Genomic DNA, 57171 nt, shown 5'->3' with positions numbered 1-57171 from the left:
GCTGCCGACGACCGTCTAGAAGACGACGAACTGGCGCGGCGGTTGCGCGAGGCGCACCGCCGCGTCCGCATGCTCCCCGCCGCCGACAGGGAACGGGCGGCCCGCCGTTACCTGTCCATCTGCGACCTCGCCAAGCGCGATCCGGAAAGAGCGGCCGCCCGGCTCGACGCCTTTCTGGGCGCTCTCGACACGCCACGCGAGGGGGAAAACACGCAGGGTGATTGAGTTCCCCCGCGATCCCGCCTACTTTCGAGCGCGTAAGGGGTTTCTACGTCGAACTCGAGAGCTGGAACCCCGAGCCGTCACTGGGGGAGCAGGACTTTCATGAACAAGCGAGAGCTCGTCGACGCCATCACCGATCGGGTGGGCGACAAAAGGACGGCCACCGAGGCCGTCAACGCGGTCATCGAGGCCATCCAGAAGGCCGTGGCGAGCGGGGACAAGGTCTCCATCACGGGCTTCGGCGCGTTCGAGATGGTGAACAAGCCCGCCCGCACTGCCAGGAACCCGTCGACCGGCGCCGAGATCAAGGTCGCCGAGAGCTGGGCGCCCAAGTTCCGTCCCGGCTCCGAATTCAAGGACCTGGTGAACGAGGGCGGCAAGCAGATCGGCAAGAAGAAATAGTCTCAGCGGACATCACGCCCGGGCGGCCCACGCCCGGGCGTTCGCTGTTTTCCGGGACGGCGTCGTCATTCGGGCGCGGGAATCGGGAACGTCGACAGCGTGATGTAGGTGATCCGCCCGCCGTCGGTCGCCAGGTTCACCCGCTGCCCCGTGCGCAGCAGCAGCAGCGGCCCCGCGTCGAAGGCGCGCGTGCCGAACTCCAGCACCGTCCCGTCGTCGAGGAAGACCGAGCCGGAACGGGTGACCTCGTCGAAGCTGCGTACCGTCGCCTGCACGCCGTCCAGCCTAAGCCGACCGCCGTCCGGCGGGCGAGAGGCGGCCCGGAAGGTCACGCCCCCGGCCACAGGTCGGCGACCACCGCCGCCGTGTGCCGGCCCAGGCCCAGGGCGAGGGCCGCGCGCAGGTCGTCGGGGGTGTCCACGTCCCGCCGGAGCGAGTCGATCCCCGGCACGCACAGCTCCTTCGCGCCGCCGGCCAGGTGCTTGGCCCGCGACTCGCCGCCGAACCGCGGCGTGAACGGCCGCCCGGCCAGCACGCCGTAGAAGGTCGTGCCGACCTCCTGGGCGTCCGGCACGAACGACTGGTCGAACTCGGCCGCCGCCGCCAGCGCCGTCGCCAGCTCGGCCGGTCGCAGGGCCGGCAGATCGGCCTGGAGCGCGCCCACCGCCTCACCGGGCGCGACGCGTACGGCATGGGCCGCGCCCGTGCGCAACGCGGTGTTGAGCCCGCGGTCCGGGTCGTGCACCACCTCCGCGCCCAGCGCCCCCAGCGGCCCCGCCGCCGCCGGATCGGCGGTCACCACGATCACCCGCGCCACCGCCGGGCAGGCCAGCGCCGCGGCCACGGTGTCGCAGGCCACGGCCACGGCCAGCCGCGTACGGTGGGGACCCGTCGCGGCCGCCAGCCGCGTCTTCGCCGCGACCAGCGTCTTCACCGGAATGACCAGAGACCAGCGGTTGCTCATAGGCTTAAGCATCTCGCCTCGACATCCCACGCGGCCAACCGGGAGACTTGGGGCGCACACCGTACGGGTTGGAGGAGACCATGAGCCGCCCCACGCGACCTTCGCGTTTCTGGGAGTCATTCGCCGTAGCGGTGGTCAAGCCGCTGTCGTGGCTCCTGGTCAAGAAGGACTGGCGCAACGGCGAGCGACTCCCGCGCACCGGCGGCATCATCATCGCGGCCAACCACCTGTCCTGGAGCGATCCCGTCCTGCTGTCGCACTTCCTGTTCAACAACGGCCGCTGGCCGGTCATCCTGGCCAAGGCCGCGCTGTTCAAGGTGCCCTTCCTGGGCCGGGCGCTCAACGGCCTGCTGGCCATCCCGGTCGAGCGGGGCAGCAGCGAGGCGGCCAGGTCGCTCAGCTCGTCGGCCCAGCGGCTGCGCGACGGCGCGGCCATCCTGTTCTACCCCGAGGGCACCTGCACCCGCGATCCCGAGCTGTGGCCCATGGTGGGCAAGACCGGCGCCGCCCGGCTGGCGCTGGAGAGCGGCGCGCAGGTCATCCCCATCGCCCACTGGGGCGCCCACGAGCTGCTCCCGTACGGCGCCAAGAGGCCCAGGCTGTTCCCGCGCAAGACCTTCCACGTCACCGTCGGCCCGCCGGTCGACCTGTCCAAGTACGAGGGGCAGCCCCTGCGCGCCAGTGTGCTGCGCGAGGCGACCGCCGACATCATGGCGGCCATCACCGAGCAGCTGACCGAGCTGCGCGGCGAGAAGGCCCCGGAAACTCCCTACGATCCCGCCAGGCGGTGATGGCATGACAAAGGCAGCCGTTCTCGGCACGGGCTCGTGGGGCACCACGTTCGCCATGGTCCTCGCCGAGGCGGGCAACGAGGTCACGCTGTGGGGGCGCAGGCCGGAGCTGGTCGAGGCGATCGACAAGGACCACGCCAACCCCGACTACCTGCCCGGCGTGACGCTGCCCGAGGCGCTGCGCGCCACCACCGACCCCGTGCGCGCGCTCGACGGCGCCGACTTCGTGGTGCTGGCCGTGCCCTCGCAGATGTTGCGGCCCAACCTGACCGCCTGGCGCGAGCACATCCCGCCGAACGCGGTCCTGGTCAGCCTCATGAAGGGCGTCGAGCTGGGCACGACCAAGCGCATGAGCGAGGTGATCCGCGAGGTCGCCGAGGTGCCCGAGGAGCGGGTCGCGGTGGTGTCCGGGCCCAACCTGGCCAAGGAGATCGCCCACCGCCAGCCCGCCGCCACGGTCGTCGCCTGCACCGACGAGTCGGTCGCCGAACGCCTCCAGGCCGCCTGCCACCTGCCGCCGTGGTTCCGGCCGTACACCAACACCGACGTGGTCGGGGTCGAGCTGGGCGGCGCGGTGAAGAACGTGATCGCGCTGGCCGTGGGCGTCTCGGCGGGCATGGGCATGGGCGACAACGTCAGCGCCATGCTCATCACCAGGGGCCTGGCCGAGATCTCCCGCCTGGGCGCCGCGCTGGGCGCCGACCCCCACACCTTCGCCGGGCTGGCCGGCATGGGCGACCTGGTGGCCACCTGCACCTCGCCGCTGTCGCGCAACCGCACCTTCGGCGAGAACCTGGGCCGCGGCATGACCCTCGCCGAGGTCGTCGCCGCCACCAAGCAGACCGCCGAGGGCGTGAAGTCCTGCGAGTCCGTCCTTGAGCTGGCCAGGAAGCACGACGTCGAGATGCCGATCACCGAGGTGGTCGTCGGGGTCGTGCACGACGGCATGTCGCCGTCGGAGGCGGGCATGCTGCTCATGTCCCGCTCGCCCAAACCCGAACGGTACGGCCTGTGAATCCGGACGCCACCGCGCGCTCGACTCGCTGTCAGGGGGACACCCCGGTAGATTCGGACGTCATGAGCAAGCCACGCGTCGCCGTCGTTTTCGGAGGTCGCAATTCTGAGCATGCCGTGTCCCTCATGGGCGCGGGCAGCGTGCTGGATGTGATCGACAGGAGTAAGTACGAGGTGATCCCGGTCGGGATCGCCCAGGACGGCAGGTGGGTGCTCGCCGCGTCCGACCAGCGGTTCGCCATCGAGGCCGGGGAGCTGCCCGCGGTCGACACCTCCGGAGCCGCGCTCGCGCTGCCCAGCGGCGGCGCCGGGCTGGTGGCCTACGACCCCGGGAGCATCCCGGTCGAGCTCGGCACGGTCGACGTCGTCTTCCCCGTCATGCACGGCCCGTTCGCCGAGGACGGCACCATCCAGGGCCTGCTGGAGATGGCCGGCGTCCGCTACGTCGGCTCCGGCGTGCTGGCCAGCGCCGTCGGCATGGACAAGGCGCACATGAAGACCGTGATGGCCGCCGCCGGGCTGCCGATCGGCCGTTACGTCGTCGTCCGCGACCGCGACTGGCGGCTCAACCGCGAGTGCGTGCTGAAGGAGGCCGAGGAGCTCGGCTTCCCGGTGTTCGTCAAGCCCGCCAGGGCCGGCTCCTCGCAGGGCATCTCCAAGGCCCAGGACCGCGCCGAGCTGGAGGCGGCCGTCGAGTCCGCCCGGGTGCACGACCCCAAGGTGCTGATCGAGGCCGCGATCGAGGGTCGCGAGATCGAGTGCGCGGTGCTGGAGTCGCTCGGCGACGAGCCCGCCGCCGCGTCGATCCCGGGCGAGGTCAGGGTCGAGGGCGGCCAGGAGTTCTTCGACTTCGAGGCCAAGTACTACCCCGACCAGATGTCGCTCACCGTGCCCGCCGACATCCCGGCCGAGACCGCGGAGGAGCTGCGCGCGATGGCCGTACGGGCCTTCGAGGCGCTCGACTGCGAGGGTTTGTCCAGGGTCGACTTCTTCTACACGCCCGACGGCCGGCTGATCTTCAACGAGATCAACACGATGCCCGGGTTCACCTCGTTGTCGGTCGCGCCGCAGCTCTGGGCGGCCTCGGGGCTGTCGTACCCGCAGCTGGTCGACCGGCTGATCCAGCTCGCGCTGTCGCGCTCACCCGGCCTGCGTTGAGACGGCCCGCCCGATCGGCCCCGACAGCTCGGCCAGCACGTCGGACGCCGCGTGGTCGCCGCCGACCGTGACCTCCACGTACGTGGGCGCGGCCACCGCGGTGAACAGGGTGGGCTTGTCCGGATCGGCGAACCAGCCCACCCCGTCGATCTCCTGGAGCTGGTCGGTCGGCGCCATCCGGGCAGGCCGCGGCACACCGCAGCGCACCGCGATGGACGCCTCCCCCCAGACCGCCACGTACGGCGAGGCCGGCTCCGACGTGCCGCGCTCGGCGCCGTCGAGCGTCTTGGGCAGCAGGGACGCGAGCCTGTCACAGGCCGCCGCCGCCTCCCCCGAAGGCTTGGGCGGATCGACCTGTACCACGCCACCGCAGCCGGCGAGTGCCAGAAGAAGGAACAGAACGGCGGCGGCGCGCATGGAACCCAGTCCTCGAATGTGTCAGATATGAACGATCGGACACGTAAGAGTACGCGTGATCCCTTCCACCGCCTGAATCTGCGCCACGACCAGCTTGCCGAGCTCGTCGACGTTGCGCGCCTCAGCGCGGACGATCACGTCGTAAGGCCCCGTCACGTCTTCCGCCTGGGTGACCCCCGGAATTCCGGAGATCTCCTCGGCAACGGCGGCGGCCTTGCCGACCTCGGTCTGAATAAGGATGTAGGCCTGCACCATCACGTCCTCCCGGGCGATTGGATCACGCCGAAGGGCCACCGTACCCTGTGTGCGTCAGGAGGTGCGTCATCACAGTCGGAGATCTCGGCGAGTTCGGTGTCGTCAATCGTATTGCCGGACGCCTGCCCCAGGGAGAGGGGGTCATGCTCGGCCCGGGTGACGACGCCGCCATGGTCGCCGCGCCCGACGGGCGGGTGGTCGTCTCGACCGATCTGCTGGTCGAGCGCAGGCACTTCCGGCTCGACTGGTCCGGCGGGCGCGACGTGGGCCGCAAGGCCGCGGCCCAGAACCTGGCCGACATCGCCGCCATGGGGGCCGTCCCGACGTCCATCGTGGTCGGGCTCGGCATCCCCGCCGAGCTGCCGGTGGCCTGGCTGGACGCCCTGACCGACGGGTTCCGCGAGGAGTGCGCGGTGGTCGGCGCGAGCGTGGTCGGCGGCGACATCACCCGGTCCGACCTGGTGGTCATCGGGGTGACCGCGCTGGGCGACCTGCGCGGGCGGGCGCCGGTGACGCGGTCCGGGGCGCGGCCGGGGCACGTGGTGGCCGTGGCCGGGCGGCTGGGGTACGCCGCCGCGGGGCTGGCGCTGCTGGCCGCCGGGGTCGCCGCGGGTTCCGGCGTGCTGGCGGAGGCGGTGACCGCCCACCGGCGGCCCTGCCCGCCGTACGAGGAGGGGCCGCGGGCGGCCGCGCTGGGCGCGAGCGCCATGCTCGACGTCAGCGACGGCCTGGTGCAGGACATCGGGCACGTGGCGGCGGCCAGCGGCGTACGGGTCGAGCTCGATCCCGGGTCGTTCGCCGTGGGGGAGCCGGTGGCGGCGGCGGCCGAGGAACTGGGGCAGGATCCGCTCGAATGGGTGCTCACGGGTGGTGAGGATCACGCGCTCGCCGCGGTCTTCCCTCCTGACGTACGGCTGCCGCCGTCGTGGCAGGTCGTGGGCCGGGTGGTCGAGGGGGAGGGCGTCCTGGTGCACGGCCGCCAGGTGGGACAGGGCGGCTGGGATCACTTTCGGTGATGACTTGTCCCGATTTACGTGAAATTTTCCGGATTTAGGGTAGGACTAGCGGGATTGTTGTGACAAGGACGTAGTAAAGGTGTTATGAAGATTGGCGGCCACTGTAACCGCGAGAAAGGGCAGCCATGGGCCGCCACGGCACCGGTGGATCCGACGATGGGGATGAACGGGGGAACGGCAGCGCTTTCTGGGGTCCCGACGACCCGGCCGAGGCGCCGGGCTGGCCGGCGTTGCCGGACCAGGTCGAGGTGACGGGGCAGTGGGCCCGGATGCCGCGCCGCGAGGACGGCCCGCCGCAGCGCAGCGGCCGGCAGCCCGAGCCGTTCGAGACCACGGGTGCCTTCGCCGTGCCCGCCGACGCCGCCCCAGGGTTCCCGCCGCCCGACGCCCCCTCCGGCCCCTTTCCGCCGCCGAACGGCCCCCAGTTCTCCGGGTCGCCCTACCCCGATCCGAACGGGGCCGGGCCGTTCGAGGTGACGGGCGCGTTCGCCCGCCCGGCCGACTGGGACGCCGTCGGCCCCTCTTCCCAGCCCGACGCCACGTCCGCCTTCGGGCCGCCGCCGAGCTTCGACGCCTCCGGCCGCACCCCGGGCCCCTTCGACGCCCCCCGGCGGAACACCGGCCCGTTCGACGCCCAGGAGCCGGGCGGCACGGCCAGGTTCGACATGCCTGGACCCGGTGGCACCGCCAGGTTCGACGTGCCTGAGCCCGGAAGCACCGCCAGGTTCGACGTGCCCGGCGGGTCCGACACCGCCTTCCACGCCAGGCTGCCGGAGCCCGGTGACGTGAAGGTGGCCGGGGAGCCGACCGCCGCGCACACTCCCGCCTGGGCGGAGGCCGAGACCGGTTTCCTGCGTTCGGGCTGGTCCTCCGACCAGGACCTCGACGACCTGGACGAGTCCGGCGAGTCCCGTGGCCGTCGCCGCGGCGGCCGGCGCAAGTCGTCCAGGGGCGGCGGCGGTGGCGACGACGACGGCCTGAACCCGCCTGCCGGCGGCGGCAGCGGCAAGGGCAGGGGCCGCATGGCGCTGCTGTCGGTCGCCGCCGTGGCCGTCGTGCTCGGCGGGACGGTCGCCGGGGTGAAGCTCATGAGCTCCTCGGATGACCCCGGCAAGTGCGCGGGCGCGAGCTGCGCCGCCGTCCACACCAGCACCAGCCCCTCGACCGACGTGGTCGCCGACCCCAGCACGGAGGAGGAAGAGCCCTCCGAGGAGCCGACGGAGGACGAGGAGACGAGCACCCCCTCCGACACCCCGACGACCACCGCCCCCACGGTCGGCAACCGCGTCCCGCGCCGCAGCACGGCCCCCACCCCCACGCCCACCAGGACGCGGACGAAGGCCTCGGCCAAGCCGACGCGGCAGCCGGAGCCGCCGGCCGAGGAGACGATCTCCGAGGCCCCGACCGACGACGGCACGTCCCTGGGCAACTCCGACACCGGCGTCGTCCCCACGGTGGGCAGCAGCCCCGCGCCCGCGACCACCTCGACGTCCGGGTACGGAGGCAGCGGCGGCTCGGTCAACGTGCGGCAGACGGTCAAGCAGCGGCTCACGTCGTACTCGGCCACGCTGCGCGTCACCAACCAGTCGCCGGCACCGCTGGCGAACGCCACCTTCTCCCTCCCGGTCGAGGGCCGCGTGATGGACGTGAACGGCGGTTCCTGGACCCAGGACGGCGACCTGCTGATCATCGACCTGTCGGGCTCGCTGGCCGCCGGGGACTCGGTGAGCGTCACGTACTCGGCGACGGGGAAGGCGCAGGAGCCGGGCGCGTGCGGGCTGGTCGGCGGGGAGTGCACGATCGGCTGAGTGCCTGTTCGGTGCCGGTCGAGTGGTTGGATGGGGTTCATGACGACCCCTCCACGTGTGCTGACCGTCGCGGGCTCCGATTCCGGAGGCGGCGCGGGCATCCAGGCCGACCTGAAGACCATGATGGCGATGGGCGTGCACGGCATGAGCGTGATCGCCGCCGTCACGGCCCAGAACTCGCTGGGCGTCCAGGGCTACTGGGAGCTGCCGCCCGAGGCCGTGCGCGCGCAGCTCGACTCCGTGCTGGGCGACATCGGGGCGCAGGCCGTCAAGACCGGCATGCTGGCCTCGCCGGTGCTGGTGGAGACGGTGGCCGAGGTGCTGGGGGCCTATGACGCGCCGGTGGTGGTCGATCCCGTCGGGGTGTCCAAGCACGGCGACTCGCTGCTCGCGCCCGAGGCCGTCGACACGCTCAGGACGCGCCTGCTGCCCGTGGCCACGGTCGTGACGCCGAACCTGTGGGAGGTGGAGCAGCTCACCTCCGTCAAGGTCGAGGACGAGGGAGACCTGCGCCGGGCCGCCGACGCCGTGCTCGCGCTGGGCCCGTCCTGGGCCCTCATCAAGGGCGGCCATCTGCCCGGCGCCCCCGTCGACCTCCTGACCGACGGCACGACCGAGCACCGCTTCGCCGCCGAACGCCTCGACAACCGGCACACCCACGGCACGGGATGCACCCTGGCCTCGGCCCTGGCGTCCCGGCTCGCGCTCGGCGACGACGTCCCGACGGCGGTGGGGAGGGCCAAGGAGTACGTGACGGGCGCGATCGCCCGCGGCTTCCCCCTGGGCTCCGGCATCGGCCCGGTGGACCACGCCTGGCGCTGGCGCTGACCCCTGAGCCCGTCCCATAGCGGGGGGCGGGCCAGAAGGCGGGCACGACGAAAGCCCGCCGCTCCAGTGATCAGGAGCGGCGGGCTTCGCGAAAGACGAGAACTAGCGGGTGACCTTGCCCGCCTTGATGCACGAGGTGCACACGTTCAGCTTCTTCGGCGTGCCGCCGACGACCGCGCGGACCGTCTGGATGTTGGGGTTCCAACGACGACGGGTACGGCGGTGCGAGTGGGACACGTTGTTGCCGAAGGTCGGCCCCTTGCGGCAGACATCGCAGACGGAAGCCACGGTATCGCTCCTTAAAACAGTCGATGTAGCCCTGTCCGCTGATGCTTTCCGGGCGGAGGGCATGCCGGGACAACCGGCCAGCCAGACGAGAATATCTGATCCACACCATTGGACGCGAACCAGAGCACTGGACGGTGGCCGGTGCGGGGATATTCTCCTCCAACAAGGTAGCGCATGCGGGGAGGTCGAAGGAGCGCAGATGAAGGCCCTCGACCCGCCCGCGGTGCGCCGCTGGGCCCGCCTGGCCGCCGACGCCCTCGGCCGGGCGAGACCGGAGATCGACGCGCTCAACGTGTTCCCCGTGGCCGACGGCGACACCGGCACGAACCTGCATCTGACCATGCTGTCGGCGGCCGAGGCCGTCGAGTCCCTGCCCGACGACGTCGACGCGGCCGTGGTGTGGCAGACGCTCGCCTACGGTGCGCTGGTCGGGGCGCACGGCAACTCGGGGGTCATCGTCAGCCAGGCGCTGCGCGGGCTGGCCGAGGTGCTCAAGGACGGCTGCGACCTGCGCGCCGGCCTGCTCAGGGCGGCCACGCTCGCCAGGGAGGCCGTGGCCAGGCCGGTCGAGGGCACGGTACTGACCGTGCTGGAGTCGGCAGCCCGGGCCGCCCGGGACGCCGACGGCGACGCGGGCGAGGTGGCGCGGCAGGCGGCGCGGGAGGCGCGGGCCGCGGTGCGCCGCACGCCGGGGCAGCTCGACGTGCTGGCCCGCAGCGGGGTCGTGGACGCGGGCGGCGCGGGGGCGGCGATCGTGCTGGAGACCCTGGCCGCCGTGCTCACCGACTCCTACAGCGACCACTACGACGTGCCGGCGCCGACCGGGCGGGTCACGCCGATGACCGAGGTGGGCGCCGGCTACGAGGTGATGTACCTGCTGGACGCCGACGAGCGCGCGGTGGCCGCGCTGCGCGACGAGCTCGACGCCATGGGCGAGTCGCTGGTCGTGGTGGGCGGCGAGGGCCTGTGGAACGTGCACGTGCACGTGGCCGACGCGGGGGCGGCCGTGGAGGCGGGGCTGCGGGCGGGGCGTCCGCACCGGGTCAGGATCACGTACCTGGCCGAGCGCACGCACCGGGGCAGGGCGGGCAGGGGCGTGGTGGCGGTGGCGGCCGGTGACGGGATCGCGGCGCTGTTCGAGGAGAGCGGCGCGGTCGTGGTGCGCCGCGCGCCCGGCACCCGCCCCGCGCTGCCGGAGCTGCTGGCCGCGATCAGGCAGGCGGGCGCCGAGGTGGCCGTGCTGCCGAACGACGAGGGCGTCCTCGCGGTCGCCGTCGCGGCGGCGGAGATCGCCCGCGAGGACGGCGTGGCCGTCAGCGTCCTGCCGACCAGGGCGACCGTGCAGGGGTTGTCGGCGCTGGCCGTGCACGACCCGCTGCGCCGGTTCGACGACGACGTGGTGGCCATGACGGACGCCGCCGGCCACACCAGGTACGGACATCTGGCGGTGGCGGACAGGGAGGCGTTCACCAGCGCGGGCGTGTGCCGGCCGGGCGACGTGCTGGGCCTGATCGACGGGGACGTGGCGGTGATCGGCGGCGACCTGGAGCACGTGGCGAGGCTGATCATCGACCGGATGGTGGCCGGCGGCGGCGAGCTGGTGACCCTGGTCACCGGCTCTGACCTGCCGGAACGGCTGGCCGTCCGGCTGGAGGACCACCTGCGGCGCACGCGGCCGGACGTCGACCTGGTCGTCTACGACGGCGAGCAGGGCGGCTACCCGCTGCTGATCGGCGTCGAGTAGCGGCGCGGACTCTCTCCGCGAGCGACTCCCAGGCCCGGCGCGGCCCCCTCCGCGGGCGACTCCCGGGCCCGGTGCGGGATTCCTGTCGGCCGCAGGCGGTAGAACTGGATCCCGTGAGCCGTTTCGACGAGCCCCTGACCAAAGCGCTCGACCCGAAGACCGCCAAGCTGCTGCACAGCGTGCTCGGCCTGGAGACGGTCGGCGACCTGCTGCGCCACTACCCGCGCCGCTACGCCGAGCGCGGCGAGCTGACCTCGCTCGACGCGCTGGAGGTCGACGAGCACGTCACCGTGGTCGGCGAGGTGACCAGGCTGATGCGCAAGCCCATGCGCAACCGCGGCGGCACGTGGCTGGAGGCCGAGGTCGTCGACGGCAACGGCAACCGCATCTACCTGGCGTTCTTCGGCAAGGGCTCGCACGTGGCCGAGTCGCGGCTCAAGCCGGGCCGGCGCGGCATGTTCGCCGGCAAGGTGGGGTTGTTCGGGGCGCGCTCCAAGCCGCGCTGGCAGCTCTCGCACCCCGAGTTCGAGCTGTTCGAGGAGGAGGCCGAGGCGAGCGCCGAGGAGTTCGCGTCCGCGCCGGTGCCGATCTACCCGGCGGGCAAGGACGTCACGCCGTGGGCGATCCGCCGGGCGGTCGGCGTGGTGCTCGACACGCTGGGCCCGCTCGACGACCCGCTGCCCGCCGAGCTGCGGGCCAGGCACGGCCTCCAGCCGCTCGCCGAGGCGCTGGTGGCCATCCACCGGCCGAAAGACCTCGCCGAGGTGGGCCGGGCGCGCAAGAGGCTGAAGTTCGACGAGGCGTTCGTGCTGCAGGCGGTGCTGCTCCAGCGCCGCCAGGCGGCCACGGCGTGGCCGGCCAGGCCGCGTCCGAGGCGTTCCGACGGCATGCTGGCCGACTTCGACGGGCGGCTGCCGTTCTCGCTCACCGAGGGGCAGGCGCAGGTGGGGGAGGAGATCGCGGCCGACCTGGCGCTGGAGCACCCGATGCACCGGCTGCTGCAGGGCGAGGTGGGCGCGGGCAAGACGGTCGTGGCGCTGCGCGCGATGCTCCAGGTGGTCGACGCCGGCGGCCAGGCCGCGCTGCTGGCCCCCACGGAGGTGCTGGCCCAGCAGCACCACCGCTCGATCACGAACATGCTGGGCGAGCTGGCCCAGGGCGGCATGTTCGGCGGCACGGCGGTCACGCTGCTGACGGGCTCGATGGGCGCGGCGGCGCGGCGTGCGGCGCTGCTCGACGCGGCCTCGGGCACGGCGGGCATCGTGGTCGGCACGCACGCCCTGCTCCAGGAGCACGTGCAGTTCGCCGACCTGGGGCTGGTGGTGGTCGACGAGCAACACCGCTTCGGCGTGGAGCAGCGTGACGCGTTGCGCGAGAAGGCGGGCGGGGGCCGTCCGCACGTGCTGGTGATGACCGCGACCCCGATCCCGCGCACGGTCGCCATGACGGTCTTCGGCGACCTTGAGGTCTCGACGCTGTCGCAGCTCCCGTCGGGGCGCGCGCCCATCACCACGCACGTCGTGCCGGCCGCCGAGAAGCCCCACTATCTCGAACGCACCTGGCAGCGGGTGCGCGAGGAGGTGGAGCTGGGCAGGCAGGCGTACATCGTGTGCCCGCGGATCGGCGACCTGGAGGGCGACGAGGGCGACCTGGCGGCGGCGGGGGGCGACGACGACCGGCGTCCGCCGCTGGCCGTGCTGGAGGTCGCCGAGCTGCTCACCCAGGGCCCGTTCCAGGACCTGCGGGTCGGCACCCTGCACGGCAAGCTCCCGCCGGAGGAGAAGGACGCGATCATGCGCTCCTTCACCAAGGGCGAGCTCGACGTGCTGATCGCCACCACCGTCATCGAGGTGGGCGTCGACGTGCCCAACTCCTCGGTGATGATCATCATGGACGCCGACCGCTTCGGCGTCTCCCAGCTCCACCAGCTGCGCGGGCGGGTGGGCCGGGGCGGCCTGCCCGGCCTGTGCCTGCTGGTCTCCGACTTCCCCGAGGGCACCCCGGCCCGCGCCCGCCTCGACGCGGTGGCCGCCACGCTCGACGGCTTCGAGCTGTCCCGCGTCGACCTGGAGCAGCGCCGCGAGGGCGACGTCCTGGGGGCGGCCCAGTCGGGCAAGCGCAGCTCGCTGAAGCTCCTCCAACTGCTGCGCGACGAGGACGTCATCAGCGCGGCGAGGGACGAGGCGGCGGCCCTGCTGGCGGCCGACCCGGACCTCGCGGCCCATGAGGGCCTGCGCGCCGAGATAGCGCGCCTGCTGGAGGACGAGAAGGCCGAGTACCTGGAGAAGACGTGAGGGGCCCGGAGAACCACGGAGCCGGTCAACGAAGGCTCGCGTGACGGCGGCGAGCCGGTGAAGGGTCAGAGGGCGTTACATGGAGGGCCGTCAGCCGAAGTACGGCGAGTGGGAAAACCACGCGAAGCCGTAAAAGATGAAGATCTTAGATGCCCAGCCGCGGGGACGGCCTCCCCCCGAATGCCGTCCCCGGCTGGGCCCACCCTCGGGTCAGGTGCCGAGGGAACCGGCGTGCGGAAGGGCTCACGATCACGCCGGTCGGCCTTCATGTGGGTCACCTTGAAGGCCGCAGACTCATCATGCGGGCCGATCCGGCCGATGTGAATCACCCTTGCGCAGTCGAGGCCGACACTTGTCCACTCTTGACCTGGGCGAACATGCAGAACAATGGGCCTTATGACTCGGATCATCGCGGGGAGCGCGGGTGGGCGGCGGTTGGCCGTGCCGCCGGGGCGGGGCACGAGGCCGACCAGCGACAGGGCCAGGGAAGGCATCTTCTTGACCCTCGACTCCCTGTACGGCCTGCGCGAGGCCCGCGTGCTCGACCTGTACGCCGGTTCGGGCGCCGTGGGCCTGGAGTCGCTGTCCAGGGGCGCGGCCCACGCGCTGCTCGTCGAGTCCGACGCCAAGGCGATTCGGACGATCAGGGCCAACATCCAGTCTCTCGGCCTGGAAGGCGCCGAGCTGGTGGCCGACAAGGTCGAGCGGGTCCTGGCCAAACGGCCGGAGGAGCCGTACGACATCGTCTTCGCCGATCCGCCGTACGCGCTGGGTGACGGCGAGGTCACGCGGGTCCTGGAGCTGCTGCGCGACAACGGCTGGCTGATGGACGAGGGGCTGGTGGCATTCGAGCGGGAAACGAGGGGAAAGTCCTTGATGTGGCCGGAAGGTTATGTTGAGGAGAGGGTCCGTAGATACGGCGAAGCATCCGTTTGGTACGGTCGCGCCGCCGGGAACCCGTAGACCTGGGAGGCGTCTTGCGCCGCGTTGTCTGCCCGGGGTCGTTCGACCCCATCACCAATGGCCACCTCGACATCATCGGCCGGTCGGCCCGCCTGTACGACGAGGTGGTCGTGGCGGTCCTCATCAACATCGAGAAGAGCAGCCTGTTCACGGTCGACGAACGGATCGAGATCCTTCAGACCGTGACGAAGGAGTACCCCAACGTCAAGGTGCAGAAGTTCCACGGCCTGCTGGTGGACTTCTGCAAGCACAACGACATCCCCGCCATCGTCAAGGGCATCAGGGTCGTCAGCGACTTCGACTACGAGCTGCAGATGGCCCAGCTCAACTACCGTCTCTCGGGCGTCGAGACGCTCTTCATGCCCACCAATCCCGAGTACTCCTTCCTGTCCTCCAGCCGGGTCAAGGAGATCGCGCGGTATGGTGGCGACGTGTCCGGCCTGGTCCCTGACCTGGTGCACAAGCTGCTCATCGAGCGTCTCAGGGGCTGACCGCGACCTGGTATCCTTTCATTTCGGCCTTGTACGACGGCGAGCGTCTTCGCCATGCCTAGCGAGAGCAGGATGACTCAGCACCTCGACCCCCGCTCCCCTTGGGTGCTCTCCACTCATGATCTGGGGAAGCGACCGGGCACGATGCGGCAGATGACCCTGTCCCTTCCGGCACCGGCTAACCTCGGCGTCGACATGATCGGTGTCCCCAAAGACGCCGAAGTCGAGCTGGACCTCCGGCTCGAAGCAGTGATGGAAGGCGTGCTCGTCTCGGGCACGGCGCACGCCCCGCTCGCCGGGGAGTGCGCGCGGTGCCTTGACCCGATCACCTCGGACATCGAGGTCGATCTGCAGGAGCTGTTCTTCTACTCCGACGAGGACGCCTCGGAGGACGACTCGCTGCTCGACGGAGAGCTGCTCGACCTCGAGCCGACGTTCCGTGACGCGGTGGTGCTCGCACTGCCGCTGAGCCCCGTGTGCCGCGAGGACTGCGAGGGGCTCTGCACGGAGTGCGGGATCAAGCTGGCCGAGGCCGGCGACGATCACCGGCACGAGAAGATCGATGCCCGCTGGGCGTCGTTGCAAGGTCTGGTTTCCGAGAACGATAACGATCAGGAGAAGTGACGTGGCCGTCCCGAAGCGAAAGATGTCGCGGAGCAACACCCGCGCCCGTCGCTCCCAGTGGAAGACGACTGCTGTCGCCCTGGTGAGCTGCCCGCAGTGCCGTTCGCCCAAGCAGCCGCACATCGCGTGCCCCACCTGCGGCACCTACAACCGTCGTCAGGTCATCGAGCCGTCCGCCTGATCACACTGACAGCAGGCCCGCCCGTCATGTTCGGGGCGGGTTTCCACCGTCAGCAGTTGACGTGATGCCGACCGGGTGCCATTGTGCCTCGGTCGGCGTTAACGTCTGTAGATGCGTACGGCGGCGGTTCGCCCGCGGCCGTGGTGGACGCCGGGGCTACCCGTTACCCCGACGCCCACCACGTTTTCGGGCATCTTCCGCGGCCGCCTTGTGAAGATGTCCGAGGAGGAAACACGTGGGCGCAGGTCCTAAGCCGGTGGCCGTGGAGGTCGCCAGGGAAGAGCTGCAGCGGGTCCTGGTCGTCGGCCTCGACCCCGACATCCTCGAGCGGGCGCTGACGCACCGCTCCTACGCGTACGAGAACGGCGGCCTGCCCACCAACGAGCGCCTGGAGTTCCTCGGCGACTCGGTGCTGGGTCTCGTGGTCACCGACACCCTCTACCGCAACCACCCCGACCTGCCCGAGGGGCAGCTCGCCAAGCTGCGCGCCGCCGTGGTCAACATGCGCGCGCTGGCCGACGTCGCCCGCAACCTGGGCCTCGGCCGGTTCCTGCGGCTCGGCAGGGGCGAGGAGGGCACCGGCGGGCGCGACAAGTCCTCGATCCTGGCCGACACGCTTGAGGCGCTGATCGGCGCGATCTACGTGGACAAGGGCCTCGACGAGGCGTTCCGGGTCGTCCACCTGCTGTTCGACCCGCTGATCGTGCGCTCGGCGTCGCTGGGCGCGGGGCTCGACTGGAAGACGTCCCTGCAGGAGCTCACCGCCTCCGAGGCGCTCGGCGTGCCCGAGTACCACGTCGAGGAGAGCGGCCCCGACCACGCCAAGTCGTTCACGGCCATGGTGCGCGTGGGCGGCGAGTCCTACGGCTCGGGCAACGGGCGCAGCAAGAAGGAGGCCGAGCAGCAGGCGGCCGAGGCGGCCTGGACGCGCATCCGGGCCCGCCGCGAGCAGCGCGAGAGCCAGCCCGCGAGCTGACCCCGGCACACGGGAAGTCCCGGCCGGCGTCCGGCGTTGTGACTGCGGATCCGTCCCCGCCACGGCATGCCCGGCGGCCGGGGAAGTCGAGAGGACGGTGGGTGCACGGTGCCTGAGCTGCCAGAGGTCGAGGTCGTCAGGCGCGGCCTGGCGCAATGGGTCGTCGGCCGCGAGATCGCCGCCGCGGAGGTGCTCCACCCGCGCGCGATCAGGCGGCACGTCCCCGGGGCCGACGAGTTCACCGCCCGCCTGAAGGGCCGTACGGTGTTGTCGGCCGAGCGTCGCGGCAAATACCTGTGGCTGCCCCTGTCGGGCGGCGAGGAGGCCCTGCTGGCCCATCTGGGCATGAGCGGCCAGCTGCTCGTCGTCGATCCGCAGACGCCGCCGGAGAAGCATCTGCGCGTCCGCCTCCGCTTCGAGGACGGCGGCCCCGACCTGCGCTTCGTCGACCAGCGCACGTTCGGCCACGTCATGCTGACCCCGCTCGTCGGCGGCGTGCCCGCGCCGATCGCGCACATCGCGCCCGACCCGTTCGAGGCGTCGTTCGACGAGGCGGACTTCACCCGCCGGCTCAGAGCCAGGCGCACCGAGATCAAGCGGGCGCTGCTGGACCAGTCGCTGATCAGCGGCGTCGGCAACATCTACGCCGACGAGGCGTTGTGGATCGCCCGGCTCCACTGGGCGCGTCCCACCGAGACGCTCACCCGTCCGAAGATCGCCGAGCTGCTGGCCGCCGTGCGCACGGTGATGGGCGCCGCCCTCCAGCAGGGCGGCACCTCCTTCGACAGCCTCTACGTCAACGTCAACGGCGAGAGCGGCTACTTCGACCGGTCGCTGGAGGTCTACGGCCGCCGCGACCTGCCGTGCTCGCGCTGCGGCACGCCCATCAGGCGGGAGGCGTTCATGAACCGGTCGTCGTACTCCTGCCCCAAATGCCAGCGAAAGCCGCGGTGAGCAGCGCCAGCGCGGCGCCCAGCCACATCACCGACGAGATCGACACGCCGTCCACCACCCGGCCGCCGACGAACGAGCCGAGCGCGATCGAGACGTTGAACGCCCCCACGAACAGCGCGGTGCCCAGCTCGCCCCCGCCCGAGCGCATGATCCACAGCTGCAGCGCCACGCCGACGCCGCCGTAACCGAGGCCCCACACGACGAGCATGACCAGGGGCAGCCCGACCAGCGCCAGCGCCGCCGTGGAGGCGGCGATGAGCAGGGCCAGGACGATCAGCACCGGCTTGGGGTCACGGGCCGCCCTGGCGCCCGCGACGAAGTTGCCGACGACGCCGGCCGCGCCGTACACCAGCAGGGCGACGCTGACCAGGCCGGGACCGGCGTCCGCGACCTGCTCAAGGAACGGCCGGACGTAGGTGTAGGCCGCGAAGTGCCCGGTGATGATCAGCACGGTCGCCGCCAGCACGACCCGCAGCGCCCCCGGCAGCGGCGCGCGGGAGCCGCCCGAGGCGGCCTCGCCCGGCATCGGCGGCAGCACGGCGGCCAGCAGCCCGAGCAGCACGAGCGCCAGCCCGCCCATGACGGCGAACGACGTGCGCCACCCCGCCGCCGAGGCGATGAGCGTGCCCGCCGGGACGCCGAGCACCGAGGCCACCGACACGCCGCCGAGGATCACCGACGTGGCCCTGCCCACCGAGCGTTCGGGCACCAGCCGCAGGCCCAGCCCGGCCGCGAAGGCCCAGAACCCGCCGATGCTGATCCCGGTCAGCACCCGCGCGCCCAGCATGACGGGGAAGCTCGTCGCGAACGCCGCCGCCAGGTTGGCCACCGCGAGCAACGCCATCAGGCCGAGCAAGGGGACGCGCCGGTCCAGCCGCCGGGTGGCCAGCGCCAGCACGGGGGCCGAGACGGCCGCGACCAGCCCCGGCAGCGACACCATCAGCCCGGCGGTGCCGTCGGACACGCCCAAGCTTGAGGCGATCGAGGTCAACAGGCCGACGGGCAACATCTCGCTGGTCACGATCGTGAAGGTGCCCACCGCGACCGCGAGGACGGCGAGCCAGCGGGCCCGCGCGACAGTGGAGGTCTCAAGAGTCGTCATGCCGTTCAGCCTCGTCATCGGCCGGGGACGGAACAATGACGAAGCTCGAAGCCTTGCTTTAGGCAGGCTAAGTGATCGGGTCCGGGGAGTGGCATGGAGTTCAGGGAACTGGAGTGCTTCGTCGTGCTGAGCGAGGAGCTGCACTTCGCGCGTACGGCCGAGCGCCTGTATCTGTCGCCCGGCCGGGTGAGCCAGCTCATCGGGTCGCTGGAGACCCGGATCGGCGGCCGCCTGTTCGACCGCACCAGCAGGCGGGTGGGCCTGACGCCGCTCGGCAGGCGCTTCCTGGCCGACCTGCGGCCCGCCTACGACGGCATGGCGGCGGCCGTGTCGCGGGCGACGGCCTCGGCGCGGGAGGTGGCGGGCCTGCTGCGGGTGGGGTTCCTGGCCACGCCGACGGAGATCGTCACCGGCAGCGTGGCGGCGTTCGAGCGGCGGTATCCCGGCTGCATGGTCGAGCTGGTCGAGGTGCCGCTCTCCGACCCGTTCAGCAAGCTGCGCGAGGGGCGGGTGGATCTGACGTTCACGCTGCTCCCGCTGGAGGAGCCCGACCTGGAGGGCGGCGCCGAGCTGAACCACTGCCCGGTCGAGCTGGGGCTGTCGGTACGCCATCCGCTGGCCGGCCGCGCCGGCGTCGACGCCGAGGAGCTGGCCTCGGTCGCCCTGTTCGGCCTCGACGACCCCGCGCCGCGCCGCTGGCAGGAGCACATCGCCCCCACCCTCACTCCTTCCGGGCGGCCGATCGCGCGGGCCGGCTCGGTGGCCACCACCCAGGAGGGCCTGACGCAGGTCGCGCTGAACCGCGGCGGCATGCTCTTCTGCAAGCCGAGCGCCGACCACCATCGCCGTCCTGACATCGCGTTCGTGCCGGTCGACGGCCTGCCTCCGTCGATCCTGGGCCTGGCCTGGCTGCGCGCCGGACGTACGGCCTCGATCCTCGCCTTCAACGAGTTGGCCATGGAAGTCGTACGGCGGCATGAGACGGTGGCGGCATGACGGATACGAAGAGTAATGGCGACAAAGGTTTGGAAAACGTCCGAGTAACCGCCTGGGTGCGGGGGAGGGTCCAGGGGGTGGGCTTCCGGTGGTGGACGCGCGCGAGGGCGCTGGAGCTCGGCCTGACCGGCTGGGCGCGGAACACCGACGACGGCCGGGTCGAGGTCGTCGCCGAGGGTCCGCGGGAGGCGTGCGTCAAGCTGTTGGAGCTGCTCAAAGGTTGCGACACGCCGGGAAGGGTCGATGGAGTAGTGGAACGATGGAGTGAACCCCGAGGTAGTTTGGGCGGTTTTGTAGAGCGGTAGTCGCTTTTGCTAAACGGCCCAAATAGGGTATAGTTGTATGTCGGGAGTGCCTATCAGTAGGGCGTTGCGGTTGGATCGACTTGACCGCCCACACTGCCGGTGCGACTCTTGTTAAGTACCACGCGCACCCCTCCCGCGGAATAGAAGTGCGCGAACCAGTCTGGTCACTCAGCGTGGAGGACCCTTTACCATGGCGAAGGCTCTACTCGGCCACGTCGGCGGTCCTGACCCTCGGATGGTCTCGGAGATGCGCCGCTTGCAGCAGCGTATCCGGGATCTGGAGGCAGAACTCATCCGACTTCAGGCCACGAATGACGCTCTTGCGGCGCAAACCCGCGACGAAGCGCTCAGTCGCTTGCAGGAGCGCGAGCCGGCACTCACCTGAGAGTGATCGGAGCGCAAGACCCAGGGACGTCTCGAAGAGGCGTCCCTTGTTATTTTCCCTGGTGAAAAAGCGCTGGTCATCGACATGCCCACGAGTGGCGGCCGGGACCAGTAGGCTTTTCCGAAGCCCGTTCAGCCGAGGCCGGGGAGGAGGGTCGGCGTTTGTACCTGAAGACCCTCACCCTGCGCGGCTTCAAGTCCTTCGCCTCCGCGACCGCCCTGCGCCTCGAGCCCGGCATCACGTGCGTCGTCGGCCCCAACGGCTCGGGCAAGTCCAACGTCGTCGACGCCCTGGCCTGGGTCATGGGCGAGCACAGCGCCAAGTCGCTGCGCGGCGGCAAGATGGAGGACGTCATCTTCGCCGGCACCTCCTCCAGGCCGCCCCTGGGCCGGGCCGAGGTGACGCTGACCATCGACAACTCCGACGGCGCGCTGCCGATCGACTACACCGAGGTCACGATCAGCCGGCTGATGTTCCGGTCGGGGCAGAGCGAATACGCCATCAACGGCGACACCTGCCGCCTGCTCGACATCCAGGAGCTGCTGTCCGACTCGGGCATCGGCCGCGAGATGCACGTCATCGTCGGCCAGGGCCAGCTCGACGCCGTGCTGCACGCCGGGCCCGAAGACCGCCGGGCCTTCATCGAAGAGGCCGCGGGCGTGCTCAAGCACCGCAAGCGCAAGGAAAAGGCGCTGCGCAAGCTCGACTCCATGCAGGCCAACCTCACCCGGGTGCAGGACCTCGCCACCGAGCTGCGCCGCCAGCTCAAGCCGCTCGGCCGCCAGGCGGAGATCGCCCGCAAGGCCGCCGTCATCCAGGCCGACCTGCGCGACGCCCGGCTGCGGCTGCTCGCCGACGACCTGTGCATCCTGCGCGCCACGCTCGAACGCGAGGCCGCCGACGAGGCCGCCGTCACCGCCAGGCGCAACCAGGTCGAGGCCGAGCTGGCCGAGGGCCAGCAGCGCGAAGCCGCCCTGGAGGCCGCCGAGGCCGAGACCCAGCCCCGGCTGAGCGCCGCCCAGGAGACCTTCTTCAGGCTCTCCTCCCTGCGCGAGCGCATCACCGGCCTGGAACAGCTGGCCGCCGAACGCCACCGTCACGCCCTCGACGCCGCCGCCATCGAACGCCGCGGCCGCGACCCCGAAGACCTCGAACGCGAGGCGGGCGAGGCGCGCGAGCAGGAGCACATCCTGCGGGCCGAGCTCGAACACGCCCAGGAGCTGCTGGCGGAGTCCGTCGAGCGGCGGGCCGCGGCCGAGGCCGAGCTGGGCGCGGAGGAGCGGCGCCTGGCGATGGCCGCCCGTGCCGCCGCCGACCGCCGCGAGGGCCTGGCCAGGCTGCGCGGCCAGGTCGACTCCGTGCGCAGCAGGGCACGCGCGGCCGAGGAGGAGATCGGGCGGCTGGAGAAGGCCGTGGCCGACGCCGCCGAGCGCGAACGGCAGGCCCTGGCCGACCTGGAGAACGAGCGGGCCGAGGAGCCGGCGGCCGACCCGGCGCTCGCCGAGGAGCTGGCCACCGCGCAGGCCGTGGTCGAGGAGGCCAGGGCCGCCGCCGACGTGGCCCGCGTGGCCGCCGACGAGGCCAAGGCCGGGCTCGGCGCGCCGCGGGCCGCCGTCCAGGCCGCCAAGGCGGGGGTCACCACGGCCCGCGCCGCCGACCAGGAGGCCCAGCGCTCGGTGGCCGCGCTGCGGGCCCGCCGCGACGCCCTGGAGCTGGGCCTGGCCAAGGGCGACGGCGGCGCCGCGCTGCTCGACGCCGACCTGGCCGGGGTGCTGGGCCCGCTGGCCGCCTCGATGCAGGTCACGCCGGGCGCGGAGCTGGCCGTCGCCGCCGTGCTCGGCCCGGTCGCCGAGTCCGTCGCGGTCAAGACGCTCGACACCGCCGTCGAAGCGCTCGGCCTGCTGCGCAGCACCGACGCGGGGCAGGTCACGCTGCTGGTGGCCGAGACCGGAGTTTCGGACACCGCGCACCACTCCCAGGTTGCGCGATCCCGGCCCGCCCCGCCGGACGGCGGGCGGTGGGCCGCCGATCTGGTCACCGTGCCCGACGAGCTGCGGCCGGCGCTCGACCACGTGCTGTCGAAGGTCGTCGTGGTCGCCGACCTCGAAGCGGCCCGCGAGCTGGTGGGGCGGCGTCCCGAGCTGCGCGTGGTGACCGAGGGCGGCGACGTGCTCGGGGCCCATCTGGCCGGTGGCGGGTCGGCCGGCGGCACCTCCGTCCTGCAGGTGCGGGCGGCGCTCGACGAGGCCGTGCACGACCTGCGGGTGGCCGAGGCCACGGCGGAGGCGACGGCCGAGGCGCTCGACCAGGCGATCGAGGCCGAGCAGGCGGCCCAGACGGCCGTCGAGGCGGCCCAGGCGCACGTCAACGAGGCCCAGAGCGCGGTGACGGCGGCCCAGGCCGGGGTGAGCGCCGCGCAGGGCGTCCTCGACCAGGTCAGGGCCCGCCAGCGGGAGGCCGACCAGCGCAACGCCGCGGCGGCCAGGCGGCTGGCCCAGCTGGAGGCCGCCGCGCACGCCGCGCACGCCGAGGCCGAACGCCTGGCCCGCAGCGTCACCGCGGCCCAGGACTCCCGCACCGAGGGGCTGGAGGAGCTGGCCGAGCTGGAGATCCGGCTGGCCGAGGCCGAATACGCCCAGGAGCTGGAGACCGAGCCCACCACCGACCTGCGCGACGACCTGGCCGCCACGTGCGAGACGGCCCGGCAGCGCGAGATGGACACCCGGCTGCAGGTGCGCACCGCCGAGGAGCGCGTCAAGGGCATCGAGGGCCGCGCCGACGGCCTGCTGCGGGCCGCCCAGCGCGAGCGCCAGGAACGCGCCCAGGCCGCCGCTCAGCGGGCCAGGCGCAGGCGGCAGGCCGTGCTGGCCGAGGCGGTCAGCAAGGGCGCCAGGCAGGTGCTCGGGGCGCTCGCCTCGTCGATCCAGCTGGCCTCCCGCGAGCGCGACGACGCCGACCTCGCCCGCGTCGCCGTCGACGCCGAGCTGAAGCAGGTCCGCGTGCGCGTGCGCGAGCTGGGCCAGGAGCTCGACAAGCTGGTCAACCGGGTCCACGGGAGCGAGGTGGCCCGCACCGAGCAGCGCCTGCGGCTGGAGCAGCTCCAGGAGCGGGCGATGGAGGAGTTCGGCGTCGAGGTCGAGGCGCTGGTCTCCGAGTACGGCCCCGACGCGCCCGTCCCGGGCGACCCGTCGGTCCCGTACGTCCGGGAGGAGCAGGAGAAGCGGGCCAGGGCCGCCGAGCGGCAGATGACCCAGCTCGGCAAGGTCAACCCGCTGGCGCTGGAGGAGTTCGCCGCGCTGGAGGAGCGCCACGCCTTCCTGACCTCGCAGCTGGAAGACCTCAAGAAGACCCGGCGCGACCTGCTGACCGTGGTCAAGGAGGTCGACGACCGCGTCGAGCAGATGTTCGCCTCGGCCTACGAGGACGTCGCCCGCGAGTTCGAGCAGATCTTCACCCGGGTCTTCCCCGGCGGCGACGGGCGGCTCGTGCTCACCGACCCCACCGACATGCTCACCACGGGCATCGAGGTCGAGGCCAGGCCGCCGGGCAAGAAGGTCAAGCGGCTGTCCCTGCTGTCGGGCGGCGAGCGCTCGCTGACCGCGGTGGCGTTCCTGATCTCCATCTTCAAGGCGCGGCCCTCGCCCTTCTACGTGATGGACGAGGTCGAGGCCGCCCTCGACGACACCAACACCCAGCGGCTGCTGACCCTGTTCGAGGAGTTGCGGCAAAGTTCCCAGCTCATCGTCATCACCCACAACAAGCGCACGATGGAGATCGCCGACGCCCTCTACGGCGTGTCGATGCGCGGCGACGGCGTGACGCAGGTGGTCAGCCAGCGCCTGCGGGAGCGCGAATCCGCCTGATCCGGCCTGTCATCATCCGTGTGCCTTGGGCATGACCATGCCGGTCGATCTGGAAAACTGACATCTTGTGGATGGTTACCTCGGCGTCATAGTGATCGTGGCCGTCGTCGCCCTGCTGGCGGCCGGCGGCCTCTTCCTGCTGTTCAGGCCGGGTGGCAAGGCGGCGCCGCCCGTGCCGCCGCCGGAGGCGCCGCCGCTTCCCGAGGAGGAGAAGCGGCCCGCCGGCCCGGTCGAGGAGGCCGACGGCGCGGTCACCACGGTGCCGCCGCCGGTCCAGCCGGCCGAGCCGATGGTCATCGCCCCCGAGGTCGAGGTGCCGCCGCCGTCCGCTGGGCGGATGGTGCGGCTGCGCTCGCGTCTGGCGCGTTCGCAGAGCGCGCTCGGCCGCGGCCTGCTGGAGTTGCTGTCCCGCGACCGGCTCGACGACGACGTCTGGGACGAGATCGAGGAGAGCCTGATCACCGCCGACGTGGGCGTCGCCCCGACCCGCGCGATGGTCGAGGAGCTGCGCACCAAGGTCAAGGTGCTGGGCAGCCGCACGCCCGCCGAGGTCAGGGGCCTGCTGCGCGAGCAGCTTCTCGCCCAGGTCAACCCCGACCTCGACCGCAGCCTGCACGTGCAGAAGCACGGCGAGCGGCCCGCCGTGGTGCTGGTCGTGGGCGTCAACGGCACGGGCAAGACCACCACCACCGGCAAGCTCGCCCGCTCGCTCATCGGCGACGGCAAGACGGTCGTGCTCGGCGCGGCCGACACCTTCCGCGCGGCGGCGGCCGACCAGCTCCAGACGTGGGGCGAGCGGGTCGGCGCCGAGACCGTGCGCGGGCCGGAGGGCGGCGACCCGGCCTCGGTGGCCTTCGACGCCACGGCCAAGGGCATCGAGGACAAGGTCGACGTCGTCATCGTCGACACCGCGGGCCGCCTGCACACCAAGACCGGCCTGATGGACGAGCTGGGCAAGGTCAAGCGGGTCATCGAGAAGAAGGCCACGGTCGACGAGGTGCTGCTCGTCCTCGACGCCACCACCGGCCAGAACGGCATGCGCCAGGCCCAGGTGTTCGCCGAGGTGGTCAACATCACCGGCATCGCGCTCACCAAGCTCGACGGCACCGCCAAGGGCGGCATCGTGATCTCCGTGCAGCGCGAGCTGGGCGTGCCGGTCAAGCTCGTGGGGCTCGGCGAGGGGCCCGACGATCTGGCGCCTTTCGACCCGGATGTCTTCGTGGACGCGATCCTGGGCGACTAACCCCGTTTATCGGCCATGTCCTAATTCATGCCGAAATGGCCCTTACCAGAAAAGTCTTGAGTCGCTAGTTAGCTTTGTGCTGACATGTTCGGGTTATCCGCGATCACGTAAGGGATGCCCATGAAGAAGATCGTCGTCCATCGTCCCGGGACTGTCAGGCCCTCCACGCTCGCCTCGCCGCGACACGGCATTTGACCTGTCTCTGGGTCGGCGTTTCCACGCGGGAACGCCGACCGCTGGGAAAGGGGCGGTCGTGAGGACGATCGCCCTGGACGCCGACCGCCGGGCAGCCGGGCCGTACACGCTGGCCGCCGCGCTGCTCGACCTTCTGGTCCCCGAGGCGCTCGACCGGCGGCCCGACCTGGTCGCCGCATACGACGTGGAGCTCCGGGTCGCGGCGCCCCGCCTGCGGCCGCTCGTGCCGGTGCGCAGGCGCTCGCTGGCCGACGACCTGCCGAGGGGGCAGCGCATCCTCATCCCGGGGGCGCGGCGCAGCCTCAGGATCGCCAACGGGCTGGCCGAGTTCGTCCGCGAGCTGCTGGCCGTCACCGGGCCGCTCACGCTCGTCGTGTCGAACCTGGGCGAGGCCGACCACACCGACCGCGAACTGGTCGAGGTGCTGCGCCGCCGGCTCGACCCGGGGCTGCTGCGCGTCGCGGAAGGTCCGTCGTCGCCCGGTGAGGGCCCGCTGTGCGCCGACTTCGACCGCTACCGCGACGAGGGCTTCCATCACGCGATGGTGGAGTCGGGCACGGAGGCGCTGCGCGGCATGGCGTACGAGGACGACCCCGACGGGTGGCGGACCCTCGTGCAGCGCGTCGCCACGGCCCTGGAGGCGGTGGAGCGCGAGGAGGAGGCCCGCGAGCTCTACGACCGGGCCAGGCGCCTCAGCACCGACCCCAAGCACCGGGCCACCATCGCCTACGCCACCGCGATGATCCTGGTACGCCACCACGACCCCGCCCGCCGCGACCCCGGCGAGGCGATGGCGTGGATCAACGAGGCCGTCACGATCACGTCGTTGCTGCCCGACCCCCGCGAACGCGCCTTCCACCTCGGCTTCGACCTCAACGGCAAGGCCCTGGTGGAGCTGCGCGCCGGCCGTCCGGACGCCGCGCTGCGGCTGGTCGAGCAGGCCATCGCCCTGGCCGACGAGCACCTGGCGGACGAGCACCCGGTCCACCGGCTCGTGCTGCGCGCCAACAGGGCCCAGCTGCTGGCCGCGGCCGGCCGGTACGAGGAGGCGCTGGCCGACTACACGGCGGCGATCGACGCCGATCCCGGCTATTCGGACTACTACCTCGACCGGGGCAACCTGCTGAACAAGCTCGGCAGACCGGACGAGGCCCTGGCCGACTACGAGACCGTCATGCGGCTCAGCCCGCCCTTCCCCGAGGCGTACTACAACCGCTCGGAGCTGCGGTTCGCGGCCGGCGACCTGGACGGCGCCCGCGCCGACCTCGACCGCACGCTGGAGCTCGACCCCGACTTCGCCCCCGCGTACGTGAACAGGTGCGGCCTGCTCGCCCTGCACGGCGAGTACGAGCAGGCCAGGCGGGACGTGGAGCGCGGCCTCGCGCTCCGGCCGCGCGACGCCCACCTGCTCTGCGTGCTCGGCCAGGTGGAGACGGCCCAGGGCCGCCACCCGGAGGCGTACGCCGCCTTCGACGCCGCGCTGGAGATCGATCCCGACCTGGCCGCCGCGTGGGGGAGCCGGGCCGTGCTCGCCTTCGAACGCGGCGACCCCGACGGCGCGCTGTCCGACCTGACCCGCGCGCTGAAGCTGACGGAGACGGCCGAGCTGCTGTTCAACCGGGCGATGGTCCACCGGGAGCTGGGACGGGCGAGGGAGGCCAGACAGGACCTGCTCAGAGCCGCCGAGCTGGCCCCCGGCGATCCGGACGTCGGGCGGGCGCTGGCCGAGGGGTGAGGGGATGGGCGGCCGGTACTGGCTCCTCCTGGGAGCCTTCCTCGCCTCCTCGCTCGGCACCTGGATCTACCGGCTGGCCCTGCCGCTGCTCGTCTACGACCTGACCGGGTCGGCGCTCGGCACGGGGCTGGTCTACGTGACCGAGTACCTGCCGTACCTGCTGCTGGGGATGTTCGGCGGGGTGATCGCCGACCGGTTCGACCGGCGGCGGGTGCTGGTGCTGGGCGACCTGGCGTCGGGGGCCGTCACCGTCGTGCTCGCCGTCCTGGTCACGGCCGGTGTGTCCCGGTTGTGGCCGATCTACGTGGTGGCGTTCCTGTTGGCCTGTGTGGACCCGCTCTACCAGCCGGCGTTCCGGTCGATCGTGCCCTCGCTGGTGGAGGTGGCGCGGCTGCCGCAGGCCAACGCCCGGCTGCACATCGGCGAGCACGCGGTCAACATGGCCGGGCCGGTGATCGGCGGCGCGCTGGTGGTGAACTTCGGCTACCAGGTGGCCGTCTACGCCGACGCGGGCACGTTCCTGCTGTCGGCGCTGCTGATCTCGCTGATCAGGACCGCGCCCGCCGCCGCGGCGGCGGTGCGGGGGTGGTCGGTGGTCGCCGACATGCGCGAGGGCCTGCGCTTCCTGACCGGCGGCGACCGGGTGGTGCTCACCACCGCCCTGTCCGCCGCGGCCTGCAACTTCGGCGTCTGGCTGCTGCTGGCGGGGCTGGTGTACTACCTCAGCTCGTACCACGGGTTCACGCCCGGGGAGATCGGCGTCGTCTACGCCTTCCAGGGGGCGGGCGCGGTGCTCGGGGCGGTGTTGGGCGGCAGGCTGGTGTCCAGGTGCCGGCCGGGCCCGCTGATCTGCTGGGCCGTCGTGGCCGGGGGCCTGTCGATGCTGGCCATGATCCCGGCCAGGGGGCCGGTGCTGATCGGGCTGGCCTGGATGGGGCAGTTCGCGGCCGCCGGGACCTCGATCGTGGCGAGCATGACCGTCCGCCAGCTGCTCGTCCCCGACCACCTGCTCGGACGGGTGCTCGGCACGGCCAGGATGATCGCGTTCTTCTCCATCCCGATCGCCTCGCTGGTCACGGGCGTGTTCGAGTCGGCGGTGCGGAACGCGTACGCGCTGATGGCCTTCGCCGGGGTGAGCTGGCTGGCCATCGCGGCGGGCGTGGCGCTGTCGCCGATGCGCCGGGTCAGCCTCGCGCGGCTGCGAGCGGCCCGATCGGCACCACGAGAGGGGTCCCCGCGACCGGATCCTCGATGACCTTCGCGTCCAGCTCGAACACCTCGCGCAGCAGCTCCTCGGTCAGCACCTCGTGCGGGGCGCCGGCGGCCACGACCTTGCCGGCGCGCATGGCCACCAGCCGGTCGGCGTAGCGCGCGGCCAGGTTGAGGTCGTGCAGGACCATGACGACCGTGCGGCCGGCCTGCTCGTGCAGGTGCCGGACGAGCTCCAGCACCTCCACCTGGTGGGCCAGGTCGAGGAAGGTGGTGGGCTCGTCGAGCAGCAGCAGGTCGGTGCCCTGGGCCAGGGCCATGGAGATCCACGCCCGCTGCCGCTGGCCGCCCGACAGCTCGTCGAGCGGGCGTTCGGCGAGGTCGGCCAGGCCGGTCATGGTCAGCGCCGCGGCGACGGCCGACTCGTCGTCGGAGGACCACTGCCGGTACCACGTCTGGTGCGGATGCCGTCCCCTGGCCACCAGATCGGCCACGGTGAGCCCTTCGGGGGCGGACGGCGCCTGCGGCAGCACGCCGAGGATCTTGGCCACCTCGCGGGTGGGGATGGCGTCGATGCGCTTGCCGTCCAGCAGCACCTGGCCGCCCTGGGGCTTGAGCAGGCGGCCGAGCGCGCGCAGCAGGGTGGACTTGCCGCAGCCGTTCGGGCCGATGATGGTGGTCACCGTGCCCGCCTCGACGCCCAGGTCGAGGCCGTCCACGATGGTCCGGTCGCCGTAGCCGAGCTTGACGCCCGCGGCCTGCAGCCTCATTTGCGTGCCCTCCAGATCAGGTGGATCAGGTACGGTGCGCCCAGCACGGCCGTGACGATGCCGACGGGCAGCTCGATCGGGGAGAAGACGGTCCGGGCGATCAGGTCGGCGCCCGCGGTGAGCACGGCCCCGGTGACCGCCGAGCACAGCAGCGGCGGCCGGGCCGAGCGGGCCAGCCGGAGCGCGATCTGCGGCGCGGCCAGGGCCACGAAGGCGATCGGCCCGGCCGAGGCGGTGGCCACCGCGGCCAGCAGCACGGCGGCCAGGATCAGCAGGGCGCGGGCCGCGTTCACACGCACGCCGAGGGCGGTGACCACGTCGTCGCCGAAGCGCAGCGCGTCGAGCGGGCGGGTGCCGAGCAGGGTGGCCGGGACGAGCACCGCCAGCGCGAGCGCCACGGGCACGACGTGCTCCCAGCCGCGGCCGTTGAGCGAGCCGCTGATCCAGACCATGGCCCGGCCGGTGTCGTTGACGTCGCCGACGGTCAGCAGCCAGAACTTCACGTTCGTGAACACGGCGGCCACGCCGATGCCGACCAGGACCAGGCGGTAGCCGTCCAGGCCGCGCCGCCAGGCCAGACCGTAGACGACGGACGCGCCGAGCAGGCCGCCGAGCAGGGCGAGCGCGGGGATGCCCAGGTCGGCCAGCAGGCCGCTGGCGCCGCCGTAGACGCTGCCGCTGGCCACCACGCCGGCCACGACGGTGACCGAGGCGCCGGTCGTGACGCCGAGGATCTCGGGGCTGGCCAGCGGGTTGCGGGCGATGGACTGGATGATCGCGCCGGACAGCGCGAGCGCGGCGCCGACCAGGGCGCCGGTCAGGGCGCGCGGCAGGCGCAGCTCCATGATGACGAAGTGGGCCGGGCTGTTGACGTCGAAGGTGCCCTGGAGCACCTCCGCCAGGCTCAACGGGAGGTCGCCGATGCGCATGTTCAGCGCCATGAGCACGACCAGGAGCGCCAGGCCGGTCACGCCGACGGCGACGGCGCGCGGGCGCAGCCGCCAGGACAGGGCGCCGAGGCGCAGGGGGAGCGCGGTCATAGCCGTACCGGCTTTCTGCGGCGGACCAGGGCGACGAAGAAGGGCGCGCCGATCAGCGCGAGGACCACGCCGACCTCCAGCTCGCCCGGAGGGGCGACCACGCGGCCGATCACGTCGGCGACCAGCAGCAACGCCGCTCCGACCAGCCCCGAGTACGGCAGCAGCCACCGGTGGTCGGTGCCCGACAGCGGCCGGGCCAGATGCGGCACGATCAGGCCCACGAACGCCAGCGAGCCGCAGGCCGCCACCGCCGCGCCCGACAGCAGGGTGACGGCGGCGACGCCGACCGTCCTGGTCAGGGCGATGTTCTGGCCGAGCGAGCGGGCGACGTCCTCGCCGAGTGACAGGGCGTTCAGGCCCGGGGCGTTGACCAGGGCGAGCAGCAGGCCGGCGAGGATGAACGGGAGCACCTGCCAGACCACGTCCGGGCCCCTGGCGGCGATGGAGCCGGACTGCCAGAAGCGGAAGACGTCCATGGCCTGCTCGTCGAGGAGCACGATGGCCGAGGTCATGGCGTACAGCAGGGCGCTGACCGCGGTGCCGGCCAGGGCCAGCGTGACCGGGGTGGGGCCGCCCCTGCCGCCCGTCATGCCGAGCGCGAACACCGCCACGCTGGCCACCAGCGCGCCCGCCAGGCCGAACCAGATGTAGGCGAGCAGGCTGGAGGCGCCGAGCAGGATGATCGAGGCCACCATGGCGAACGCCGCGCCCTGCGTGACGCCCAGCAGGCCGGGGTCGGCCAGCGGGTTGCGCGTGTGGCCCTGCATGAGGGCGCCCGCGACGCCGAGCGCGATCCCGGCCAGCACCCCGAGCACGGTACGCGGCACGCGCAGCGAGCGGATGATGATGTCGTTCTCGCTGCCCGTGGGCGCGGTGAGAGCCTGCCAGGCGTCGCCCGGCGGTACGGACTTCGAGCCGACCGTGATGCTCAGCACCACCCCGGCCGCGACGGCGGCGAGAAGGAGGAGCAGGAGGACGAGCCGCCGGCGCCGGATGCCGTGGAGGCGGGGCGCGAGCGCGGTCACCAGTTTCCTCCCCTTGTTTGCCCGATCGTGGTGAAGTATGCCAGGTTAGGCAGGGCTAACCTAATTTAGGTTCGCCTTACTTCAAGAAAGGGTTCCGATGAGAGCGTGGCGGGTGCTGGCCGGTGTGCTGCTGGTGGCGGGGGTGGCCGCGTGCGGCTCGACGGAGCCGGCGGCCACGCCGTCGGCCGACCCGGCGGCCAGGACGATCGAGCACGCGATGGGCTCGACCAAGATCTCCGGGCAGCCCAAGCGGGTCGTCGCGCTCGACCAGAGCTTCGTGGACGCGGTGCTCACGCTGGAGACCCCCGTGATCGGCTACACCACCTACCGGTCGATCGACACCAAGCTGCCCGACTACCTCGGCCCGCTCGTCGCCCAGTACGGCAAGGAGGCGACCCCGGTCGGCACCCTGGAGCAGCCCAGCCTGGAGAAGATCGCCGCGCTCAAGCCCGACCTGATCGTCTCGGCCAAGGTCCGGCACGAGGCCCTGTACGACAAGCTGTCGAAGATCGCGCCGACGGTCTTCAGCGAGACGACCGGCGCCATCTGGAAGGAGAACCTGCGGCTCATGGGCCGCGCCCTGGGCAAGGAGGACCTGGCCGACTCCCGGATCAAGGCGTTCGAGGAGCGCGCGGGCACGATCGGGGCCGCGATCAAGGAGAAGGCGGGCGGGAAGCTGCCGACCGTCTCGATCGTGCGCTTCGCCGGTGAGCCCACCGTCCGGCTCTACGTCGAGAAGTCGTACTCCGGGGTGGTGCTGAAGGACGTCGGCTTCCCCCGCCCCGAGGGCCAGCCGACCAAGGACGACGCCATCGCCGTGGACGTCAGCCAGGAGCGCATCGCCGACCTCGACGCCGACCACATCTTCGTCGCCACCTACCCGGACCCGGCCAGCGACGGCCCCAAGGAGAAGTTCGTCGGCAACCCGCTGTGGGGCCGGCTCAAGGGGGACAAGCACGAGGTCAGCGACCTGACCTGGATGAGCGCCGTGGGCATCCAGGGCGCCCACGCGATCCTGGACGACCTGGCCAAGACCTTCTCGGTCGACCCCGCCAAGGCCGCCTAGAGGGCTCAGCGCGGCAGGAACGTCCGCAGGTCGGCCAGGTGGGGTTCGAGGTCGAGCCCCTGGCCGGCCAGCCATTCCGGGTTGTCGTAGGTGCCCTTGTAGCGGTCGCCGCGGTCGCAGATCAGGGTGACGACGCTGCCCTGGACGCCCGCTTCGCGCATCTCCCTGACGAGCTCGACGCACGCCGCCATGTTCGTCCCCGTGGAGCCGCCGACGTCCAGGCCGGTGACCTCGCGGGTCCAGTGCATGGCGGCGATCGAGCGGGCGTCGGGGACGGCGATCATGCGGTCGATCACGCTGGGCAGGAACGACGGCTCCACCCGGGGACGCCCGATGCCCTCGATCCGCGACCCCGAGGCCGTCACCGTGGGGTCGCCGGAGACCCAGCCCGGGTAGAACGCCGAGCCCTCCGGGTCGACCACGGCCAGGCGGGTGGGGTGGCGGCGGTAGCGGATGTAGCGGCCGATCGTGGACGACGTGCCGCCGGTGCCGGCGCCCACGACGATCCAGGCGGGCTCGGGATGCGGCTCCATGGACATCTGGGAATAGATCGACTCGGCGATGTTGTTGTTGCCACGCCAGTCGGTCGCGCGTTCGGCGTAGGTGAACTGGTCCATGAAGTGGCCCCCGGTCTCGGCGGCCAGCCGGTGAGATTCGTCATAGATCGCCCCGGGGTCGGCGACGAGGTGACATTTCCCGCCGTAGAACTCGATGAGATGGCACTTCTCGGGCGACGTGGACGCGGGCATGACGGCGATGAACGGCAGGCCGAGCAGCCGGGCGAAATACGCCTCGCTGACCGCGGTCGAGCCGCTGGACGCCTCCACGATCGTGGTGGCCGGGCCGATCCAGCCGTTGGCGAGGCCGTACAGGAACAGGGACCGCGCGAGCCGGTGCTTGAGTGAACCGGTCGGGTGCACCGATTCGTCTTTCAGATAGAGGTTTACGCCCCAGTCGGAGGGAAGCGGAAAGACGTGCAGGTGAGTGTCACAACTTCGGTTGGCGTCGGCCTCCACCTTGCGGATGGCCTCCGCCACCCACCGACGTGTCCCCGTGTCGTGACGGTCCACAGATTCCATGTCCATACGCTATCCCCTGTGACTCTGACCACTATTCCTACGAAATTGGGTGGGTAGTGTTATGATAATGAGACTTGTCCGGCCGTGGACGTGACCACGCACGCCGCGAGCAGATGGACTACAAACCCCTTCTGACCTATGCGGACTCTCCTAACGCGTCCCTTACCTGGGAGTTGCGAGGATGAGGAACGCTGTCAGGCGGCTTGTGCCGAACGGGGGATAGCGCAAGGGGGAATGAATTGATCACTATGACCGATGAGCAGCGTCAGGACTGGTTCGAGCGCGATGTCGTGCCCGTGACGTCGCAGCTGTTCGCTTCCGCCATGCGCCTGACCCGTAACGCCGCCGATGCCGAGGACCTGGTGCAGGAGACGGTCGCCAAGGCGTACACGTCCTATCACCAGTTCCGTGAGGGCACCAACCTCAAGGCGTGGCTGCACCGCATCCTCACCAACAACTTCATCAACGACTACCGCAAGAAGCAGCGCTCGCCGAAGTTGTCGGCCGCCGAGGACATCGAGGACTGGCAGCTGCACGCCGCCGAGTCCCACACCTCGACGGGCCTGCGCTCGGCCGAGACCGAGGCGCTCGACCGGCTGCCCGACAGCGTCGTGATGAACGCCCTGCGCTCCCTGCCCGAGGACTTCCGCGTGGCCGTCTACCTGGCCGACGTCGAGGGGTTCGCGTACAAGGAGATCGCCGAGCGCATGGGGACGCCCATCGGCACCGTGATGTCCCGTCTGCACCGTGGCCGCCGCCAGCTCCGCGGCATGCTGGAGGACTACGCGCGGGAGGAGGGCGCCGTGCGCCTTCCCGCCCCCCGCGCCGCCGCCTAGGGAGAGTCCAGGGACAGGCGAAGGCGGACGCGTAACAGGCCGCCTTCGTCGCGCAGCTGCACCCGGTCGCAGAGCTGCCGGCTGATCCAGAGCCCGTACCCCCGCGGGGACTCGGGCTCCGGCGGTATGTAGCCCGGCAGGGGGTCGTCGAGCGCCCCGCCGGGATCGGCGATCTCGCAGACGAGGTCGCGTTCCTCCACCCACATCGTGATCGTGCCGAACCCGGCGCCGTGCTCGACGCAGTTCGCGGCGATCTCCGAGACGCTGAGCACCAGCGAGGAGATGAGGTTGCGGTCCATGCCGGCCGTCCTGGCGTAGTCGCCGACGGTCTGGCGCAGGCGCTTGAGCTCGCGGGCCGAGAACCGCACCAGGCAGGCCCCCGGGCCCGGCTCCGGGAACGGCGCGTCGTCGCCGTCGAGCACCAGCTCGTGGGGCTGCACGAACCGCCCGCTGGCCGCCTCACCCCCCGCCCCCAGCACCAGGGGATGGACGACCGGGGTGAGCTCGCGGACGGGCTCGGGGACGTCGCGCAGGTCGTACAGGCACATCATGACGGACGGGGCCGCGGCCAGGGCGGCGTTGACGACCGAGTCGTAGCGGATGAGGTCCTGGATCCGCGGCTCGCTCAGATCGGTCCAGACGGGCTCGCCGACGACCAGGGTGGGCCGCCCGCGCGTGTACTCGTGGTAGGCGGCCAGCATCCGGTGGGGGTGGCCGTACCAGGCGCCGGCCGGGCGGCTGTCGATGCGCCGCGCGTCGCCGTCGAGGGCCTCCGCCAGCAGCGCCAGCCGGTCGGGGCGGTTGACGACCAGCACGCGCCGGTCTTCGTCCAGCGCGGTGCGCACGCGCGGCACGACGAGGTCGAGGAAGGCCCGATCGGAGTCGTACGGTACCGCGACGTGCTTCAGCGACTGTGCCCGCTCACGGCGCACGGCCGAAACGTAACAAGGGCGGCCCGGCCGCGCAACGGCGGAAGCCGACCAATAACGTCGAACGGCCTGCGCGTGACTCCCCGGAGTTTGATGATTACTCCATGTCTTGGACGGCTGATGCCCGTTGCTGGGTACATCTGTTGTGTACGGAAACGTCGGCAGGGGGTGGCGTGTGACCGAAGCCCGCGCGGCGACGGAGAAACTCCAGGCGGAGCTGCACGGGCTGGGAGTCACCAGCGCGTACGAGGTGGGGGACGGAGCGACCATCTCGGTCTGGATAGGTCTCGTCGTGCACTACAGGGACGGTTTTTACCGTTGGCAGGAAGGTCCGGTTAAACGTCGTCATCTGGGTACGGATCCGGTTGGATGTGCCATGCGCGTGGCGCGCCGCTACAAGGAGCTGCACGCGGATATCCCACTCTGGTGGGACGACCTGGCCAGGGAACTACGGGGGAGACCGGTCCAGGACTATCCGTAAGGCCCCCGCGTGCGGTGTTTCGGGGGAAAACATGCGCATTTGGGCTTTGCCATTCGTCCTGATCGTTCTCGTGGGCTGCGCCGCCCAGCCGGTGCCGCGCCGACATTCCGCCATGATCCGGCCACAGGTCAGTCCTGAGGTCCTGGCCAAGCGGCTGATCGCGCAGCAGTCCGACTGGCCGCGCAGCCGCCGGTTCGACTGCGGCAAGATCAAGTGTGTGGCCCTGACCTTCGACGACGGTCCAGGGCCCTACACCGGCAAGCTGCTCGACCTGTTGCGCCAGCGCCACGTCAGGGCCACGTTCTTCGTGCTGGGGGAGATGGTGGCCGCCGACAGCGGCGGCCGGATCACCCGCCGCATCGTGGACGAGGGCCACGAGATCGGCAACCACTCCTGGTCCCATCCGTCGCTGACCGGCCTGTCCCGCGAGGGCGTGCGCAACGAGCTGGGGCACACCGACGAGCTCGTCCACCGGCTGACCGGGGTCAAGATGCGGGTGATGCGCCCGCCGTACGGCAGCACCGACGAGGCCGTCGCCGCCGAGACCCGCCGCGAGGGCCTGGCCCAGATCCTGTGGGACGTCGACACCCTCGACTGGCTGCACCGCGAGCCCGCCGCCGTGGTCAGGCGGGCCGACACCGCCAAGGCCGGGTCGATCGTGCTCATGCACGACATCCACCCCACCACGGTCGAGGCCGTGCCGAAGGTGATCGACACCCTCGCCAAGAAGGGCTACACGTTCGTCACGATCTCGGAACTGTACGGCCGCCCGCCCACACCGGGCCGCACGTACACCGCACGGTGAGCGGCATGGCACCCTTGGGCCATGGCTTTCACCGGCTTCCCCGACGAGGCGTTCATCTTCTACGAGGGCCTTGAGGCGGACAACTCCAAGCACTACTTCACCCGCCACAAGCACCTCTACGAGGACGCGGTCCGCGCGCCCATGACGGAGCTCACCGACGAGCTGGCCGCCGAGTTCGGCCCGGCCCAGCTCTTCCGGCCCTACCGTGACGTGCGCTTCTCCAAGGACAAGACGCCGTACAAGACCCATCAGGGCGCCTTCGTCGACCTGATGCCCGGCATCGGCTACTACGTCGAGATCAGCGCCGCCGGCCTGTACGTCGCCGGCGGCCGCTACACCCAGGCCTCCGACCAGATCGCCCGCTACCGCGCGGCCGTGGACGAGGACGTCACCGGCAAGCCGCTGGAGTCGATCGTCGCCCGGCTCGCCGGCGCCGGCTACACGATCGGCGGCGACCGGCTGAAGACCAGGCCGCGCGGCTTCGACGAGGACCACCCGCGCATCGAGCTGCTGCGCCACAGGTCCCTGTTCGCGGGCGTGCGCCACGAGCCGGAGCCGTGGGTGCACACGGCCGAGGTGCGCGGACGCGTCGAGCGGGCCTGGCGCGACTTCGCCGCGCTGATCGACTGGCAGTGCGCGCACGTCAGGGGCAGCGAGCTGCCGCGCCGCTGAGCGTCACCGCTGGCCCGTCGTGACCTGGTCGCCCTTCAGGATGCGGTCGACCGTCTGCCCGGCCGCCGAGCTGGCCGCCGTCGTGCCCACGGCCAGCGCCAGGGCCAGGGTCGGCGCGGCCAGGCTGCGCACGCTGCGCAGGTTGCGCACCCTGGCCCACGGCTCGCCGGCCAGGTGCATGATCCGCCACTCCCAGAACAGCCCGAGCCCGACGCAGACCATCATCACCTGCCCCACCACGATGGCCACGACCTGCGCCTTGTCGAGGGCGCCGATGTCCGGCTCGACCAGCGTCGACAGGTAGCCGGCCAGGCTGGTCAGCAGGGCCGCCACGGCCAGGTGCAGCGCCTTGGTCATCGGCTGGGTGCCCCGGACGCACGGGTAGAAGTAGCCGAACAGGAAGCCGAACGCGGGCAGGGTGAGCAGGTAGCGGCCGTCGAAGAGGAAGCTGGTCAGGTCCGCGCCCTCCGGGCGGCCGTAGACCAGCGCGAAGGGCAGGCTCAGCAGCAGGCTGACGGTGAACGCCGACACGCCGCTGTGCCAGGGCGTGCAGCCGGCCGCCGTGGCGAAGGCGGTCTCGGGATGGCGGCCGTGCTCACGCAGCGCGGACTCCAGAGCCTGCCGCCGCTGGTCGAACTCGGCCATCGACATGTCCGCGGCCAGCCTGGTCCGTCCGGCGCGGTACAGCTCCTGCTCGGCGAGCAGCAGCAGGCGCCGGTGCAGGGCCGCGCGGACGAACTGCCGGTGCTCCTCCTGCGTGTCCGGCTCCACGACGGACGCGGGCGGCCCGGCGAGCAGCCAGCGCGCGGTCAGCCAGGCCACGAGTGAGGTGATCGCCAGCAGTGGCAGCGGCACGTCGATGTCGGCCAGCGTCGTGCTGCCGCCGGGCGTGATGTAGAGCACCATCAGCACCACGACCATCGTCGACTCGGCGGCCGGGTCGCGCACGGCGGCCACCCGGCAGCCCAGCCGCCACAAGCGCAGCACCAGCATCACGAACCCGAGCAGCAGCAGCCCGAGCACCCCGCGGACCAGCGGGTCCAGCGGCAGGCTGCCGATCGTCGGGACGGCCGCGCGGGGCACGGCCAGGCTCCACGACCCCGCGTCCAGCCATTCCGTGGGCCAGCCCTGCACGAGCAGGCTCACCACGACCGCGCCCACCACCGCGCCCCGGCTCCACCGCCTGGTCGCCACGGTCACCGCCGCCACGGGGATCATCGCCCAGCTCAGCGCCAGCAGCAGCCGGACGCTGTCGGGCGGGTACACGCCGTCCAGCAGCGCCCGCAGCCACAGGGCCAGTGCCAGCAGCCCGACCGCGGCCTCGGCCCACAGCGCGGCCAAGCGGACCACCACCGGCCTGACCCCGAGGTCCACGCTGAAGCCGACCGCCGCGCCCGCCGCCGCCAGGGCCGCGACGGCTCCGCCGGTCAGCAGCACGCGCCCGGGGAGCTGGCCGTGCAGCCAGGACCAGCTCAGCATGCCGAGCCCGACCAGCAGGCCGAGCCCGGTCACCGTGAGCAGGTCGCGGCCGGTCCACGGCGCGCTGGTGGGCAGCACCCGTCCGGCGTGCCGCAGCGCCATCACCGGCACGGCGACGAACAGGATCACGTACCCGACCGGCGACCACTCCGCGGCGACCAGCGGGATCAGCAGGGCCGGCGCGGCGATGGCCAGGCCGATGACCAGCTCCCTGTTGGGCACCCGCTGCCACCACCGCCGGCCGAGCGAGCGCACCAGGAACACCGCCAGCGCGCACGCCGTGAGCACGCCGAGCGCGGTGGCCCAGGAGAAGTCGTCCTCCTCGGCGACGTCGGGGAAGCCGTAGGAGCCGGGGGCCAGCGTCAGGCTCACCGGGTAGGCGCCGACGGAGAAGCGCAGCAGGCCGCGCTCCTGCCGTTCCGGCTGGATGCCCTCGACGCGCAGCACGGTCCACTCGCCGGGCAGCACGGTGACCGCGCGCTCCACGACGATCAGCGGGAGCGCGGTCGGCGAGGCGAAGTCGAGCCGGAGCAGCCCCTCGACCCTGACCTGGCGCAGCAGCGTCACCGTGAACTCGGCCGTGACGTGCCCCGGCGAGGAGACGATGAGCGGCGCGAGCCGGGTGGTGGGCGCCAGGCTCTGGCCGTCCGCCTTGAGCGCGCCGAACCCGGAGTCGGTCACCTGCGGCAGCGTGCCCGGGAAGCCGCCGCCCTGGCGCAGCGCCTCGGCCAGCGGGTCGTCGGGACGCAGGTCCAGCCGGTGCCTGACGGTGATCCTGACCTGGCGCTGCCGGGGGTCGATCCGCCCCTCGGGGACGGCTTCGAGGTCGGCCGCGCGGGCCCGGACGACTGAGACCTCGGTGGCCGCGGTACGGGCCCATCCGGCGGCCGGGTCGGCGCGGGCGGCGGCGGCCGCCCACGGGTCGGTCACGACGGTGCTCTTGGGCCTGTCGGACCCGGTCACGGGTCTGGCTGCGATGGTGCACCAAACAATCGCCCCGAACGACACCAGAGCCAGCCCGAATGAAACTGCCATCCGGAGCTTTCCCACAATTGGGATGATTCTCCGGCATGCCGAAATGTTCTATGGCATAGGGTCACGGTGTTATCACAGATGGTCTCATGACCACGTTTCTTTACACCGTGACCCGGGAGAGGGGTTCCATCGCGCGTGCTCGGGCCGCCCGTTGACAGGCCCCTCTGACACGGAAACCGCGTGCCACCGGGAAAGGTGACACGCGGCCGTGGTGCGGAGAGAACGAATCAGGCGCGCTTGGCGCGGGCGGCGGCGCGGCCGCGGGCGGAGGCGTCGAGCACGACCTTGCGGATGCGGACCGCGTCGGGCGTGATCTCCACGCACTCGTCCTCGCGGATGAACTCCAGCGCCTGCTCCAGCGAGAGCGTCCGCGGCGGGATGACCTTCTCGGTCTCCTCGCTCGTGGACGAGCGCATGTTCGTGAGCTTCTTCTCCTTGGTGATGTTCACGTCCATGTCGTCGGAACGCGAGTTCTCACCGATGATCATGCCCTCGTAGACCTCGGTGGTCGGCGAGACGAACAGCGTGCCGCGCTCCTGGAGGTTGAGCATGGCGAACGCGGTCACCGGGCCCGAGCGGTCGGCCACCAGCGAGCCGTTGTTGCGGGTGCGCAGCTCGCCGAACCACGGCTCGTAGGAGTCGAACACGTGGTGGACCAGGCCGGTGCCGCGGGTCTCGGTCAGGAACTCGGTGCGGAAGCCGATCAGGCCGCGGGCCGGGACCACGAACTCCATGCGGATCCAGCCGGTGCCGTGGTTGGTCATGTGCTCCATGCGGCCCTTGCGGACTGCCAGGAGCTGGGTGACCGCGCCGAGGTACTCCTCCGGGCAGTCGACCGTCAGGCGCTCGACCGGCTCGTGCACCTTGCCGTCGATGGTCTTGGTGACCACCTGCGGCTTGCCGACGGTCAGCTCGTAGCCCTCGCGGCGCATCTGCTCGACGAGGATGGCCAGCGCCAGCTCACCGCGGCCCTGCACCTCCCAGGCGTCGGGACGGTCGGTGGGCAGCACGCGCAGCGACACGTTGCCGACCAGCTCCTTGTCGAGCCGGTCCTTGACCATGCGGGCGGTGACCTTCGAGCCCTTGACCTTGCCGACCAGCGGCGAGGTGTTGGTGCCGATGGTCATCGAGATCGCCGGCTCGTCGACCGTGATCAGCGGCAGCGGGCGCGGGTCCTCCGGGTCGGCCAGCGTCTCGCCGATCATGATCTCGGGGATGCCCGCGATGGCGATGATGTCGCCGGGGCCGGCCTCCTCGGCCGGCTTGCGCTCCAGCGCCTCGGTCATCAGCAGCTCGGTGATCTTCACCTTCTGGATCGTGCCGTCGGTACGGCACCAGGCGACCTGCTGGCCCTTGCGCATGACGCCCTGGTGGATCCGGCACAGCGCGATACGGCCCAGGTAGGAGGAGGCGTCGAGGTTGGTGACGTGCGCCTGCAGCGGGGCGTTGGGGTCGTACGTGGGCGCCGGGATCGTCGACTTGATGATGTCGAACAGCGGCTCCAGGTCCTCCGAGTCGGGCATGCCGCCGTCGTCGGGACGGTTCATGGAGGCGCGGCCGGCCTTGGCCGAGGCGTAGACGATCGGGAAGTCGATCTGCTCCTCGGTGGCGTCGAGGTCCATGAACAGCTCGTAGACCTCGTCGACGACCTCCTTGATGCGGGCGTCGGGGCGGTCGACCTTGTTGATGCACAGGATGACCGGCATCTTGGCGGCGAACGCCTTGCGCAGCACGAACCGGGTCTGCGGCAGCGGACCCTCGGAGGCGTCGACCAGCAGCACCACACCGTCGACCATGGACAGGCCGCGCTCGACCTCGCCGCCGAAGTCGGCGTGGCCGGGGGTGTCGATGATGTTCAGGGTCATGCCGCCGTGCTGGATGGCGGTGTTCTTGGCGAGAATGGTGATGCCCTTCTCGCGCTCCAGGTCGTTGGAGTCCATGACCCGGTCGTCGACGTCCTGGTTCGCGCGGAAGGCCCCGGACTGCCAGAGCATGGCGTCGACCAGTGTGGTCTTGCCATGGTCGACGTGCGCGATGATCGCGATGTTCCGCAGGTCGTCGCGGCTGTTCAAAGGCATGATGACTTCTCGCTCTGTGTCGTGGGGGCGGCCGCGCGAAGTCGCGACCCACCAAGTCTAGTTGATCCCCTCTCGTGACAAGAGCGGGACAAGGCGTCTGCGGCGCTGTAGGGGTGAACGCATCGGCCGGCGCGTCTGATTCCCGGCGTCCCGCATGGATCATGGGCAGGGGGGCAATGAGCAACCGTGAGGGACGAAGGGCTGGTGCTGCTCGCCGCGTGGGGGCAGTTCGCGCTGCTCCTGGGGCTGCTGGCCTATTTCCTGCTGCGAGGCCGCACATGAGGCGGGTGGCGGCGCTGCTCGTGCTGCTCGTCGCCGCCGCCGGATGCGTGAGCCCCGCCTGGGACGACCACGACTACGCGCTCAAGGCCAAGCAGTCGGACGAGAGCGTCTCCTCCATCGTCCGGATCGTCCGTCTGGCCGTCCAGAACTCCCACCGGCTGACCAGGCCGTACCTCAAGGTCGTGCTCACCGACGCGGCCGGCGAGCTCGACGCGGTCGGCGACCAGTTCGGCGGGGTCCAGCCGCCGTCCGAGCGGTCCGACCAGGTGCGCGACCGGCTGCTCGACCGCATCCAGCGGGCCGAGGAGCTGGTGGACGACCTGCTCATCCAGGTACGCCGGGACCGGATCAAGGACCCCGCCCAGGCGGTGCGGGAGCTGGAGGCGCTGGGGTGAGGAAGCTCTTCGCCGTCACGCTCGGCATCCTCACCGCCGTCGGCGGCTTCGTGGACATCGGCGACCTCGTGGCCAACTCGCTGGTCGGAGCGCGGTTCGGGATGTCGCTGGCGTGGGTCGTGGTGGTTGGCGTGGTGGGCATCTGCCTGTTCGCCGAGATGTCCGGCAGGATCGCCGCAGTCTCCGGCCGGCCGGTCTTCGACCTCGTCCGCGAGCGGCTCGGACCGCGGGCGGGCCTGCTCAACCTGGGGGCGTCGTTCTTCATCAACCTGCTCACGCTGGCCGCGGAGATCGGCGGCGCCTCGCTCGCCCTGGAGCTGGCCACCGGCGTCAACTACCTGCTGTGGGTGCCGGGGGTGGCACTGGTCGCCTGGCTGGTGATGTGGCGGGTCAAGTTCGAGACCATGGAACGGGTGTTCGGGCTGGCCGGGCTCGCGCTGGTGGTCTTCGGGGTGGCGGCGTGGCAGCTCGGCCCCGACTGGGGACAGCTGGGCAGCCAGCTCGCCTCGCCGCCGCAGGCCGAGGGGGCGGCGACCTACTGGTATTACGCGGTCGCGCTGCTCGGCGGCGCGATGACCCCGTACGAGGTGTTCTTCTTCTCCTCCGGCGGCGTCGAGGAGCGGTGGACGCGCCAGGACCTGGTGACCGCCCGCGCCAACGTGTTCGTCGGCTTCCCGCTCGGCGGCATGTTGTCGCTGACCATCATGGTCTGCGCCGCCGCGGTGTTCCTGCCGGCGCAGATCCAGGTGGAGTCGCTGGCGCAGATGGTGCTGCCGGTGGGCGTCGGGCTGGGCAAGATCGGGCTGGCGATGGCCATCATCGGGGTGTTCGCGGCCACGTTCGGCGCGACGCTGGAGACCGCCCTGTCGTCGGGGTACACGCTCAGCCAGTACTTCGGCTGGCGGTGGGGCAAGCGGGTGCGGCCGAGGGACGCCGCCAGGTTCCACGTCGTGGTGCTGGTCGCGGTCGTGCTGGCCGCGGCGCTCATCCTGACGACCGTCGACCCGGTCATGGTGACGGAGTACTCGCTGGTGTTCTCGGCCGCCGCGCTGCCGTTGACGTACCTGCCGGTGCTGATGATCGCCAATGATCCCGACTACATGAACGACCGGGTCAACAGCCGGTTCACCAACGCCGTCGGCACCGCGTACATGATCCTGCTGTCGGTGGTCGCGGTGGCGGCGATCCCGCTGCTGATCGCCACGAAGGCGGGCCAATGAGGGCCCGGGAGCTCCACGCCGACCTGCACCTGCTCGACCGGCAGGTGGTCGGCGCGGACGACGGCGAGCCCGTGTGCAAGGTGGACGACCTGGAGCTGGCCGGCGACCCGCCGTACGTGGCGGCCCTCCTCGCCGGGCCGCTCGCGCTCGCCCCCCGCATCGGCGGCCTGCCCGGCTGGCTGATGAGCTCGGTGACCACGCTGTTCCGGCCCGAGGAGCACCCGCAGCCCCGGCGCATCCCCATGCACCTGGTCACCGAGATCGGCAGCGCGATCAAGGTGAGCGGCGAGCTCGCCGAGCCCGCACTCGAACGCTGGACGCGGGAGAACGTGATCGCCAGGATCCCCGGCAGCGGCGGCGAGCGCCGGCCCGGCGGAGAGGTCGTGCACGCCGCCGGCCCCGCCCCGAGGATCAGCTGGTTCAAGGGCCGCACGGTGACCGACGCGGCCGGCGAGGCGGTCGGCAGGGTCGCCGACGTGTGGCTGTGCCAGGACGGCCCGCTGCTGATGGGCGTGCAGAACGCGTTCCGGGTCAGCGGCCTCATCGTCGTGCCGCGCCGCACCGGCAAGCTCTTCGGGTACGAGCGCGGCCCGGGCGGCCGGGCCCCCTGGCTGGTCGAGGCCCTGATCAGGCGCCGGCTCAAGGGCAGCAGGCTGGTGGCCTGGGAGCAGCTGGCCTGGGAGGGCGGCTCCTGGTCGGAGGAGCCCGGCGCCGGCCTGCGCCTGAACGTGCCGGCCGACCGGCTCGCCCCCCTCGCCGAGCTGTACGAGCGCGAGCCGGGACGTACATAGCAGGTTGCACATTTGTGTGCATGGCAGGAGCCGTCGCGGTCCCTACATTGTCGTCATGACGTGGACAGAGCTGGTTATGGGCTCGGCACCGAGCAAGGGCGACCAGCCGGCGGTGAGCGACGTCAGGACCGGCGAGGTGCTGTCGTACGCGCAGTTCGCCAGGCGGGTCACCCGCGCGGCGGGCGGGCTGCGGCGCGACGGGCTGACCTACGGCGACCGCGTCCTCATCGACCTGCCGCTCGGCGCGTCGCTGGTGGTGGCGGTCCACGCGGTGGCCTGGGCGGGCGGCGTCGCCGTGCTGGGCGGCCCGGGGCCGGTCCGCATGGTGATCACCCGCGGCCCCCGCGAGCCCGGCGGGGTCGCCGCGGACCGCGTCTACGCCTTCCGCCCCTCGCCCGGCGCGCTGCCGTTCGCCGGGCTGCTCAACGCGAGCCCGGTGGAGTTCGGCCCGCTGGCGGGCGCGGCGCTGGCGCCGGGCGGCGGCCGCGTGCTCGACCACGACGAGCTCGCCGCCGACCTGCGCAACCTGGCCGCCCGCCTGGTGGTCGGCAAGGACGACGTCGTCGTCAACGCGGCCGGCGACCTGCTCAAAGGGCTGCGGGTGCTCGACCTGGCGCTGATGTCCGGCGCCCACGTGGTGATCGCCGCCAACGAGCCGACCGTCATCGGCTGCCGGGTGCTGGCCGCCGAGCGCAGGGCCACCATGGTCGTGGCACCGTACGACGTCGCCAGGCGGCTGCTGGGAAACCCCATTCTGCGCGTTGTGGACGAAAGGGCGATCGTCAGCTCGCTTGGCCTGTGAAAAGTGCGACACTGTGGAAGAGTGTGATCCTTCGGCGACGCAGGGTGAACACATGCCAGAGGCCCCCCGGCACAATCTTCCAGCAGAGCCCAATCGGTTCGTGGGCCGCGAACGCGACCTCGACGACCTGCGCGGGCTGTTCGGCGAGACGCGCGTGGTCACGTTGTGCGGCGTCGGCGGCATCGGCAAGACCCGGCTGGCCCTGCGGGTGGCCGCCGGGCTGGTGGGCGGCTATCCGGGCGGGGTGTGGCTGGTCGAGCTGGCCAGGGTCAGCCGTCCGGAGCAGATCGTCCAGGAGATCGCCCGGGTGCTGCGGGTGCGCGAGGAGAGCGGGCGCCCGCTGCTCGACACCGTCACCGCCCGGCTGCGCGAGCTGCGCTGCCTGCTGCTGCTCGACAACTGCGAGCACCTGGTCGACGGGTGCGCCGAGCTGGCCGCCGAGCTGGTCGCCTGCTGCCCCCGGCTGAGCGTCCTGGCCACCAGCCGGGAGCCGCTGCGCATCGCCAGCGAGCTGATCTGGCGGGTGCCGCCGCTCGACCTGCCCGAGATGGGGTACGCCGACGCCGAGTCGGTGCAGCTGTTCATGGACCGGGCCGCCGCCGCCGGCACCCGGCTCGGCCCCGACAGCCTGCCCGACGTGGTCCGCCTGTGCCAGGCGCTCGACGGGCTGCCCCTGGCCCTGGAGCTGGCGGCGGCCCGTACGAGCCTGCTCAGTCCCGGGCAGATCGCCGACCGGCTCGACGACCGTTTCTCGCTGCTGACCACGGGCGGCCGTACCGCCCCGGCGCGGCAGCGCACGCTGCTGGCCACCGTCGACTGGAGCTACGACCTGCTGTCGGCCAAGGAGCAGGTGCTGCTGCGCCGGCTGTCGGTCTTCGCCCGCGACTTCGACCTCGACCTGGCCGAGCAGGTCTGCGCCGAGCGGCCCATCGCCCGGGACGAGATCGTCGACCTCCTCGGCGGCCTGGTCGACAAGTCCCTCGTGCTGTGCGACGAGGAGCGCAGGCGCTACCGCATGCTGGAGACGATCAAGCGGTACGCGATGAAGCGGCTGGAGCGGGCCGGCGAGCGCGAGGACGTCCGCGAGCGGCACCTCACCGTCCTGTGCGACCTGCAGGAACGCCACTTCACGACCGAGATGGTCCGGCCGGGGGTGCCCTGGCCGGAGCGGCTGGAGTGCCTGACGGCCAGCAAGCAGCTCCTCGACGACCAGCGGGCCGCCCTCGACTGGGCCGCCGAGTCCGGCAACGCGCGGCTGGGCCTGCGCCTGTGCGCCGCCAGCACCGCCCTGCTGCCCATCTCCGGCAACCTGACCGAGATCGTCGGCTGGATCGAGCGGCTGCTCTCGCTCGACCTCGAACCCGTGCCCGACGGGCAGGTCGCGCAGGGCAAGGCGTACCTCGCCTACGGGCTGGAGGCCCGCGACGAGCTCAGCCGGTCGCTGGAGGTGGCCACGGAGAGCCTGGCGGGCCTGGGCGAGGAGAACGTGTTCACCCGCTGCGTCATGCACAGCCTCGTGGTCGTCGTCCTGCTCCGCATGGGCCGCATCGACGAGGCGCTGCACCACGCCGAGCGGGGCCTGGCCGAGGCCACCGAGTCGGGCGACGCCTGGAACCAGGCGGCGGGGCTGGCCGGGCTGTCGGCGGTGGCGCTGACCAGGGGCCGGTTGCGCGAGGCCCAGCGGCTGGGCGACGAGGCCCTGGCGCGGGCGCGCGAGCACGGCCACCGCTGGCTCATGGCCAGGATGGCCGCCCAGCTCGGCGCCGTGGCCGAGGCCCGCGGCGACCTGGAGACCGCCAAGTCCCGCTACGAGCTGGCCGTCCCGTGGTTGTGCGAGCTGGGCAGCGACTCCGACCTGGCGCGCTGCCTGGCCAGGGTGGGCCGGGTCGCGGCCATGCTGGGCGAGTTCGCCGCAGCCAGGGAGCGGCTGGCCGACAGCCTCGCGCTGAGCCGGCAGACCGGCCAGCGGCAGGGCGTGGCCCGGTGCCTGGCCGGCCTGTCGGTGCTGGCCGAGCACGAGGGCGACCTCGACGGCGCGGTGCTGGCCGCCGCCGCCGCGGCCACGCTGCGCGAGTCGATCGGCCAGCACTCGGCCACGATCCGGATCGAGGAGCTGCTCTCGCGCGCCCGCGCCAAGCTCGGCGAGGGCCGCACGGCCTCCCTGTGGTCGCGCGGCCGGGCGATGAGCCCCGACGCCGCCGCCCGCCAGGTGCTGGCGGGGGAGCGGCCCGCGGCGCCGCCGCCCGCGCCGGCCGAGCCGGTCAGGCACTCGCTGCTGACCGTGCGCGAGCTGGAGATCGCCGGCCTGCTCACCCGCGGCCTGTCCAACCGGGCCATCGCCGAGGAGCTGGTGATCAGCCCGGCCACGGTCGCCCGGCACATCGCCAACATCATGGAGAAGCTGGGGTACACCTCGCGCGCGCAGATCGCGGTGTGGGCCGCCGAGCACCCCAGCGCTTCTGCATAGGGATCTGCATATTCCGCCCCATGTAGGCACGTGACCCCCTCCCTACCGTGGACGCCATGGATGAGCACATCGTCATGGTGGACTCCGGCACGGGCGTGGAGCTCACCGAGAAGCAGCTGGACGAGCGGTCGGCGATCGCGACCGCCCAGTTGCGGCGCAGAGGAGTGCGCGCGGGCGACACGGTGCTCGTCTGCCTGCCCGTGGGGCCCGACCTGCTGGTGGCGGCGGACGCGGTGATGGCGGCGGGCGGCGTCGTCTGGCCGGTGCCCGCCGACCTCGACCGGGCCGGGCTGGGCGAGCGCATCCGGGCCAGCGGCGCCCGGGTGATGATCTCCGACGTGCCGGAGGCGGTGGAGGCGGCCGAGGAGTCGCGGGTGCGGATCGTGATGAGCGTGGCCGAGCTGGGCGGGCGGCATCCGTATCCGCACAGTCGCGGACAGTCCACGGAAAGTGATCGCACGCGGTCGGCCGGAGGTGGAGACTGAGCGCACCTGTGATCCTCCGCTGACCCTGGGCGCCGACATGACTCCGCCAGTTCCGCACAACCTGCCCGCAGAGCCCAACCGTTTCGTCGGCCGCGGGCGCGACCTGACCGAGCTGAGCACGCTGGTCCACGACGAACGCGTGGTCACGCTGAGCGGCGTCGGCGGCATCGGCAAGACCCGCCTGTCGCTGCGGGTGGCGGCCAGGGCCGCGCCGGGCTTCGCCGACGGCGTCTGGCTGGTCGAGCTGGCCCGCCTGGCCGACCCCGCGCTGATCGTCAACGAGATGGCCGGGGTGCTCGGCGTCCGCGACGAGGCGCCGGGGCGGCTGCTGGACGGCCTGCGCGTACGGCTGCGCGAGGCCAGGGCGCTGATCGTGCTCGACAACTGCGAGCATCTGGTCGACCGCTGCGCCGAGCTGGTCGCCGGCCTGATCGCCGACTGCCCCCAGCTGCGGTTCCTGCTCACCAGCCGCGAGCCGCTGCGCATCCCCGGCGAGCTGGTCTGGCGGGTGCCGCCGCTGGAGCTGCCCGACGACCACCATCCCGACGCCGAGTCCGTGCTGCTGTTCGTCGAGCGGGCGCTGGCGGCGGGGGCCCGGTCGGTGACCGGCAGCATGGACGACGTCGTGCGCCTGTGCCGGGCGCTCGACGGCCTGCCGCTGGCGCTGGAGCTGGCCGCGGCCCGCACGAGCCTGATGAGCCCGGGCCGCATCGCCGACCGCATCGGCGACCGGTTCACCCTGCTGACCAGGGGCGACCGTACCGCGCCCGCCCGCCAGCGCACCCTGCTGGCCACCGTCGAGTGGAGCCACGACCTGCTGCGGCCCAAGGAGCGCGTGCTGCTGCGCCGGCTGTCGGTCTTCGCCGGGCTGTTCGACCTGACCGTGGCCGAACGGGTGTGCGCCGACGGCGGCATCGTGCCGAGGGCCGAGCTGCTCGACCTGCTCAACGGCCTGGTCGACAAGTCGCTGGTGCTCCACCACGACGGGCGCTACCGCCTGCTGGAGACCATCAGGCAGTACGCCGCCGAGCGGCTGGCCGAGGCGGGCGAGCTGACCCGGTTGCGCGACCGGCACCTGCGGGTGATCTGCGAGGAGATGGAGCACTGCTACCGGGCCGGCACGCTCGACCCGCGCATGCCCTGGTCCGCCCGCGTCCCGCACTTCGTCAGGGGCCGCGCGCTGATGGACGACTGCCGGGCGGCGGTGGAGCGGGCGGTGGAGTCGGCCGACCCGGTGCTCGGGCTGCGGCTGGCCCGTGCCGCCCTGGCCATCCTGGCCGTACGCGGTGAGCTGGGCGAGACCGTCGGCTGGCACCAGCGGCTGCTCGCCCTCGACCTGTCCCGGGTGCCCTCCGACGTGCTCGCCGTGGCCAAGGGCGGCCTGGCGTACGGGCTGGAGATCTGCGACGAGCTGGCCCGCGCCGAGGAGCTGGTCGTGCAGGGGGTGGAGGAGCAGAAGAGGCACCCGTACACCCACTGGCTGGGCGTCACCTACAGCGTGGCGCTGGCCGTGTTCTTCCGCACCGGCCAGAGCGAGAAGGCGCTGTGTTACCTGGAGGAGCTGGAGGCGGCGGCCGCCGCCCACGACGACCTGTTCAACCTGGCCACGGTCCGCATCGCGCAGCTCAACCTGGCGTTGTTCCGCGGCCAGCTCCGCCAGGCCCGCCGGCGCGGCGAGCAGGCGCTGGCCCTGGCCAGGGAGGCCGGCCACCACTGGACGCTGGCCAGGGCGCTGACCCACCTGGGCGCGGTGGCCGAGGCGGCGGGCGACCTGGAGGCCGCCATGACCTGCCACACCTCGGCCCTGCCGCTGCTGGAGGACATGGGCAACCGGGTCGAGCTGGCCCGCTGCCAGGCCAAGCTGGGCCGGGTGGCGGCCCGGATGCACGACTATCCGGCCGCCCGGCTGCACCTGGCCGCCAGCCTGGCGCTGAGCACCCGCACCGGCCAGCGCAGGGGCGTGGTGCGGGCGCTGACGGCCATGTCGGCGCTGGCGGCCGAGCAGGACGACCTGGAGGGCGCGGTGCTGGCCGCCGCCGCCGCGACCGCGCTGCGCGAGGCCATTGGCCAGTACGGCGTCCCCGGCCCGGTCCAGGAGCTGCTCACGCGGGCCAGGGCCGGGCTCGGCGAGGGCCGGGTCTCGCTGCTGTGGGCCAAGGGTGCCCGGCAGTCGCCCGACGAGGTCGCCAGGCGCGTGCTCGATCCCGGCCAGGCCGTTCCCGCGGGGCCGTCCGGGCCGCCGCCGGGGGCCTGGCAGGGCGGGCTGACCGGCCGGGAGCTGGAGATCGCCGCGCTGCTCACGGGCGGGCTGAGCAACCGGGCCATCGCGCTGAAGCTGGTGATCAGCCCGGCCACGGTGGCCCGGCACGTCGCCAACATCATGGAGAAGCTGGGCTTCGCTTCCCGGGCCCAGATCGCGGTGTGGGCCACCGGGCACGGCCTGGAAACGCACCACGAATAAGCTGGTATTCATGCCTTTCGCGCCACATTTCCCGGTGATGCTCAGGACCGAGGACGGTGTCCGCATCGACGCCGCCCACACCCCCTCGGCGGCCGGGGACATCGGGATCGTCATGGCGCACGGCTTCACCGGATCCTGGCGCGAGCGCACCGCCCGCCGCATCGCGCACGTGCTCAGCGGCTACGGCGGTGTGCTCGCGTTCGACTTCCGCGGCCACGGGCGTTCGGGCGGCGAGACGACGGTCGGCGACCTGGAGATCCTCGACGTGGAGGCCGCCGTACGGCATGCCCGCGTGGTCGGCTACCGGCGGATCGCGGTCGTGGGCTTCTCCATGGGGGCGGCGGTGGCCGTCCGGCACGCGGCGCTGCGCCGGGGCGTGGACGCGGTGGCGGCGGTCAGCGGCCCGGCGCGCTGGTACTACCGGGGCACCAAGCCCATGCGCCAGGTCCACTGGGCCATCGAGCAGCCGTTCGGCAGGTTCGCCGCCCGGCTGGCCAAGCGCACCAGGATCGCCGGCGGCCAGTGGGACCCGATCCCGATGCCGCCGCACGAGGCCGCCGCCCTGGTCTCGCCCGCCCCGCTGCTGGTCGTGCACGGCGACGCCGACGCCTTCTTCCCGCTGGACCACGCCCACCAGCTCTACGACGGCGCCCGCGAGCCCAAGGAGCTGTGGATCGAGCCGGGTTACGGGCACGCGGAGTCGGCCGCCAGCCCCGAACTCATCCGGCGTATCGGTAAATGGATCTCCTCGAACCTTTCGTGAGTAATACCCGTCTACCTAAGACGGATGGAAAGGATCCGCCAGGAGAAAAGTCCTCGGGGAAGGAAACCGCCTTCGCGGTGACCGTGGGACATACTTCAGTAGCCGGGCAGTCGCCGACTGTAGGCGGCGGATCCGGCACCTAGCGTCGCGGGGGCACGCTGGGTGCCTTCCCCGGCCCGCAAGAGGGGCCCCGCGGCGCGCGGGGCCCCTCTTCGCCGGCCGTCAGCCCAGCCGGGCGATCGTCTTGTACTCCAGGTAGCCGTTCAGGCCCTCGGGGCCGAGCTCGCGGCCGATGCCGCTGGCCTTGAAGCCGCCGAAGGGCGCGTTCGACTCCAGCATGAAGCAGTTGACGCCGTAGGTCCCGGTGCGCACCTGGCGGGCGACGTTCATGCCGCGCTCGGCGTCGGCCGTCCAGACCGTGCCGGCCAGGCCGTAGTCGCTGTCGTTGGCGATGCGCAGGGCGTCGGCCTCGTCCTCGTACGGGATCACCGCCAGGACCGGGCCGAAGATCTCCTCGCGGGCGATGCGCATGTCGTTGCTGACGTTGGCGAAGACCGTGGGGGCGACGTACCAGCCGCGGTCACGGGGACGGTCGAGGCCGCCGACGACGACCTTGGCGCCCTCGTCCATGCCGATCTTGATGTAGCCCTCGACGCGCTCCTGCTGGCGCTTGGCCACCAGCGGGCCGATGCCGGTCGCCGGGTCGGCCGGGTCACCGACGGGCTGGGAGTTGACCATGTTCGCCACGGCGTCCACGACCTCGTCGTACCGGCTGCGGGAGGCCAGGATGCGGGTCTGGGCGACGCACGCCTGGCCGTTGTTCATCAGCGTGGCCATGGCCAGGAAGCCCATGCTCGCCTGCAGGTCGGCGTCGTCCAGGATGATCGCGGCGGACTTGCCGCCGAGCTCCAGGCTGACCCGCTTGAGCTGCTCGCCGCAGATGGAGGCGATGCGGCGGCCGGCGGCGGTGGAGCCGGTGAAGGCCACCTTGTCGACGCCGGGGTGGGAGATCAGGTGCTCGCTCACCTCGCGTCCGGCGGGCACGATGTTGAGCACGCCCGCCGGGATCCCGGCCTCGGCCGCCCACTCGGCCAGCAGGTACGCGTCCAGCGGCGTCTCGGGCGCGGGCTTGAGCACGATCGTGCACCCGGCCAGCAGCGCGGGCGCGACCTTGGTCATGGTCACGAACTGGGGCACGTTCCACGGGACGACGGCCGCGACGACGCCGACCGGCTCGCGCCGCACGGTGATCGGCCCGAACAGCCCGGGACGCTCCTCCTCCTGGGCGAACTCCTTGCCCAGCCCGGCGTAGAACTGCAGCATGCCGAGCGGCTGCGGCGCCTGCGCGAGGTTGGAGAAGGTGATCGGCGAGCCCATCTCCTCGGTGATCAGAGCGGCCATCTCGCCCTGGCGCTCGTTGTAGATCGCGGCCAGCCGCTCGATCACGGCGGCCCGCTCGGCGAACGTCATGCGCGGCCACGGCCCGTGGTCGAACGCCTGGCGGGCGGCGGCCACCGCGCGTTCCACGTCCTCGGGGGCGCCGTCGGGGACGCGGCCCACGACCTCCTCGGTGTGGGGGGAGATGACGTCGATCGTCCCGGTGCCCGCGGGGGTCACCCATTCGCCCCCGATGAACAGCTTGTCGTGCTGGCGCATGTCGTGAGCCTCCTGCTTGACCGAATGCTTGCTTGCTGCGCGTACGCCTCAAGGCGACCGAACCATGTTCTGTCCGGGCGCGCAAGAGGGGCGCGGCAGCGGTGTGCCGCGCCCCTCGGGGCGTCGCTAGCGGGGGTCGCCCAGCAGGTGCCGCATCGACCGCTTGACCAGGTCCGTACGCGCGGCCTGGCCGGTCAGGCTCTCCACGCCGAAGCCCAGATAGACGGTGTCCGCGGTGACGATGCCGCCGCCCTCCTCGAAGACCTGGTCGGTGCGGAACCAGTTGTTGATCGAGGGTGCCGAGCCGGCCGGCGGCGCCGCGACGGCCCAGCCGCCGAGGTCGGACTCGAAGGACGTGTCACCGGCCGCCGCGCCGTCCAGGGTGACCTTGGCGTCGTCGAGGAAGACGCCCGCGCCCTGGGTGGACCAGTCGCTGACGTAGGAGATCGACAGCTCGACCCGCTTGCCCGCGTACGGGGTCAGGTCCACCTTCCACTGCTGCCAGCCGCCGGAGTTGCCCGAGGCGGCGTGCCACGCGCCGGAGGACCCGGTCGGCTCGCAGGCCGCGCCCTGGTAGTGCCGGGTGAACGGATGGATCACCCGCCAGCCGCCGCTGTTCTCGGCCTTGCAGCTCTCGCCGGTGCTCTGCGAGGTGTGGCCGTTGACGTCGGGGAGGGTGGTCCAGTCGTCGGCGCCCGCGGTGTGCGCCTCGACCGTCAGGAAGTCCCAGTCGGCCTCGGTGTCGTAGGAGGTCCAGAACGACAGGTCGCCGGAGCTCCTGCCGGTCAGGTCCACGGTGGTGGTCAGCCGCTTCCAGGAGACGTCGGCGATGCCGCTGTAGACGTCCCAGGAGCCGGTGTGGGGGTCGAAGGGGCCGCCGGGGCGTACCCACTTGACCTGGGCCGAGCTCGCGAACAGCGGGAACTGCGCCGGGGGCAGGATGGCCGAGGTGGCCACGAACGAGTTGGTGTGGCTCGGCTGCAGCGTGCCGGCGAAGCCCTCGAACGCGCCGCCGTTGCCCTTCAGCGCGAACGGCTGCCCGCCGGCCTGGTCGGCGCCCCCGTCGTCGAAGAAGACGTAGGCGCCCAGCCAGTACTGCTGGAAGTCGTTGAACACCTGGATGCACGGCGGGTCGTCGGGGACCGTGCACTCGGGGTGGCCGGGCTGGTCGGGCTCGTAGTAGTAGGCGCCGTTGTTGTTGGCCGCGTAGGAGGGGTACTTGCCGGCGTGCAGCAGCTTGCCGCCCTCGTTCAGGTAGTCGCGCACCGCCAGCTCGGTGTCCACGCCGCCCTTCGACGTGGTGCCGGCGACCTGCCCGGGGGAGCGGGGGATGACGTCGTCGCCGGTCTCCCAGACCACCGCCTTGTAGTGGCTGAGCACGCCGAGCGGATGCGGGGCCCTGCGGCCCATCTTGTCCATGTCGTAGACGTCGGTCGTGTACCCGGCGTCCTGGAGCGCCTTGACGTAGTCGGCGGCGTACTTGGCCTCGGTCCCGCCCTGGGCCGGGCTGAGGCCGGTGACGTCCTCGGTGGCCAGCACGAGCACCTTGCCGCCGATGTCGTCCTGCACGGTGTAGGTGAAGTCGCCGCTCTTCCTGCCGATCGCGCTGAACCAGACCTTGACCTTGTCGCCCGGCCGGGTGCCGGTGATCCTGCCGCGCAGCCGGTGGTAGTAGCGGTCATAGCCCTTGCCGTACCGCTCGCCGCCCTTCCACTCGCCGGTCGGCGCGATCCTCGTCCGGCCGCCGTTGACCTGGTAGTTGAGCAGGACGGGGCCGACCTTCCGCTTGGCGGTGACCTGGACGGCCTGGTCGGTGCCGTAGCTGAACTCGAACGGGTCGAGCACGAAGTCGGGCGTCCTGTTGCCCAGGTGGCTGACCGGCTCGGCCGGGTCGGCCGCGGACCTGGCGACGTCGAGCGCGAACGGCAGGTTCTTCTCGAACTCCGCCTGCACGGCCGCCTCGTCGTCGGGGAAGACGAACCCGCAGCCGTCGCAGCCCTCGTCGAGCTCCGGCGTCCAGGACAGGGTGCCGTACCTGGCGTGGGCGTGGTCGTTGGTGTCGCCGTTCGTGGTGTAGAGCTCCGCGCCGAGGTCGGGGTCGAACCCGGGGACGGCCGGGGCGTCGTCGTCGCCGGTCAGGGCCTCGTAGATCGGGTTGTCCGCGGTCTTCGTGGCGATCTGGAACCCGCTGGGGTAGAGCAGCAGCGGGCCGAAGGAGTGGTAGTTCAGGTTCATCTCGAACCTGACCCGGTTGAGCAGGCCGTCCATGGCCCTGGTCTCCGGCTCGCTGGTCGGGCCGGTCCCGCGGAAGGTCTCGCTGCTCGGGATGCTCGACGAGCCCTCCTCGTCGTAGCGGAAGTTCGTGGGGAAGTTGCGGTTCGGGTCCACGCCGTCGCCGTTGGTGATCTTCCCGTCGCCGTCGTTGTCGCGCAGGTTCTTGCGCCACAGGCGGTTGCCCTCGGTGAAGGTGAAGTCGTAGCCGTCGGGGTTGGCCACCGGCACGAACCACAGCTCGGTCCGGTTGAGCAGGTCCCGCAGCGCCGACCTGTTGGCGATCACGTACTTCAGCAGCCGCATGTCCACCTCGGCGGCGATCCACTCGCGGGCGTGCTGGGTGGCCGAGTACAGCGTGGCGGGCTTGAGCCCGTCGGGCAGCAGCCGGGCGCCCGTGGAGACCTTGACGGCGAGGATGTCCTGGCCCTTGAGCGTCCTGCCGATGGACTGCAGCTTGACGAGGTCCCTGTTGGCGTTCGCGATCGCCCTGAGCTGGTCGGCGATGCCGCCCCGCTCCGAGTACGACCGCCACACGGTGTAGCCGCCGGCCGCCTGGGCCTTGGCGGCCTGGAGGTTGCTCTGCCCCTGCGGGTTGCGCACGGGCTCGGGCCGCAGGCCGAGCTTGGCCAGCCCGGCCAGGTCGGCCTGGGCGGCGGTCAGCTCGACGTGCTCCTTGTCGCCGCCGTTCTCGTGCTGGACGACGTCGAAGCCCTTCTCCCGCAGGAACTGGGCGGTGCCTGGCTTGCCGTCCACCTGGTAGAGGTCGATGCGGTCGCCGGGCGGCAGCGGATCGACCGACGCCTCGGCGGTGAGGGGGACGAGGGAGGTGCCCAGGCCGAGGAGCACGGCCGCGGCGATGGTCATGGTTCGAGACACGATCTGCCCCTTCGCAGAGACGAGTTCGATCGCCATCTCAGACCGGGATCAAGCCCTCCACAAGGCCCAATCTTTTAGATCTTCCTTATTTCCGACAAAGGACTATGTACCTCGCCAAAGGTGCGTCAGTTGGCTGGTTCGGATGACAGCCATCAAGATCATCTTCTATAGTTTCGGTCCGTCTATGCGAGGAGGGGACGGCTGTGAGGATCTGGCGGCTTGCCGCGGTCTTCGTCGTCCTCTCCGGGCTGCTCGGGCTCGCCTCCCCGCAGCCGGCGTCGGCCGATCCCAACATCGACGAGCTGCGCAGACTCACCAAACAGGCGTCCCGGCTCAACGACCTCTACCGCGGCCAGATCCAGAGCCTGGAGGAGATCAGGATCCAGGCCAAGAACGCCACCGACACCTCCGGCGACCTGGCGGCGCGGCTGGCCGCGGCCCAGGCCGGCGTGGCCGAGATCGCGCGCCAGACGTACGTCAACGGCCCCCTCGACGGCATGCAGCTGTTCGGCCTCGGCGTCGACCCGGCCGTCGCGCTCGGGCAGGCGGCGAACATGTCGTACATGGCCGCCGAGCGGACCGAGCGCGTCCGGAGCATCCAGAAGCTCATCGCGAAGTCCAAAGAGGCCAAGCTCAACGCCAACGACAAGATCAACAGGCTGAAGAAGGAGATCAGGACCCTTCAGGGCAAGCGGCGCGAGATCGAGCGCCTGCTCGCCAAGTACGGCTTCCAGCAGCCCGGCGGCGCCGAGGGCCTGACCCAGCGCATGATCACGGTACGCGCCGAGATCATGCAGAACTTCCCGATGAAGTACGGCGTGGGCTGCCTGCGCCCCGGCGACCCCGGCGAGCACGGCAAGGGCCGGGCCTGCGACTTCATGATGTCCCGCGGCGGCACCATGGCCTCCGGGGCCGACGCCGACCGCGGGGACGCCCTGGCCGAATGGCTCATCAAGAACGGCGCGCGGATCGGCGTCATGT

At 71.9% G+C, this 57171-nt stretch carries 52 protein-coding genes (3 of these 52 running past the window's edge); 37 read left to right on the top strand and 15 right to left on the bottom strand.

Going from position 1 to position 57171, the window contains the following annotated elements; all coding sequences use genetic code 11:
* Positions 1-19 carry the 3' end of a 3-isopropylmalate dehydratase small subunit gene (gene leuD, locus AB0J46_RS13010; protein ID WP_364330391.1) on the top strand. The gene continues 569 nt to the left of window position 1, outside the view, so only the last 19 of its 588 coding nucleotides appear in the window; the start codon falls outside the window, past its left edge; it ends in the stop codon at positions 17-19.
* A protein-coding gene (locus tag AB0J46_RS13005) for a hypothetical protein (protein WP_364330388.1) crosses the window boundary here: on the top strand, positions 1-225 show its 3' portion. The gene continues 3 nt to the left of window position 1, outside the view; the window shows 225 of its 228 coding nt (coding positions 4-228); its start codon lies off the left edge, out of view; the stop codon is at positions 223-225. The genes leuD and AB0J46_RS13005 overlap by 22 nt, the downstream gene beginning before the upstream one ends.
* Before the next feature lie 99 nt (positions 226-324).
* Positions 325-624 carry an HU family DNA-binding protein gene (locus AB0J46_RS13000; RefSeq protein WP_352352161.1) on the top strand — a complete coding sequence of 100 codons (300 nt, stop codon included), beginning with the start codon at positions 325-327 and terminating at the stop codon, positions 622-624.
* 65 nt (positions 625-689) lie between these two features.
* Here AB0J46_RS13000 and AB0J46_RS12995 read toward each other — a convergent pair whose 3' ends face one another.
* Entirely contained in the window at positions 690-899 is a 210-nt protein-coding gene (locus AB0J46_RS12995) for a hypothetical protein (protein ID WP_364330384.1), read from the bottom strand.
* A gap of 53 nt (positions 900-952) precedes the next feature.
* Entirely contained in the window at positions 953-1588 is a 636-nt protein-coding gene (gene cofC / locus AB0J46_RS12990) for a 2-phospho-L-lactate guanylyltransferase (protein ID WP_358288533.1), read from the bottom strand.
* A gap of 80 nt (positions 1589-1668) precedes the next feature.
* Here cofC and AB0J46_RS12985 point away from each other — a divergent pair, with 80 nt between their 5' ends.
* The 3 genes from AB0J46_RS12985 to AB0J46_RS12975 all read left to right on the top strand — a co-directional run bounded on the left by AB0J46_RS12985 (position 1669) and on the right by AB0J46_RS12975 (position 4551).
* Positions 1669-2379 (top strand): lysophospholipid acyltransferase family protein, encoded by a 711-nt coding sequence (locus AB0J46_RS12985; protein ID WP_364330381.1) that lies wholly within the window; start codon positions 1669-1671, stop codon positions 2377-2379.
* 4 nt (positions 2380-2383) lie between these two features.
* Complete coding sequence (locus AB0J46_RS12980; RefSeq protein ID WP_352352158.1) at positions 2384-3394, top strand: NAD(P)H-dependent glycerol-3-phosphate dehydrogenase; 1011 nt, start codon at positions 2384-2386, stop codon at positions 3392-3394.
* 62 nt (positions 3395-3456) lie between these two features.
* Positions 3457-4551, top strand: a complete 1095-nt coding sequence (locus tag AB0J46_RS12975) for a D-alanine--D-alanine ligase family protein (RefSeq protein ID WP_364330378.1) — start codon at positions 3457-3459, stop codon at positions 4549-4551.
* On the opposite strand, the gene AB0J46_RS12970 is transcribed toward AB0J46_RS12975, so the two are convergent.
* Together AB0J46_RS12970 and AB0J46_RS12965 are read right to left on the bottom strand one after the other, a co-directional pair.
* Positions 4534-4968 (bottom strand): DUF3515 domain-containing protein, encoded by a 435-nt coding sequence (locus AB0J46_RS12970; protein ID WP_364330375.1) that lies wholly within the window; start codon positions 4966-4968, stop codon positions 4534-4536. The genes AB0J46_RS12975 and AB0J46_RS12970 overlap by 18 nt on opposite strands.
* A gap of 21 nt (positions 4969-4989) precedes the next feature.
* Positions 4990-5223, bottom strand: a complete 234-nt coding sequence (locus AB0J46_RS12965) for an Lrp/AsnC ligand binding domain-containing protein (RefSeq protein ID WP_125637145.1) — start codon at positions 5221-5223, stop codon at positions 4990-4992.
* Between the two features lie 47 nt (positions 5224-5270).
* On the opposite strand from AB0J46_RS12965, the gene AB0J46_RS12960 reads away from it, so the two are divergent.
* The 3 genes from AB0J46_RS12960 to thiD all read left to right on the top strand — a co-directional run bounded on the left by AB0J46_RS12960 (position 5271) and on the right by thiD (position 8875).
* Complete coding sequence (locus AB0J46_RS12960; protein ID WP_364330372.1) at positions 5271-6239, top strand: thiamine-phosphate kinase; 969 nt, start codon at positions 5271-5273, stop codon at positions 6237-6239.
* Between the two features lie 125 nt (positions 6240-6364).
* Positions 6365-8047, top strand: a complete 1683-nt coding sequence (locus AB0J46_RS12955) for a hypothetical protein (RefSeq protein ID WP_364330369.1) — start codon at positions 6365-6367, stop codon at positions 8045-8047.
* A 30-nt stretch (positions 8048-8077) separates the two neighbouring features.
* Complete coding sequence (gene thiD / locus AB0J46_RS12950; protein ID WP_364330366.1) at positions 8078-8875, top strand: bifunctional hydroxymethylpyrimidine kinase/phosphomethylpyrimidine kinase; 798 nt, start codon at positions 8078-8080, stop codon at positions 8873-8875.
* 102 nt (positions 8876-8977) lie between these two features.
* On the opposite strand, the gene rpmB is transcribed toward thiD, so the two are convergent.
* Positions 8978-9163: a 50S ribosomal protein L28 gene (gene rpmB, locus AB0J46_RS12945; protein WP_043618345.1), complete on the bottom strand. Its 186-nt coding sequence runs from the start codon at positions 9161-9163 to the stop codon at positions 8978-8980.
* Between the two features lie 199 nt (positions 9164-9362).
* Here rpmB and AB0J46_RS12940 point away from each other — a divergent pair, with 199 nt between their 5' ends.
* The 8 genes from AB0J46_RS12940 (at position 9363) to mutM (ending at position 17390) form a co-directional block, all read left to right on the top strand.
* Entirely contained in the window at positions 9363-10907 is a 1545-nt protein-coding gene (locus AB0J46_RS12940) for a DAK2 domain-containing protein (protein ID WP_364330363.1), read from the top strand.
* A 113-nt stretch (positions 10908-11020) separates the two neighbouring features.
* A complete protein-coding gene (gene recG / locus AB0J46_RS12935) occupies positions 11021-13201 on the top strand; it encodes an ATP-dependent DNA helicase RecG (RefSeq protein ID WP_364330360.1) in 2181 nt (726 codons plus the stop codon).
* 396 nt (positions 13202-13597) lie between these two features.
* Positions 13598-14164 carry a 16S rRNA (guanine(966)-N(2))-methyltransferase RsmD gene (gene rsmD / locus AB0J46_RS12930; RefSeq protein ID WP_364330357.1) on the top strand — a complete coding sequence of 189 codons (567 nt, stop codon included), beginning with the start codon at positions 13598-13600 and terminating at the stop codon, positions 14162-14164.
* Positions 14165-14178: 14 nt separating this feature from the next.
* Positions 14179-14655, top strand: coding sequence for a pantetheine-phosphate adenylyltransferase (gene coaD, locus AB0J46_RS12925; protein WP_352324821.1), 477 nt, complete (start codon positions 14179-14181; stop codon positions 14653-14655).
* A gap of 72 nt (positions 14656-14727) precedes the next feature.
* Entirely contained in the window at positions 14728-15279 is a 552-nt protein-coding gene (locus AB0J46_RS12920; RefSeq protein ID WP_358288500.1) for a YceD family protein, read from the top strand.
* Between the two features lies 1 nt (position 15280).
* Positions 15281-15460 carry a 50S ribosomal protein L32 gene (gene rpmF / locus AB0J46_RS12915; RefSeq protein ID WP_033409409.1) on the top strand — a complete coding sequence of 60 codons (180 nt, stop codon included), beginning with the start codon at positions 15281-15283 and terminating at the stop codon, positions 15458-15460.
* Between the two features lie 256 nt (positions 15461-15716).
* On the top strand, positions 15717-16436 hold the full coding sequence (gene rnc / locus AB0J46_RS12910) for a ribonuclease III (protein ID WP_364330949.1): 720 nt from the start codon (positions 15717-15719) through the stop codon (positions 16434-16436).
* A 108-nt stretch (positions 16437-16544) separates the two neighbouring features.
* A complete protein-coding gene (mutM, locus tag AB0J46_RS12905) occupies positions 16545-17390 on the top strand; it encodes a bifunctional DNA-formamidopyrimidine glycosylase/DNA-(apurinic or apyrimidinic site) lyase (protein ID WP_364330353.1) in 846 nt (281 codons plus the stop codon).
* Here mutM and AB0J46_RS12900 read toward each other — a convergent pair.
* Entirely contained in the window at positions 17338-18492 is a 1155-nt protein-coding gene (locus AB0J46_RS12900; RefSeq protein WP_364330350.1) for an MFS transporter, read from the bottom strand. The genes mutM and AB0J46_RS12900 overlap by 53 nt on opposite strands.
* A gap of 93 nt (positions 18493-18585) precedes the next feature.
* Between AB0J46_RS12900 and AB0J46_RS12895 the strand changes: the two genes are divergently transcribed.
* The 7 genes from AB0J46_RS12895 (at position 18586) to AB0J46_RS12865 (ending at position 28469) form a co-directional block, all read left to right on the top strand.
* The gene (locus tag AB0J46_RS12895; RefSeq protein WP_364330347.1) at positions 18586-19488 is read left to right on the top strand and encodes a LysR family transcriptional regulator; all 903 of its coding nucleotides are present in this window, start codon (positions 18586-18588) and stop codon (positions 19486-19488) included.
* A gap of 29 nt (positions 19489-19517) precedes the next feature.
* Positions 19518-19793 carry an acylphosphatase gene (locus AB0J46_RS12890; protein WP_364330946.1) on the top strand — a complete coding sequence of 92 codons (276 nt, stop codon included), beginning with the start codon at positions 19518-19520 and terminating at the stop codon, positions 19791-19793.
* 190 nt (positions 19794-19983) lie between these two features.
* Entirely contained in the window at positions 19984-20178 is a 195-nt protein-coding gene (locus AB0J46_RS12885; protein ID WP_026214481.1) for a hypothetical protein, read from the top strand.
* Positions 20179-20339: 161 nt separating this feature from the next.
* On the top strand, positions 20340-24041 hold the full coding sequence (gene smc / locus AB0J46_RS12880) for a chromosome segregation protein SMC (RefSeq protein ID WP_364330344.1): 3702 nt from the start codon (positions 20340-20342) through the stop codon (positions 24039-24041).
* 67 nt (positions 24042-24108) lie between these two features.
* Positions 24109-25284, top strand: coding sequence for a signal recognition particle-docking protein FtsY (ftsY, locus tag AB0J46_RS12875; RefSeq protein WP_358288490.1), 1176 nt, complete (start codon positions 24109-24111; stop codon positions 25282-25284).
* A 253-nt stretch (positions 25285-25537) separates the two neighbouring features.
* On the top strand, positions 25538-27214 hold the full coding sequence (locus tag AB0J46_RS12870) for a tetratricopeptide repeat protein (protein WP_364330341.1): 1677 nt from the start codon (positions 25538-25540) through the stop codon (positions 27212-27214).
* 4 nt (positions 27215-27218) lie between these two features.
* Positions 27219-28469 carry an MFS transporter gene (locus tag AB0J46_RS12865; protein WP_364330338.1) on the top strand — a complete coding sequence of 417 codons (1251 nt, stop codon included), beginning with the start codon at positions 27219-27221 and terminating at the stop codon, positions 28467-28469.
* Here the strand turns inward: AB0J46_RS12865 and AB0J46_RS12860 are convergent.
* Genes AB0J46_RS12860 through AB0J46_RS12850 form a run of 3 tightly spaced genes read right to left on the bottom strand, consistent with a single transcriptional unit; the run spans position 28399 to position 31258 of the window.
* Positions 28399-29193, bottom strand: coding sequence for an ABC transporter ATP-binding protein (locus tag AB0J46_RS12860; RefSeq protein WP_358288482.1), 795 nt, complete (start codon positions 29191-29193; stop codon positions 28399-28401). The genes AB0J46_RS12865 and AB0J46_RS12860 overlap by 71 nt on opposite strands.
* Positions 29190-30233, bottom strand: a complete 1044-nt coding sequence (locus AB0J46_RS12855) for an iron chelate uptake ABC transporter family permease subunit (RefSeq protein WP_364330334.1) — start codon at positions 30231-30233, stop codon at positions 29190-29192. Before AB0J46_RS12855 ends, AB0J46_RS12860 begins: the two co-directional genes overlap by 4 nt.
* Complete coding sequence (locus AB0J46_RS12850; protein ID WP_364330331.1) at positions 30230-31258, bottom strand: iron ABC transporter permease; 1029 nt, start codon at positions 31256-31258, stop codon at positions 30230-30232. The genes AB0J46_RS12855 and AB0J46_RS12850 overlap by 4 nt, the downstream gene beginning before the upstream one ends.
* Before the next feature lie 97 nt (positions 31259-31355).
* Here AB0J46_RS12850 and AB0J46_RS12845 point away from each other — a divergent pair, with 97 nt between their 5' ends.
* A complete protein-coding gene (locus AB0J46_RS12845) occupies positions 31356-32324 on the top strand; it encodes an iron-siderophore ABC transporter substrate-binding protein (protein WP_364330328.1) in 969 nt (322 codons plus the stop codon).
* 5 nt (positions 32325-32329) lie between these two features.
* Here AB0J46_RS12845 and AB0J46_RS12840 read toward each other — a convergent pair whose 3' ends face one another.
* A complete protein-coding gene (locus tag AB0J46_RS12840; protein ID WP_364330325.1) occupies positions 32330-33403 on the bottom strand; it encodes a PLP-dependent cysteine synthase family protein in 1074 nt (357 codons plus the stop codon).
* A 248-nt stretch (positions 33404-33651) separates the two neighbouring features.
* On the opposite strand from AB0J46_RS12840, the gene AB0J46_RS12835 reads away from it, so the two are divergent.
* Positions 33652-34239: a sigma-70 family RNA polymerase sigma factor gene (locus tag AB0J46_RS12835; protein WP_352324845.1), complete on the top strand. Its 588-nt coding sequence runs from the start codon at positions 33652-33654 to the stop codon at positions 34237-34239.
* Here AB0J46_RS12835 and AB0J46_RS12830 read toward each other — a convergent pair.
* A complete protein-coding gene (locus AB0J46_RS12830; RefSeq protein ID WP_364330322.1) occupies positions 34236-35171 on the bottom strand; it encodes a sensor histidine kinase in 936 nt (311 codons plus the stop codon). The genes AB0J46_RS12835 and AB0J46_RS12830 overlap by 4 nt on opposite strands.
* A 590-nt stretch (positions 35172-35761) precedes the next feature.
* Here AB0J46_RS12830 and AB0J46_RS12825 point away from each other — a divergent pair.
* Together AB0J46_RS12825 and AB0J46_RS12820 are read left to right on the top strand one after the other, a co-directional pair.
* Positions 35762-36454, top strand: coding sequence for a polysaccharide deacetylase family protein (locus tag AB0J46_RS12825; protein WP_364330319.1), 693 nt, complete (start codon positions 35762-35764; stop codon positions 36452-36454).
* A gap of 21 nt (positions 36455-36475) precedes the next feature.
* The gene (locus tag AB0J46_RS12820; RefSeq protein WP_364330316.1) at positions 36476-37126 is read left to right on the top strand and encodes a DUF2461 domain-containing protein; all 651 of its coding nucleotides are present in this window, start codon (positions 36476-36478) and stop codon (positions 37124-37126) included.
* 3 nt (positions 37127-37129) lie between these two features.
* Here AB0J46_RS12820 and AB0J46_RS12815 read toward each other — a convergent pair whose 3' ends face one another.
* Both AB0J46_RS12815 and typA read right to left on the bottom strand, forming a co-directional pair.
* A complete protein-coding gene (locus AB0J46_RS12815) occupies positions 37130-39568 on the bottom strand; it encodes a hypothetical protein (RefSeq protein WP_364330313.1) in 2439 nt (812 codons plus the stop codon).
* A 299-nt stretch (positions 39569-39867) separates the two neighbouring features.
* Positions 39868-41718, bottom strand: a complete 1851-nt coding sequence (typA, locus tag AB0J46_RS12810; RefSeq protein WP_364330310.1) for a translational GTPase TypA — start codon at positions 41716-41718, stop codon at positions 39868-39870.
* 278 nt (positions 41719-41996) lie between these two features.
* Between typA and AB0J46_RS12805 the strand changes: the two genes are divergently transcribed.
* Genes AB0J46_RS12805 through AB0J46_RS12770 form a run of 8 tightly spaced genes read left to right on the top strand, consistent with a single transcriptional unit; the run spans position 41997 to position 51384 of the window.
* A complete protein-coding gene (locus AB0J46_RS12805) occupies positions 41997-42395 on the top strand; it encodes a hypothetical protein (RefSeq protein ID WP_364330307.1) in 399 nt (132 codons plus the stop codon).
* On the top strand, positions 42392-43615 hold the full coding sequence (locus tag AB0J46_RS12800; protein WP_364330304.1) for a divalent metal cation transporter: 1224 nt from the start codon (positions 42392-42394) through the stop codon (positions 43613-43615). Before AB0J46_RS12805 ends, AB0J46_RS12800 begins: the two co-directional genes overlap by 4 nt.
* Positions 43612-44406 carry a hypothetical protein gene (locus AB0J46_RS12795; RefSeq protein WP_364330301.1) on the top strand — a complete coding sequence of 265 codons (795 nt, stop codon included), beginning with the start codon at positions 43612-43614 and terminating at the stop codon, positions 44404-44406. The genes AB0J46_RS12800 and AB0J46_RS12795 overlap by 4 nt, the downstream gene beginning before the upstream one ends.
* Before the next feature lie 55 nt (positions 44407-44461).
* On the top strand, positions 44462-45208 hold the full coding sequence (locus AB0J46_RS12790; protein ID WP_364330298.1) for an AMP-binding protein: 747 nt from the start codon (positions 44462-44464) through the stop codon (positions 45206-45208).
* A 52-nt stretch (positions 45209-45260) separates the two neighbouring features.
* Positions 45261-47675, top strand: a complete 2415-nt coding sequence (locus AB0J46_RS12785; protein ID WP_364330295.1) for a LuxR C-terminal-related transcriptional regulator — start codon at positions 45261-45263, stop codon at positions 47673-47675.
* Positions 47676-47731: 56 nt separating this feature from the next.
* Entirely contained in the window at positions 47732-48160 is a 429-nt protein-coding gene (locus AB0J46_RS12780) for an AMP-binding protein (RefSeq protein WP_364330292.1), read from the top strand.
* A gap of 37 nt (positions 48161-48197) precedes the next feature.
* Positions 48198-50621: a LuxR C-terminal-related transcriptional regulator gene (locus tag AB0J46_RS12775; protein WP_364330289.1), complete on the top strand. Its 2424-nt coding sequence runs from the start codon at positions 48198-48200 to the stop codon at positions 50619-50621.
* 10 nt (positions 50622-50631) lie between these two features.
* Positions 50632-51384 carry an alpha/beta fold hydrolase gene (locus AB0J46_RS12770; RefSeq protein WP_364330286.1) on the top strand — a complete coding sequence of 251 codons (753 nt, stop codon included), beginning with the start codon at positions 50632-50634 and terminating at the stop codon, positions 51382-51384.
* Positions 51385-51606: 222 nt separating this feature from the next.
* Here the strand turns inward: AB0J46_RS12770 and AB0J46_RS12765 are convergent, their stop codons facing one another.
* Positions 51607-53040, bottom strand: coding sequence for an aldehyde dehydrogenase (locus tag AB0J46_RS12765; protein WP_364330283.1), 1434 nt, complete (start codon positions 53038-53040; stop codon positions 51607-51609).
* Between the two features lie 126 nt (positions 53041-53166).
* Positions 53167-56190, bottom strand: coding sequence for a M14 family zinc carboxypeptidase (locus AB0J46_RS12760; RefSeq protein ID WP_364330280.1), 3024 nt, complete (start codon positions 56188-56190; stop codon positions 53167-53169).
* A 203-nt stretch (positions 56191-56393) separates the two neighbouring features.
* Here AB0J46_RS12760 and AB0J46_RS12755 point away from each other — a divergent pair, with 203 nt between their 5' ends.
* Positions 56394-57171, top strand: partial view of a hypothetical protein gene (locus AB0J46_RS12755; protein ID WP_364330277.1) — the 5' portion only. Its footprint extends 119 nt past the window's final position; the window shows 778 of its 897 coding nt (coding positions 1-778); it begins with the start codon at positions 56394-56396; its stop codon lies beyond the right edge, outside the window.

Origin of the sequence: Nonomuraea sp. NPDC049758 (assembly GCF_040674635.1) — a bacterium.
GTDB lineage: Bacteria > Actinomycetota > Actinomycetes > Streptosporangiales > Streptosporangiaceae > Nonomuraea.
The sequence above is the reverse complement of the archived record's forward strand: the minus strand, read 5'-3'. Positions and strand labels throughout refer to the sequence as shown.

Coding starts and splice junctions, on each gene's coding strand:
- AB0J46_RS12805 (WP_364330307.1), top strand. CDS start 41,997: ATGAGGCGGGTGGCGGCGCTGCTCGTGCTGCTCGTCGCCGCCGCCGGA.
- AB0J46_RS12970 (WP_364330375.1), bottom strand. CDS start 4,968: ATGCGCGCCGCCGCCGTTCTGTTCCTTCTTCTGGCACTCGCCGGCTGC.
- cofC (WP_358288533.1), bottom strand. CDS start 1,588: ATGAGCAACCGCTGGTCTCTGGTCATTCCGGTGAAGACGCTGGTCGCG.
- AB0J46_RS12845 (WP_364330328.1), top strand. CDS start 31,356: ATGAGAGCGTGGCGGGTGCTGGCCGGTGTGCTGCTGGTGGCGGGGGTG.
- AB0J46_RS12790 (WP_364330298.1), top strand. CDS start 44,462: ATGACGTGGACAGAGCTGGTTATGGGCTCGGCACCGAGCAAGGGCGAC.
- AB0J46_RS12940 (WP_364330363.1), top strand. CDS start 9,363: ATGAAGGCCCTCGACCCGCCCGCGGTGCGCCGCTGGGCCCGCCTGGCC.
- typA (WP_364330310.1), bottom strand. CDS start 41,718: ATGCCTTTGAACAGCCGCGACGACCTGCGGAACATCGCGATCATCGCG.
- AB0J46_RS12780 (WP_364330292.1), top strand. CDS start 47,732: ATGGATGAGCACATCGTCATGGTGGACTCCGGCACGGGCGTGGAGCTC.
- AB0J46_RS12825 (WP_364330319.1), top strand. CDS start 35,762: ATGATCCGGCCACAGGTCAGTCCTGAGGTCCTGGCCAAGCGGCTGATC.
- AB0J46_RS12900 (WP_364330350.1), bottom strand. CDS start 18,492: ATGACGACTCTTGAGACCTCCACTGTCGCGCGGGCCCGCTGGCTCGCC.
- AB0J46_RS12885 (WP_026214481.1), top strand. CDS start 19,984: ATGGCGAAGGCTCTACTCGGCCACGTCGGCGGTCCTGACCCTCGGATG.
- AB0J46_RS12980 (WP_352352158.1), top strand. CDS start 2,384: ATGACAAAGGCAGCCGTTCTCGGCACGGGCTCGTGGGGCACCACGTTC.
- AB0J46_RS12860 (WP_358288482.1), bottom strand. CDS start 29,193: ATGAGGCTGCAGGCCGCGGGCGTCAAGCTCGGCTACGGCGACCGGACC.
- AB0J46_RS12975 (WP_364330378.1), top strand. CDS start 3,457: ATGAGCAAGCCACGCGTCGCCGTCGTTTTCGGAGGTCGCAATTCTGAG.
- AB0J46_RS12955 (WP_364330369.1), top strand. CDS start 6,365: ATGGGCCGCCACGGCACCGGTGGATCCGACGATGGGGATGAACGGGGG.
- AB0J46_RS13000 (WP_352352161.1), top strand. CDS start 325: ATGAACAAGCGAGAGCTCGTCGACGCCATCACCGATCGGGTGGGCGAC.
- AB0J46_RS12895 (WP_364330347.1), top strand. CDS start 18,586: ATGGAGTTCAGGGAACTGGAGTGCTTCGTCGTGCTGAGCGAGGAGCTG.
- AB0J46_RS12795 (WP_364330301.1), top strand. CDS start 43,612: ATGAGGGCCCGGGAGCTCCACGCCGACCTGCACCTGCTCGACCGGCAG.
- AB0J46_RS12920 (WP_358288500.1), top strand. CDS start 14,728: ATGACTCAGCACCTCGACCCCCGCTCCCCTTGGGTGCTCTCCACTCAT.
- AB0J46_RS12775 (WP_364330289.1), top strand. CDS start 48,198: ATGACTCCGCCAGTTCCGCACAACCTGCCCGCAGAGCCCAACCGTTTC.
- rsmD (WP_364330357.1), top strand. CDS start 13,598: ATGACTCGGATCATCGCGGGGAGCGCGGGTGGGCGGCGGTTGGCCGTG.
- AB0J46_RS12965 (WP_125637145.1), bottom strand. CDS start 5,223: ATGGTGCAGGCCTACATCCTTATTCAGACCGAGGTCGGCAAGGCCGCC.
- AB0J46_RS12765 (WP_364330283.1), bottom strand. CDS start 53,040: ATGCGCCAGCACGACAAGCTGTTCATCGGGGGCGAATGGGTGACCCCC.
- AB0J46_RS12835 (WP_352324845.1), top strand. CDS start 33,652: ATGACCGATGAGCAGCGTCAGGACTGGTTCGAGCGCGATGTCGTGCCC.
- AB0J46_RS12855 (WP_364330334.1), bottom strand. CDS start 30,233: ATGACCGCGCTCCCCCTGCGCCTCGGCGCCCTGTCCTGGCGGCTGCGC.
- AB0J46_RS12985 (WP_364330381.1), top strand. CDS start 1,669: ATGAGCCGCCCCACGCGACCTTCGCGTTTCTGGGAGTCATTCGCCGTA.
- AB0J46_RS12865 (WP_364330338.1), top strand. CDS start 27,219: ATGGGCGGCCGGTACTGGCTCCTCCTGGGAGCCTTCCTCGCCTCCTCG.
- AB0J46_RS12840 (WP_364330325.1), bottom strand. CDS start 33,403: ATGGAATCTGTGGACCGTCACGACACGGGGACACGTCGGTGGGTGGCG.
- AB0J46_RS12785 (WP_364330295.1), top strand. CDS start 45,261: ATGCCAGAGGCCCCCCGGCACAATCTTCCAGCAGAGCCCAATCGGTTC.
- thiD (WP_364330366.1), top strand. CDS start 8,078: ATGGGGTTCATGACGACCCCTCCACGTGTGCTGACCGTCGCGGGCTCC.
- AB0J46_RS12820 (WP_364330316.1), top strand. CDS start 36,476: ATGGCTTTCACCGGCTTCCCCGACGAGGCGTTCATCTTCTACGAGGGC.
- AB0J46_RS12770 (WP_364330286.1), top strand. CDS start 50,632: ATGCCTTTCGCGCCACATTTCCCGGTGATGCTCAGGACCGAGGACGGT.